54 protein-coding genes and 1 riboswitch (2 of these 55 running past the window's edge) are annotated in these 56,695 nt (G+C 72.6%); of the genes, 35 read left to right on the forward strand and 19 right to left on the reverse strand.

All coding sequences use genetic code 11. From position 1 onward, the window contains the following. Both mycP and O7613_RS28585 read right to left on the reverse strand, forming a co-directional pair. Positions 1–819 carry the 5' portion of a type VII secretion-associated serine protease mycosin gene (mycP, locus tag O7613_RS28580; protein WP_282290974.1) on the reverse strand. 408 nt of this gene lie to the left of the window's left edge, so 819 of the gene's 1,227 nt are visible here — the first part of the coding sequence; the start codon lies at positions 817–819; its stop codon lies beyond the left edge, outside the window. 58 nt (positions 820–877) lie between these two features. Continuing rightward, positions 878–1,216, reverse strand: coding sequence for a helix-turn-helix domain-containing protein (locus O7613_RS28585; RefSeq protein WP_281585243.1), 339 nt, complete (start codon positions 1,214–1,216; stop codon positions 878–880). Between the two features lie 172 nt (positions 1,217–1,388). On the opposite strand from O7613_RS28585, the gene O7613_RS28590 reads away from it, so the two are divergent. Further along, positions 1,389–2,042 (forward strand): carbonic anhydrase, encoded by a 654-nt coding sequence (locus O7613_RS28590; RefSeq protein WP_282290975.1) that lies wholly within the window; start codon positions 1,389–1,391, stop codon positions 2,040–2,042. A gap of 62 nt (positions 2,043–2,104) precedes the next feature. Here O7613_RS28590 and O7613_RS28595 read toward each other — a convergent pair whose 3' ends face one another. The 3 genes from O7613_RS28595 to O7613_RS28605 all read right to left on the reverse strand — a co-directional run bounded on the left by O7613_RS28595 (position 2,105) and on the right by O7613_RS28605 (position 5,025). Beyond that, positions 2,105–3,130 (reverse strand): hypothetical protein, encoded by a 1,026-nt coding sequence (locus tag O7613_RS28595; RefSeq protein ID WP_281585241.1) that lies wholly within the window; start codon positions 3,128–3,130, stop codon positions 2,105–2,107. A gap of 3 nt (positions 3,131–3,133) precedes the next feature. Then, positions 3,134–3,265: riboswitch (cyclic di-AMP (ydaO/yuaA leader) on the reverse strand. A gap of 154 nt (positions 3,266–3,419) precedes the next feature. Next, positions 3,420–4,718 carry a YibE/F family protein gene (locus O7613_RS28600; RefSeq protein ID WP_282290976.1) on the reverse strand — a complete coding sequence of 433 codons (1,299 nt, stop codon included), beginning with the start codon at positions 4,716–4,718 and terminating at the stop codon, positions 3,420–3,422. A 7-nt stretch (positions 4,719–4,725) separates the two neighbouring features. Beyond that, entirely contained in the window at positions 4,726–5,025 is a 300-nt protein-coding gene (locus O7613_RS28605; protein ID WP_281585239.1) for a metal-sensitive transcriptional regulator, read from the reverse strand. 79 nt (positions 5,026–5,104) lie between these two features. Between O7613_RS28605 and O7613_RS28610 the strand changes: the two genes are divergently transcribed. The 9 genes from O7613_RS28610 (at position 5,105) to O7613_RS28650 (ending at position 10,487) form a co-directional block, all read left to right on the forward strand. Beyond that, a complete protein-coding gene (locus O7613_RS28610) occupies positions 5,105–5,311 on the forward strand; it encodes a heavy-metal-associated domain-containing protein (protein WP_281585238.1) in 207 nt (68 codons plus the stop codon). A 34-nt stretch (positions 5,312–5,345) separates the two neighbouring features. Next, positions 5,346–7,598 carry a heavy metal translocating P-type ATPase gene (locus O7613_RS28615; RefSeq protein ID WP_282290977.1) on the forward strand — a complete coding sequence of 751 codons (2,253 nt, stop codon included), beginning with the start codon at positions 5,346–5,348 and terminating at the stop codon, positions 7,596–7,598. 69 nt (positions 7,599–7,667) lie between these two features. After that, a complete protein-coding gene (locus tag O7613_RS28620) occupies positions 7,668–7,841 on the forward strand; it encodes a CsbD family protein (protein ID WP_282290978.1) in 174 nt (57 codons plus the stop codon). Between the two features lie 147 nt (positions 7,842–7,988). Next, entirely contained in the window at positions 7,989–8,414 is a 426-nt protein-coding gene (locus O7613_RS28625; RefSeq protein WP_282290979.1) for a YbaB/EbfC family nucleoid-associated protein, read from the forward strand. Further along, entirely contained in the window at positions 8,414–8,737 is a 324-nt protein-coding gene (locus O7613_RS28630) for a hypothetical protein (RefSeq protein WP_282290980.1), read from the forward strand. Before O7613_RS28625 ends, O7613_RS28630 begins: the two co-directional genes overlap by 1 nt. A 2-nt stretch (positions 8,738–8,739) precedes the next feature. Continuing rightward, positions 8,740–9,234: a hypothetical protein gene (locus tag O7613_RS28635; RefSeq protein ID WP_281585233.1), complete on the forward strand. Its 495-nt coding sequence runs from the start codon at positions 8,740–8,742 to the stop codon at positions 9,232–9,234. A 7-nt stretch (positions 9,235–9,241) separates the two neighbouring features. Continuing rightward, the gene (locus O7613_RS28640; protein ID WP_282290981.1) at positions 9,242–9,751 is read left to right on the forward strand and encodes an EndoU domain-containing protein; all 510 of its coding nucleotides are present in this window, start codon (positions 9,242–9,244) and stop codon (positions 9,749–9,751) included. 26 nt (positions 9,752–9,777) lie between these two features. Beyond that, positions 9,778–10,212 carry a hypothetical protein gene (locus tag O7613_RS28645; protein WP_282290982.1) on the forward strand — a complete coding sequence of 145 codons (435 nt, stop codon included), beginning with the start codon at positions 9,778–9,780 and terminating at the stop codon, positions 10,210–10,212. A 50-nt stretch (positions 10,213–10,262) separates the two neighbouring features. Then, on the forward strand, positions 10,263–10,487 hold the full coding sequence (locus O7613_RS28650) for a hypothetical protein (RefSeq protein WP_282290983.1): 225 nt from the start codon (positions 10,263–10,265) through the stop codon (positions 10,485–10,487). Between the two features lie 159 nt (positions 10,488–10,646). Here O7613_RS28650 and O7613_RS28655 read toward each other — a convergent pair whose 3' ends face one another. The 4 genes from O7613_RS28655 to O7613_RS28670 form a co-directional block, all read right to left on the reverse strand. After that, the gene (locus O7613_RS28655; protein WP_282290984.1) at positions 10,647–11,891 is read right to left on the reverse strand and encodes a sigma-70 family RNA polymerase sigma factor; all 1,245 of its coding nucleotides are present in this window, start codon (positions 11,889–11,891) and stop codon (positions 10,647–10,649) included. Continuing rightward, positions 11,888–12,256: a YciI family protein gene (locus tag O7613_RS28660; RefSeq protein WP_281585230.1), complete on the reverse strand. Its 369-nt coding sequence runs from the start codon at positions 12,254–12,256 to the stop codon at positions 11,888–11,890. The genes O7613_RS28655 and O7613_RS28660 overlap by 4 nt, the downstream gene beginning before the upstream one ends. Before the next feature lie 107 nt (positions 12,257–12,363). Next, positions 12,364–12,588: a GntR family transcriptional regulator gene (locus O7613_RS28665; RefSeq protein ID WP_281585229.1), complete on the reverse strand. Its 225-nt coding sequence runs from the start codon at positions 12,586–12,588 to the stop codon at positions 12,364–12,366. A gap of 526 nt (positions 12,589–13,114) precedes the next feature. Continuing rightward, on the reverse strand, positions 13,115–14,365 hold the full coding sequence (locus O7613_RS28670; RefSeq protein WP_282290985.1) for a DUF2786 domain-containing protein: 1,251 nt from the start codon (positions 14,363–14,365) through the stop codon (positions 13,115–13,117). Between the two features lie 116 nt (positions 14,366–14,481). Here O7613_RS28670 and O7613_RS28675 point away from each other — a divergent pair, with 116 nt between their 5' ends. Both O7613_RS28675 and O7613_RS28680 read left to right on the forward strand, forming a co-directional pair. Next, complete coding sequence (locus O7613_RS28675) at positions 14,482–15,363, forward strand: DUF3152 domain-containing protein (RefSeq protein ID WP_282290986.1); 882 nt, start codon at positions 14,482–14,484, stop codon at positions 15,361–15,363. Positions 15,364–15,408: 45 nt separating this feature from the next. Next, a complete protein-coding gene (locus tag O7613_RS28680; protein ID WP_281590528.1) occupies positions 15,409–16,386 on the forward strand; it encodes an aldo/keto reductase in 978 nt (325 codons plus the stop codon). Between the two features lie 3 nt (positions 16,387–16,389). Here the strand turns inward: O7613_RS28680 and O7613_RS28685 are convergent, their stop codons facing one another. Both O7613_RS28685 and O7613_RS28690 read right to left on the reverse strand, forming a co-directional pair. After that, positions 16,390–16,815, reverse strand: coding sequence for an ATP-binding protein (locus O7613_RS28685; RefSeq protein WP_282290987.1), 426 nt, complete (start codon positions 16,813–16,815; stop codon positions 16,390–16,392). A gap of 78 nt (positions 16,816–16,893) precedes the next feature. Next, complete coding sequence (locus tag O7613_RS28690; protein WP_281585224.1) at positions 16,894–17,649, reverse strand: methyltransferase domain-containing protein; 756 nt, start codon at positions 17,647–17,649, stop codon at positions 16,894–16,896. A 179-nt stretch (positions 17,650–17,828) separates the two neighbouring features. Between O7613_RS28690 and O7613_RS28695 the strand changes: the two genes are divergently transcribed. The 10 genes from O7613_RS28695 to O7613_RS28740 all read left to right on the forward strand — a co-directional run bounded on the left by O7613_RS28695 (position 17,829) and on the right by O7613_RS28740 (position 29,115). Further along, a complete protein-coding gene (locus tag O7613_RS28695) occupies positions 17,829–18,047 on the forward strand; it encodes a hypothetical protein (protein ID WP_281585223.1) in 219 nt (72 codons plus the stop codon). A 373-nt stretch (positions 18,048–18,420) separates the two neighbouring features. Next, a complete protein-coding gene (kdpF, locus tag O7613_RS28700; RefSeq protein WP_018785775.1) occupies positions 18,421–18,510 on the forward strand; it encodes a K(+)-transporting ATPase subunit F in 90 nt (29 codons plus the stop codon). Further along, positions 18,510–20,165, forward strand: coding sequence for a potassium-transporting ATPase subunit KdpA (gene kdpA / locus O7613_RS28705; RefSeq protein WP_282290988.1), 1,656 nt, complete (start codon positions 18,510–18,512; stop codon positions 20,163–20,165). Before kdpF ends, kdpA begins: the two co-directional genes overlap by 1 nt. A 20-nt stretch (positions 20,166–20,185) precedes the next feature. Then, a complete protein-coding gene (kdpB, locus tag O7613_RS28710; RefSeq protein ID WP_282290989.1) occupies positions 20,186–22,363 on the forward strand; it encodes a potassium-transporting ATPase subunit KdpB in 2,178 nt (725 codons plus the stop codon). Next, entirely contained in the window at positions 22,363–23,238 is an 876-nt protein-coding gene (locus O7613_RS28715; RefSeq protein ID WP_282290990.1) for a potassium-transporting ATPase subunit C, read from the forward strand. The genes kdpB and O7613_RS28715 overlap by 1 nt, the downstream gene beginning before the upstream one ends. Positions 23,239–23,323: 85 nt before the next feature. Next, the gene (locus tag O7613_RS28720; RefSeq protein ID WP_281585219.1) at positions 23,324–25,870 is read left to right on the forward strand and encodes a DUF4118 domain-containing protein; all 2,547 of its coding nucleotides are present in this window, start codon (positions 23,324–23,326) and stop codon (positions 25,868–25,870) included. Then, on the forward strand, positions 25,867–26,547 hold the full coding sequence (locus O7613_RS28725; protein WP_281585218.1) for a response regulator: 681 nt from the start codon (positions 25,867–25,869) through the stop codon (positions 26,545–26,547). The genes O7613_RS28720 and O7613_RS28725 overlap by 4 nt, the downstream gene beginning before the upstream one ends. A 58-nt stretch (positions 26,548–26,605) precedes the next feature. Further along, positions 26,606–27,712, forward strand: a complete 1,107-nt coding sequence (locus O7613_RS28730) for a magnesium and cobalt transport protein CorA (protein WP_282290991.1) — start codon at positions 26,606–26,608, stop codon at positions 27,710–27,712. Positions 27,713–27,759: 47 nt separating this feature from the next. Further along, the gene (locus O7613_RS28735) at positions 27,760–28,710 is read left to right on the forward strand and encodes an ion transporter (protein ID WP_282290992.1); all 951 of its coding nucleotides are present in this window, start codon (positions 27,760–27,762) and stop codon (positions 28,708–28,710) included. A gap of 135 nt (positions 28,711–28,845) precedes the next feature. Beyond that, positions 28,846–29,115 carry a GlsB/YeaQ/YmgE family stress response membrane protein gene (locus tag O7613_RS28740; RefSeq protein WP_282290993.1) on the forward strand — a complete coding sequence of 90 codons (270 nt, stop codon included), beginning with the start codon at positions 28,846–28,848 and terminating at the stop codon, positions 29,113–29,115. A gap of 60 nt (positions 29,116–29,175) precedes the next feature. Here the strand turns inward: O7613_RS28740 and O7613_RS28745 are convergent, their stop codons facing one another. After that, complete coding sequence (locus tag O7613_RS28745) at positions 29,176–30,762, reverse strand: DUF4139 domain-containing protein (protein ID WP_282290994.1); 1,587 nt, start codon at positions 30,760–30,762, stop codon at positions 29,176–29,178. Between the two features lie 143 nt (positions 30,763–30,905). On the opposite strand from O7613_RS28745, the gene O7613_RS28750 reads away from it, so the two are divergent. Further along, on the forward strand, positions 30,906–32,303 hold the full coding sequence (locus tag O7613_RS28750; protein WP_282290995.1) for a glycoside hydrolase family 6 protein: 1,398 nt from the start codon (positions 30,906–30,908) through the stop codon (positions 32,301–32,303). A 76-nt stretch (positions 32,304–32,379) separates the two neighbouring features. Here O7613_RS28750 and O7613_RS28755 read toward each other — a convergent pair whose 3' ends face one another. After that, positions 32,380–33,150, reverse strand: a complete 771-nt coding sequence (locus O7613_RS28755) for a L,D-transpeptidase family protein (protein WP_282290996.1) — start codon at positions 33,148–33,150, stop codon at positions 32,380–32,382. Between the two features lie 112 nt (positions 33,151–33,262). On the opposite strand from O7613_RS28755, the gene O7613_RS28760 reads away from it, so the two are divergent. Beyond that, on the forward strand, positions 33,263–33,409 hold the full coding sequence (locus O7613_RS28760) for a hypothetical protein (protein WP_281585211.1): 147 nt from the start codon (positions 33,263–33,265) through the stop codon (positions 33,407–33,409). A 233-nt stretch (positions 33,410–33,642) separates the two neighbouring features. Further along, a complete protein-coding gene (locus tag O7613_RS28765) occupies positions 33,643–35,241 on the forward strand; it encodes an alpha/beta hydrolase-fold protein (RefSeq protein ID WP_282290997.1) in 1,599 nt (532 codons plus the stop codon). Positions 35,242–35,293: 52 nt separating this feature from the next. On the opposite strand, the gene O7613_RS28770 is transcribed toward O7613_RS28765, so the two are convergent. The 5 genes from O7613_RS28770 to O7613_RS28790 all read right to left on the reverse strand — a co-directional run bounded on the left by O7613_RS28770 (position 35,294) and on the right by O7613_RS28790 (position 42,226). Continuing rightward, positions 35,294–37,336 (reverse strand): family 43 glycosylhydrolase, encoded by a 2,043-nt coding sequence (locus tag O7613_RS28770; protein WP_282290998.1) that lies wholly within the window; start codon positions 37,334–37,336, stop codon positions 35,294–35,296. Positions 37,337–37,356: 20 nt separating this feature from the next. Then, a complete protein-coding gene (locus tag O7613_RS28775) occupies positions 37,357–38,475 on the reverse strand; it encodes a cellulose binding domain-containing protein (protein ID WP_282290999.1) in 1,119 nt (372 codons plus the stop codon). A 463-nt stretch (positions 38,476–38,938) separates the two neighbouring features. Beyond that, positions 38,939–39,721, reverse strand: a complete 783-nt coding sequence (locus O7613_RS28780; RefSeq protein ID WP_281585207.1) for a hypothetical protein — start codon at positions 39,719–39,721, stop codon at positions 38,939–38,941. Between the two features lie 34 nt (positions 39,722–39,755). After that, on the reverse strand, positions 39,756–41,060 hold the full coding sequence (locus tag O7613_RS28785; protein ID WP_282291002.1) for an HEXXH motif domain-containing protein: 1,305 nt from the start codon (positions 41,058–41,060) through the stop codon (positions 39,756–39,758). Beyond that, on the reverse strand, positions 41,057–42,226 hold the full coding sequence (locus O7613_RS28790; protein ID WP_282291004.1) for an FxsB family cyclophane-forming radical SAM/SPASM peptide maturase: 1,170 nt from the start codon (positions 42,224–42,226) through the stop codon (positions 41,057–41,059). Before O7613_RS28790 ends, O7613_RS28785 begins: the two co-directional genes overlap by 4 nt. Positions 42,227–42,467: 241 nt before the next feature. Here O7613_RS28790 and fxsA point away from each other — a divergent pair, with 241 nt between their 5' ends. The 4 genes from fxsA to O7613_RS28810 are packed head-to-tail and all read left to right on the forward strand — an operon-like array spanning position 42,468 to position 48,713. Next, entirely contained in the window at positions 42,468–42,632 is a 165-nt protein-coding gene (gene fxsA / locus O7613_RS28795; RefSeq protein ID WP_281585204.1) for an FxSxx-COOH cyclophane-containing RiPP peptide, read from the forward strand. Then, positions 42,619–46,446 (forward strand): FxSxx-COOH system tetratricopeptide repeat protein, encoded by a 3,828-nt coding sequence (gene fxsT / locus O7613_RS28800; protein ID WP_282291006.1) that lies wholly within the window; start codon positions 42,619–42,621, stop codon positions 46,444–46,446. The genes fxsA and fxsT overlap by 14 nt, the downstream gene beginning before the upstream one ends. Before the next feature lie 11 nt (positions 46,447–46,457). Continuing rightward, entirely contained in the window at positions 46,458–47,498 is a 1,041-nt protein-coding gene (locus O7613_RS28805; protein ID WP_281585202.1) for a hypothetical protein, read from the forward strand. A gap of 45 nt (positions 47,499–47,543) precedes the next feature. Next, positions 47,544–48,713, forward strand: coding sequence for a hypothetical protein (locus O7613_RS28810; protein ID WP_282291007.1), 1,170 nt, complete (start codon positions 47,544–47,546; stop codon positions 48,711–48,713). Between the two features lie 13 nt (positions 48,714–48,726). On the opposite strand, the gene O7613_RS28815 is transcribed toward O7613_RS28810, so the two are convergent. Beyond that, positions 48,727–50,847: an AAA family ATPase gene (locus tag O7613_RS28815; protein ID WP_282291008.1), complete on the reverse strand. Its 2,121-nt coding sequence runs from the start codon at positions 50,845–50,847 to the stop codon at positions 48,727–48,729. 294 nt (positions 50,848–51,141) lie between these two features. Here O7613_RS28815 and O7613_RS28820 point away from each other — a divergent pair, with 294 nt between their 5' ends. The 6 genes from O7613_RS28820 to O7613_RS28845 all read left to right on the forward strand — a co-directional run. Next, complete coding sequence (locus O7613_RS28820; protein ID WP_282291009.1) at positions 51,142–52,920, forward strand: RyR domain-containing protein; 1,779 nt, start codon at positions 51,142–51,144, stop codon at positions 52,918–52,920. Then, positions 52,917–53,432 carry a hypothetical protein gene (locus tag O7613_RS28825; RefSeq protein WP_281585198.1) on the forward strand — a complete coding sequence of 172 codons (516 nt, stop codon included), beginning with the start codon at positions 52,917–52,919 and terminating at the stop codon, positions 53,430–53,432. Before O7613_RS28820 ends, O7613_RS28825 begins: the two co-directional genes overlap by 4 nt. A gap of 67 nt (positions 53,433–53,499) precedes the next feature. After that, positions 53,500–54,057 carry a sigma-70 family RNA polymerase sigma factor gene (locus O7613_RS28830; protein WP_281585197.1) on the forward strand — a complete coding sequence of 186 codons (558 nt, stop codon included), beginning with the start codon at positions 53,500–53,502 and terminating at the stop codon, positions 54,055–54,057. Next, the gene (locus O7613_RS28835) at positions 54,054–54,857 is read left to right on the forward strand and encodes a hypothetical protein (protein ID WP_282291010.1); all 804 of its coding nucleotides are present in this window, start codon (positions 54,054–54,056) and stop codon (positions 54,855–54,857) included. The genes O7613_RS28830 and O7613_RS28835 overlap by 4 nt, the downstream gene beginning before the upstream one ends. Positions 54,858–54,894: 37 nt before the next feature. Then, a complete protein-coding gene (locus O7613_RS28840) occupies positions 54,895–55,695 on the forward strand; it encodes an ABC transporter ATP-binding protein (protein WP_281590526.1) in 801 nt (266 codons plus the stop codon). Then, positions 55,692–56,695 carry the 5' portion of a hypothetical protein gene (locus O7613_RS28845; protein WP_281585195.1) on the forward strand. Its footprint extends 334 nt past the window's final position, so the window shows 1,004 of its 1,338 coding nt (coding positions 1–1,004); it begins with the start codon at positions 55,692–55,694; its stop codon lies beyond the right edge, outside the window. Before O7613_RS28840 ends, O7613_RS28845 begins: the two co-directional genes overlap by 4 nt.

Genomic DNA, 56,695 nt, shown 5'->3' on the forward strand with positions numbered 1-56,695 from the left:
CCGGTAGCCGGAACCCTGCGGGGCGGGTCCGACGATGTTCAGGCCGGGGCCGGCGATGTCCACGTAGTCCGCGCTGACCGAGCTGCCGACGTGGCCGCCCTGCTCGTCGATCCCGGCGACGGCGATGACCCCCGGGTACGCCGCCGGGTAGGCCGGCCGGTCCTCCCGGTTCTCCTGCCGGTTGCCGGCGGAGGCGACTATCACCACGCCCTTGCGGAGGGCCCCGTCGACCGCCGACTTCAGCGCCGGCTCGTCGAGCGTGACCAGGGACAGGTTGATCACATCGGCGTCGTGGTCGACCGCCCAGCTGATCGCCCGCCCGATCTCGCCCGGCACGTCGGGGTCGAAGTTCTCCTTGTTCTCCGCCAGGACCCGAAGCGGCAGGATGCGGGCCTCCGGCGCGATGCCGGTGTACGGCGATCCGCTGCCCTCGCGACCGGCGATGATGCCGGCCACCATGGTGCCGTGGCCGACCAGGTCGCACTGGCCGCGCAGGTGGACCAACTGGTTGAAGTCCTCGCCGGGCAGCACCCGGCCGCGAAGCAACGGGTGGCTCGGCGACACGCCGGAGTCGATGACGGCGACCGTGACGCCCCGCCCCTTGCCGACCCGCCAGGCCGCCGCCGGATCGAGCCGGCTCAGCGCCCACGGCACCTCGGTGGGGGCTGGACCGCCGGTGGGCCCGCACTTCGGCGCCGCCACGGCGGGCGTGGGCACCGCGAGCGCGCCACCGAGCAGCGCCGCCACCGCGGCTCCGGAGAGGACGGACCTGGTCCGGTGCCGGGCGGGTGGGCAGCCGGGCCGCAAGCTGTCGCGCACGCGGTGAGATTACCGTCGCGGCCGGGCGTACGCGGGCACGGCATGCGCCCGGCGGGGGTCACCGCTCGGTGGTGTCCCGGGCGGGTTCGGCGGCGAAGAGGTCGAGCAGCGCACCCACCTGCTGGTCGGCCTCGGCCGGGTGCCGGAAGCGGCCGGTCGGGTTGATCGTGTATTCGTTGCGCCGGCCCACCCGGGTGCGGCGGAGGTAACCGCCGGCCTCCAGGTCGGCGACGATGGCTTGGGCCGCGCGCTCGGTGACGCCCACCTCGGCGGCCACGTCCCGCAGTCGTGCGGTGGGGTTGCGCGCGATGACCAGCAGCACGTGCCCGTGGTTGGTGAGGAAGGTCCAGTTCCGGCGGCTCCCGTCCTCGCCTGGTGTGGTCGCCATGGTGGTCATGGTATGGCTTTCCCGGCTCGGGCGCTCCGACCGCGGTGCGGGCCGGGACGGCGACGTATGAAACGCGTATCACGAAATCTTGACGTGCCTTCCGGCCGCGTGTGACGGTGGGTCGCGAGGCCGACACCGCCGGCCGGCCCGGTCGTTCCGCGCGAACACGAGGTGAGCAGCAATGAGCCTGACCACTCCTGACGAGGCGATCGCCGAACTGCGGGCCGGTAATCACCGGTTCGTCACCGGTGTGCCCCAGCACCCGAACCAGGACGCCGGGCGCCGGGCCGCGGTCGCCGACGGCCAGCACCCGTTCGCGGTGGTCGTCGGCTGCTCCGACTCCCGACTCGCCGCCGAGATCATCTTCGACCGTGGGCTCGGCGACCTCTTCGTGGTACGTACCGCCGGGCACACCGCCGGTCCCGAGGTGCTCGGCAGCGTGGAGTACGCGGTCACCGTGCTCGGCACGCCGCTCGTGGTGGTGCTCGGTCACGACTCGTGCGGCGCGGTTCAGGCGGCCCGGGAGGCGGTCCGCACCGGCGCCGCCCCGGCCGGACACCTCGGCGCGGTGGTGGACGCCGTCTCGCCCAGCCTGCTCCGGGCCGCCCGGCAGGGGGTCGAGGATCTCGACGGCATCATCGACGTCCACATCGCGCAGACCGTGGAGGCCCTGCTGGCCCGGTCGACGGTCCTCGCCGGGCGGGTGGCGGGCGGGGCGTGCGCGGTGGTCGGCATGTCCTACCGGCTCAGCGGCGGCGAGGTGCGGACGGTGGCGCAGTCACCGGCTCCGCTGCCCGCGCCGGCCGCGCCGGCGGATCCGGCACTCGCCGGCTGACCGCACCGGACAGACGGAAGGGGCCGCCCGCGGGCGGCCCCTTCGCGCGCGTGTGTGTGGCGTCAGAGCAGCGACATGTGCACGTGGTCGGTGTGGTTGGACGGCCCGCTGTAGGAACTCCAACCGGTCGCCGGGAACCAGATCTGCCGGTTCCAGATCACGTAGTAGATGCCCAGCCGGTCGGCGTTGCGGATGAGGAACGCGGCCACCTCGTTGCCGTACCTGCGGGTGTCGTTGTTGTGCCACGGCGAGAAGCCACTCTTCTGCAGCGACCAGTCGCAGGCCTTGCCCTTGGGGTGCTCCCACGGCCCGCCGGGGCGGTAACAGCCCACGAAACGGTTGAAGCCGGCCCGCTTGACCTCCTTGTAGGCGTGCAGCGTGCGCGGCGTGACGCAGCCGGAGGTGGTCGGGTCGTTCTCGCTGCACGACTCCGACTTCCACCCGCCGTCGGCGGTGCGGCCGGGGCCGACCTTGGCGACCGGCGACGTGGCCGAGACCAGACCACCGGTGAAGCCCAGCCCGCCGACGAGCTTCAGCGCCTTCTGCGCCTCGGTCCGCTCCCGGGCCATCGCGTTCGTCTGCTTCTCCTGCTCGCGCACCTCGGCGTCGATGGCCAGCTTGGCCTGGGCGGCGCGGTTCTTGGCGGCGTTGATGGCGGTGAGCCGTTGCGCGTTGAAGAGGTTGAGTTCGTCCAGAGCGTTGGCACGCCTGACGAACGAGTCGGGCGAGTCGCTCTCCAGCAGCATCGCCATCGCGCCCATCCGACCGGTCCGATAGGACTGTGCCGCGATCTGGTTGACCTGCGGGCTGAGCGCCTCCAACTCGGCCTCCGCCGCGCTCACCTCGGCGGCCAGCAGCTTCTGGCGTTTCTGCGAGGTGGTCAGCTTCGTCTTGGCCTGGAGGTACGCCCGGTTGGCGGAGTCGATCGCCTCGGTGATGAGCGGCGGGTCGTCGTCCTCCGCGTGCCCGGAGGGGCTGGGCGCGGCGGCGTGCGGGGCGGCTGTCGCCGGGGTCGGCCCGGCCAGCACGGCGCACGAGGCGAGCACGGCCACCACGGGTGTGAGCCAGCGGCGCAGGGGTGCCGTCACAGTGTTCCCTTCCGTCGGCCGCCGACCGGGTTAGCTGACGGGTTCGGGACGGAAGTGGCCCCTACCGCTCGCGCGGATTCACCCCATGTACCTGGTTCCCCGGCTCGCCCGGAGGCGATTGGGCGGCGGTACCGCAGGCACCGGTGCGTGCCTTCGGCGGTGACCGGCAGCGAGGTTACCCGACACCCCGACCGGGGATCTACGTCCGGAAGCCGACCAATCGCGAGAATTCGACATTGCCCAGCGTGACCAGCATCGCGTTTGATTCCGGCCGTCACGCTGCGGAGTGTCACCATGCGTCCTGCGTACTCCTCGGGTCGCCGGGCCAACGTTCGGCGGGCGCCCCGCCGAGCGCCTCAAGCGCCTCGTCCCGCTCCCGCGGCGACCGCGGGGCGGGCGGCGCCGGGTCGTCGTCCGGCCCGCGCCGCCCGGCGGTGGTGACGACCGCGGCGAGGGCGGTGGTCAGAGGTACGGCGGCGATCAGGCCGATGGTGGCCACCGCGCTTCGGACGATCTCCTGGGCCAGGAACTCACTGGTGAGGATCTCGCTCACCGGGCGGGAGTCGGCGACCAGCAGGAGCAGCAGCGGCAGTGAGGCGCCCGCGTAGGCCAGCACGATGGTGTTGACCGTGGACGCGATGTGCGCCCGGCCGACCCGGGTGGCCGCCCGGTAGAGCGCCCGCCGGGACAGCCCCGGGTTGGCGCGCGCCAACTCGGTGACGGTTGCCGCCTGGGTGACCGTGACGTCGTCGAGCACGCCGAGTGAGCCGATGATGATGCCGGCCAGCAGCAGCCCGTGCAGGTCGACGTCGCCCTGGAACATCGACAGCGTGGTGGCGTCCTCGCTGCCGAAGCCGGTCAGGTGGGTGGCGGCCGTGGCGAGCGTGCCGAGCGCCCCGGTGACCACCAGGCTGCCGAGCGTGCCGAGCACCGCCACCGACGTCTGCGCGCTGATCCCGTGCGTCAGGTAGAGCACCACGAACATGATCAGGGCGGCGCCGACGATCGCCACCGGCAGCGGGGACCGGCCGGCGCCGATCCCGGGCAGCACGAAGCCGAGCAGGATGGCGAAGCTCGCCACCAGGCCACCCAGCGCGGCCAGCCCGCGCCACCTGCCGAACGCCACGATCGCGGCGGCGAAGAGCGCCACCAGCCACACCAGCGGCGTGCCGCGCTGGTGCTCGGCGATGTGGTAGGTCGTCGCCGCCGGATCGGCCGGGTCGGTCAGCTCGACCAGGATCACCTCGTCACCGACCTCGACCCGGGGCGCGCCCGGCCCGGCGGGGATCGGCGTCTCGACCTCCCGGCCGGCGTCCGGACCCTGTTCCGCGGCGACGGTCACGGTGCCGCACCGCCCGGCGGTGCCCGCCGGCTCCTCCGGGGTCGGCGGGCAGGGCTCGGTCACCACCCGGGTCACCGTGCCGTGGTGACGCGGCACGTTCGCGCCGCCCGTCGGCTCCGGTCCGTGCCGGGGCCACAGCGCCAGCGCCGCGACCACGGTGAGCACGAACAGCGGCACCACGGTCGCGACGAGGATTCGGCGTACGCGCGGCGGCGCGGGGACGGTACGGCCGTGGTCGGCGCCCACGGGCCGGTCAGCCGCGCTTCATGAGACGGCCCACGGCGGCCATCATCTCGGTCGCCATCTCGTCGGCCCGGCCCTCGGCGGCGCCCTCGTGCATGCAGTGCCGGGCGTGGCCGTCGAGCAGGCCCAGGGCGACCTTGTCCAGCGCGGCCTGGACGGCCGAGATCTGGGTCAGCACGTCGATGCAGTAGCGGTCGTCCTCGACCATCTTCTCGACGCCCCGGACCTGGCCCTCGACGCGCCGGAGCCGGGCGAGGAGCTGGTCCTTGCTGGCGGTGTAGCCCCGGGTCGGGGTGGGCGGCGTGGTCATGCGCCGAGGATAGCGTACCCCTCGGGGGTATGCTAACGTTCGACTCCTACCCCTGGGGGGTATCGGATCGGAGGGCGAGATGGACACCACCTACCAGGTCAACGGCATGACCTGCGGCCACTGCGTCAACGCGGTGAGCGCCGAGCTGACCGCGCTGCCGGGCGTCACCGACGTCCAGGTGGACCTGGCCACCGGCCGGGTCACCGTCACCAGTCAGAGCCCGCTTGACGCGGACGCCGTACGCGCCGCCGTGGACGAGGCCGGCTACGACCTCGCCGGGGCGTGACGGTCCACGGACCCGCGCAACCGAGGAGGCACCGATGAACACCACGGGAAAGGCGCTGCCCACCGCGCCGAATCAGATCGAACTCGCCATCGGCGGGATGACCTGCGCGTCCTGCGCCGCCCGGATCGAGAAGAAGCTCAACCGGATGGACGGCGTCGAGGCCACGGTGAACTACGCCACCGAGAAGGCCACCGTCCGGTACGCCGACGAGGTCGCCCCGGCCGACCTGATCGCGACCGTGGAGAAGACCGGCTACACGGCCGTGGTGCCGCCGCCGCCCGCGCCGGCTCGCGAGACCGTGGCCGGTGAGCCGGCGGACGAGCTGCGCGGCCCGCGTACCCGACTGTGGGTCTCCGCCGTGCTGACCCTGCCGGTGATCGTGCTGGCCATGGTCCCGGCCTGGCAGTTCGACTACTGGCAGTGGCTCTCGCTGACGCTTGCCGCGCCGGTGGTGGTCTGGGGTGGGCTGCCGTTCCACCGGGCCGCGCTCGTCAACCTGCGGCACGGCGCAGCGACCATGGACACCCTGGTCTCGCTCGGCACGCTCGCCGCGTTCGGGTGGTCGCTCTGGGCGCTCTTCCTCGGCGACGCCGGCATGCCGGGGATGACCCACCCGTTCCGGTTCGACATCACCCGGAGCGACGGCGCCGGCAACATCTATCTGGAGGCCGCCGCCGGGGTGACCGTCTTCATCCTGGCCGGTCGATACTTCGAGGCCCGCGCCAAGCGCACCGCCGGCTCCGCCCTGCGGGCCCTGCTCCAACTGGGCGCGAAGGACGTGGCGGTACGACGCGGCGGGCAGGAGGTCCGGCTCCCGGTCGACCAGCTCGTGGTCGGCGACCGGTTCGTGGTGCGCCCCGGGGAGAAGATCGCCACCGACGGCGTGGTCGAGGAGGGCACCTCGGCGGTCGACGCCAGCATGCTCACCGGTGAGTCGGTACCGGTCGAGGTGGGCCCCGGCGACACGGTGGTCGGCGCCACGATCAACGCGGGCGGCCGGCTCGTCGTTCGGGCCACCCGGATCGGCGGGGACACCCAGCTCGCCCAGATGGCCCGGCTGGTGGAGCAGGCCCAGACCGGCAAGGCCGCGGTGCAGCGGCTCGCCGACCGGATCTCCGGCGTCTTCGTGCCGATCGTGATCGCCCTGGCCGCCGGCACGCTCGGCTGGTGGCTCGCCACCGGCGCCGGGCCGACCGCCGCGTTCACCGCCGCCGTGGCCGTCCTGATCATCGCCTGTCCGTGCGCGCTCGGCCTGGCCACCCCGACCGCGCTGCTGGTCGGCACCGGGCGCGGCGCGCAGCTCGGCGTGCTGATCAAGGGGCCGGAGGTGCTGGAGTCCACCCGGCGGGTCGACACCGTGGTGCTGGACAAGACCGGCACCGTCACCACCGGCCGGATGGCGCTGGCCGAGGTGCGGCCCGCCACCGGCGAGGACGCCGCCGAGCTGCTCCGGCTGGCCGGCGCGCTGGAGGCGGCCTCGGAGCACCCGATCGCCCGGGCGGTCGCCGAGGCGGCGGCCCAGGCCGGACCGTCGGTCGCGGTCGACTTCGCCAACGTCGAAGGGCTCGGGGTGACCGGCACCGTCGACGGGCGGAGCGTGGTGGTCGGGCGGAACCGACTGCTGCGGGAGCGCGGTCTCGACGTACCCGAGGAGGTGTCGCGGGCCGCGACCGGCGCGGAGGCCGCCGGCCGCACGGCGGTCCTGGCCGGCTGGGACGGGCGGGCCCGCGGGGTGCTCGCGGTGGCCGACGCGGTGAAACCGACCAGCCGGGCGGCGGTCGACCGGCTGCGCGGTCTGGGGCTCACCCCGGTGCTGCTCACCGGCGACAACGCCACCGTGGCCGCCACCGTGGCCGCCGAGGTGGGCATCGACGAGGTGATCGCGGAGGTGCTGCCCGCCGACAAGGTGGCGGTGGTCGAGCGGCTCCAGCGCGAGGGTCGGGTGGTGGTCATGGTCGGCGACGGGATCAACGACGCCGCCGCGCTGGCCCGGGCCGACCTCGGCCTGGCCATGGGCACCGGCACCGACGTGGCGATCGAGGCCGCCGACCTGACCCTCGTCCGGGGCGACCTGCGGGCCGCGGCGGACGCCATCCGGCTCTCCCGGCGCACGCTCGCGATCATCAAGGGCAATCTGTTCTGGGCGTTCGCCTACAACGTGGCGGCGCTGCCGCTGGCCGCCGCCGGGCTGCTCAACCCGATGCTGGCGGGTGCGGCGATGGCCTTCTCATCAGTCTTCGTGGTGGCGAACAGCCTGCGGCTGCGGCGGTTCCGCCCGATCGGGTGACGTTGGATTGGGCCGGCGGCCGTCGGGGTAATCAGTTGTCGTCACGCAACTGCTGAGTTGGAGGTTCCCATGGGTCTCGACGACAAGATCGACAACACGTCCCAGGACACCGCGGGCAAGGTCAAGGAGGGCGTCGGCCGGGTCACCGACAACGAGCGCCTCGAGGCCGAGGGCCGCAACGACCAGGCCGCCGCCAAGCTCAAGCAGGCCGGCGAGAAGATCAAGGACGCCTTCAAGAGCTGACGTACGCCTCGCACCACCACCGGGCCGGCCTTCGGGCCGGCCCGGCGTGCTGTCCAGGACCATCCACGGTCGCTCACCCGGGGCCACCCCGGCTCGCGTTCGGTGCATAAGATGCGAAGCGACCTCGATTCCGGCAGGAGCTGTGCGATGGCCCAACCCGCCGACCCGTCCGGCCTCGGCCGGGTCCTGTCCGAGACCATGGCCGCGTTGCAGCGGCACAACGCCGCCGACGACGGTGCGCCGCCCGCGCCACCGGAAGGCGTCGGTGAGGCCGCCGACGGCCTGATCCGGGTCACCGCCGGCCTGCCCGGCCGGCTCACCGCCGTGGCCCTGGATCCACGGGTCATGCGCATGCCGAGCGAAACCCTGGCCGAGGAGATCGAGGCGGCGGTCAACGCCGCGCTCACCGACCTCCAGGAACAGGCCACCGCCGCCGTCCCCGGCCAGGTTGACCTGGGCTCCCTGGGCGAGCAGCTACGCCGGATCCAGGAGGACGCCGGCCGCCAGTTCAACGCGTTCACCGACGCGCTCGTCGAGGCGCAGGACCGGCTCTCCAAGCGGGACGGTCGCTGATGCCGGTCGAGGTCGACCCCGACGCGCTCGGCGCATCCGGGCAGGCGCTGGGCGGTGCGGCGACCCGGTTCGGTCAGGCGCTCACCGCGTTCCGGGCCGAGCTGGCCGGATTCGGTCGCCCCTGGGGCTCCGACGACATCGGCTCGCTGATCGGGGCCGCGCACGACGAGGTCTCCGCGTTCGCCTTCGAATGCTTCGACACCGCGCTCGACGAGATCTCCGCAGCCGGCGTCGACCTCGGTGACATGGCCGCGCGTTACGCCGAGGTCGAAGCCAGGATCACGCAGGGCTTCGACGGTCTGCGCCGGTCACTGGGAGGCTGACGATGGGCTTGGAGCTGCCCGGCGAGCTGCGGTCGCTGCTCGGCGTCCTGGGCTACACCTGGCCGGAGGCGGACGAGGTCAAGCTCTTCGAGATGGGCAACGCCTGGATCCGGTTCTCCGGCACCCTCTCCGGCGTGGTCGCCGAGGCGAACACCGGGGCGGCGGCGGTCTGGACGCAGCACACCGGCCAGGACATCACCGCGTTCCAGACCTGGTGGAACCGGGAGGACAGCCCCGCCGACAGCCTCCGCGACGGGGTGACGGCCGCGGTGCTCACCGGCACCGGCCTGATCATCTGCGCGGCGATCGTGCTCGCCCTCAAGGTCGCCGTCATCGTGCAACTGGTCATCCTGGCCATCGAGATCGCCCAGGCCATCGCCACCGCGGCGGTCACCTTCGGTGCCTCGCTGCTGGAGATCCCGGTCTTCCAGCAGTTGACCCGCACGATCGTCGGCAACCTCGTCCAGGAAGTCCTCTGGAAACTCGTCGACGGGTGAGCTGGTGATGGCCAAGGGGTCGGGCAAGGCCAGCGGGCGGCTGATGCGGGCGGCATTGAAATACCTGAAGCGCGCCAACAAGCGCAACCGGCCCGGCCGGATGACCCCGCATTCGCGAGAGCACGTGTTCAAGGGGCACGAGCGGCCGGGCAAGACCACCGGCTCCGGCTACCACTACCGGCCGGGCGGAGAAGACTTCCCGGGGCGTCGATTGAAACCCGGTACGGTCCGCCGGGACCCGCGGACCCAGGCATATACGGCCGAGCCGGAATACTTCGATCGATCCGCCAACCCGCCTGCCGGAGCATGGAAGCCGAAGGGTGGCAATAACGGCGTAAGCTCCTTCTTTCCCGATCACTGGAGCCCGGCCGAGGTGGACGCGGCCATTAGCGGCGCCTTTCAGAACGCACGTCGCCTACCCGACGGTACGTGGCGCGGCAGCTACCGCAACGTGACGATCGAGGGCTACTACCATCCTCAAACGGGTGCGCTGAAGCACGGCTGGCCTGTGGTGTGACGACTCGGAGGTTGTCCGTGAGTGCAATGACGTTTTCCGTCGACGAGTTCAAGCTGCCGCTGTATCACGCGGACGACGCCCGCCACGAGGCGTTGGGGGTGTGGCTGACCACTGATATCTCCGTCTACTTCCGAGTATGCCTGGACGCTCTCGCCATGATCGACGACGTGTCGCACGGCAGGGAGCCCTTTGAAGAGTGGAGCAGCGACAAGTTCGACGTCCACTTCGGAGCGGACCGGGTGACACTCCAGAACCAATGGTTGGAGTTCCAGCACGGCGAGTACTCGGTGCCGGAGGTTCGCGAGGTGCTGGAACGGTATTGGCGCTTCCTGGTCAGCATGCCGGAGCGCACCGATCTCGTCCGTGAATACCACCCGGACCTGCCTCAGTGGCAGGCCGATCTGCTCCGTTGGGAAGAGACCTGGCAGATGCCGCACCCGTACCGGGGGCGGCTGTTCTGACCGGAGACATCAGCTTCTACGTCGATGAGTTCGGGCTGCCGCTGTTCGACGTGACCGATCAGCGTTACCGGGCACTCGGCGCGTGGCTGCTTACCGACGTCTCCGTCTACCGCTCCGCCTGCCTCGCCGCGCTCGCGATGATCGACGACGTGGCGCACGGTCGGCCGCTCGACGACGGGTGGGACGGCGACAAATACGAGGTCAGATTCACCGCCGACGGCCTTGAGTTCGACAACGAGTGGGTCGAGGGGGCGCGGCCGCTACTACCGGCCTGACCTGCCCCGTTGGCAGGCGGAGCTGGTGCAGTGGGAGGAGCGTTGGGGCCGGCCGCACCCGGACTGGGTCAGTTGTTCTGATCTGGCCGACACCAGAGGGCTTTCCTTTGGGTGCATCTGTTGTCGCTGGGGCGACAAGAGATGCACCCAAAGCGTGTCTCAGGGGTCGACGGCGAGGCGGGCGGCGCGTACCTCCAGGTAACGCCGCTCGGGCAGGCTGGTGGTGGCGCGGGCGGCGGCCAGGTACGCGGCCCGGGCGTCCGCCCGCTCGCCGGCGAGTTCGAGCAGGTGCGCGCGGACGGCGGCCAGCCGGTGGTGGCCGGCGGTCCGGTCGTCGGCGTCCAGCGGCGCGAGCAGGGCCAGACCGGCGCGGGGTCCGTCCACCATGGCCACCGCGACCGCCTGGTTGAGTGTGACCATCGGATTGGGTGCGAGCCGGGCCAGCACCCGGTAGAGCGCGACGATCTGCGGCCAGTCCGTCGTCGCGGCGGTGGGAGCCTCCGCGTGCACCGCGGCGATGGCCGCCTGCACCTGGTACGGACCGGGCGCGGACCAGGTCAGCGCCTCCGTCACAAGCGCGATCCCCTCCGCCACGGCGGCCCGGTCCCAGCGGGTTCGGTCCTGCTCCGCCAGGGGCACCAGCTCTCCGTCCGGGCCGGTACGCGCCGCCCGGTGCGCGTCGGTGAGCAGCATCAGAGCCAGCAGCCCGGCCACCTCGCCGTGGTCCGGCAGCGATCGGCGCAGTTCCCGGGCCAGCCGGATCGCCTCCCCGGTCAGCTCGGCCCGGTGCAGCTCGTCCCCGCTCGACGCGGTGTAACCCTCGTTGAAGATCAGATAGAGCACCCGTAGCACCGCGCCCAGCCGCTCGTCCCGGTCCGCCGCCGAGGGCAGCGTGAAGCGCGCCCCGGCCGCCTCGATCCGCTGCTTGGCCCGGCGGATCCGCTGGCTCATGGTGGCCTCCGGCACCAGGTGCGCCCGGGCGATCTCGGCGGTGCTCAACCCGCCCACCGCCCGCAGGGTGAGCGCCACCTGGGCGCCGGCCGGCAGCGCCGGATGGCAGCAGAGGAAGAGCAGCTTCAGCGTGTCGTCCCGGCTCGGCGGTTCCTCGTCGGCCGGCGGGGCGACCGTCGTGTACGCCGGCTGCCGGACGCCCACCGCGACCTCGCGTTCCCGCCGGGCGTGTTCGCTGCGCCACTCGTCGGTGAGTCGGCGGGTGGCCACGGTGACCAGCCAGGCGCGGGGATGGTCCGGCACGCCCTGCGCCGGCCACTGGGTGGCGGCGGCGAGCAGCGCCTCCTGGACGGCGTCCTCGCAGGCGTAGAACTGGCCGTGCCGGCGCACGAGCACGCCGAGGACCTGCGGTGCGAGCGTCCGCAGCAGGTCCTCGACCGCCCGGGAGGTCACATCTCCGTCCCGGCCTGCTCCATCACCGCGCGCACCTCAAGCACGCCGAAGCCGTGCCGTACGTCCGGCCAGCTCGCGGCGATCTCGGCGGCCCGCTCCGGGGTCTCGCAGTCGACCGTCAGGTAGCCGGCGAACTGCTCCTTGCTCTCCACGAACGGCCCGTCGGTGATCTCGGTGCCGCCGGCCGTGGCCCGCACCGTCCGCGTCTGCGACGGGTGGGCCAGCGCCTCCCCGCCGACCAGCTCGCCGGACTCGGTCAGCTCCTTCATGATCTCGTCGACCTCGCCGAAGATCGCGTTGCGCTCTGCCTCGGACAGCTCCTCGACGAAGCCGGGCCGGTTCCAGATCAGCAGCATGTACTTCATGGTCCACTCCTCGGGTTCGGGCCACCGTCGGTGGCGCCTCGCAGACGGGTCGGAGCCGACCGGCCCGATCCGACAGGTCGCGTTGCGGTTTCTGGAGGGGTGGGAACCTACTCGGGCTCGGCTACGAAGACGCCTTGCCCCTGCTGCCCGTAAATCAGGTTCCGGGCGTGCAGTTCCTTCACGGCGCGGTAGGCCGTAGAACGGGCGATGTTGTACAACTCGCCGATCTCGGAAACCGATGGCAGTTGTTGGCCCGGTGCATAGTCGCCAGAACGAATCTTGGCCTCGATGTCATCGGCTACGCGCCGGTAGTGCGGTGGTCGCGTCGGCATGATCGGCTCTCCTGGACTTCAGCGGCGGTCATGTTTCCAGCCCGGACCGGCTCAGGACAAGCGGGCAATCCGACAAAGTGGAGACAGTGAGAACTTGACTACAGTGAGACAGTGGATACAGTGAGACAGCGGTCGGACACTCCTGGACTTCAGCAATCCGAGGTTTCCGGTCGTTCCGCCGTGGGGGAGCACGACGCATGGACTCTGCCCCCTACGGCGGCCTACTCGTGACTGTTCGGGGAGGGCTGGTCATGCCGATCGACGAGCCGGGTGCGGCCTCGGAGGCACGGGAAGTCTTCGAAGCGCATCGCATCATCGAAGTTCACTGGGTGCCCTCTGATCGCCCATGAAGGGGCTGCCTGCAATGCAAGGATCGGCACACCTGCGCCCAACTCGATTGGGCGGTGGAGCGGTTCGCACACTACGCCTCGATCAGCCTGCAGAAGCGATGACCGACGTGTTCATCCGGCGTCGATCATGAACTAGGCGGCGACAAAACGGACAGCGTACGCCGTGAACTTCATGATCAACGGGGCGGGCGGCCGTGCACGGGGCGGGGGGCGGGGCGGTTGGCGTCTAGTGAGGCGCGGTCGGCGGCGGTGGTGCCGGAGGACCACCCCTCGCTGTCGCGCACCTGGAGCCGGTGCCGGGTGGTGCCGGGAAAGAGCTGGTCGGCGCGGCTCCGGACGGCGTCCGAACGGCTCGCGAGCACCGGCAGCAACCGCTCGTCGTCCCGCTCCTCGGTCGCGGCGACGCTTGCGGCCCGCAACCGCTCCCCGATCCGCAGCGCGAACGCATTCAGGAACGACTCGTCGTAGCCCTTGGTGCGCCGCCCGCTGCGCATGCCGCGTCCGCTCCGATCGCTGTCCGTGCCGCGTCCGCTCCGCCCGCTGCCTGCGCCGCGTCCGCTCCGCCCGCGCAGCATCGCGGCGGTGGCCTGCACCAGCAGCGACGTGTGCAGCAGGTCGACCGCAGCCAGGTCGGCCGGGAAACCGAGCACGGTGGCGAAGCCCAGGTCGTCGGACCAGACCGACTCGCACCGGTTCGCCGCCGCCACCTCCTGGATCAGCAGCGCCTTCGCCGCGGCGTACGGGGCGTCGGTGCCGAGGCGCATCCCACCCGGTTGGTCCGGCCGCTCGGCCGTGGCATCGAGCAGCGCCGCGTCGATGCTGTGCCGGGCCATCAGCTCCTGCGCCTTGGCGGTGAACGCCTCCGCCTCGGCCGGGTAGCCGCTCGACTCGGCCTTGGCCAGCAACGCGCGTACCCGATCGAGCATCCGGGAGCCGGTGGCCGGCGCGGCGGCGAACGGGACGGCGACCGCGCCCGGCGGCGGCCGGAGCAGCGCGATCGGCGGCAGCCCTTCGACCAGGACGAGCGCGTCGACCGCGTCCCGCAGCGCGGTGATCCGGTCGCCGTCGGCGCGGCGGTCCAGCCAGCCCGCGTCGGCGTCCCAGCGCGCGCCCAGCTCGGTGAGCTGCTCGTCGAACCAGGCCGGGACCGGTGCGGGTAACCCGCGTCGCTGGGCGGCCAGCGCGTCGCGCAGCAGCCGGGCGCCGCGTGGGCTGAGCCGGCGGGTGGCCAGCCGGTCCAGGTCGACCGGCTGCCAGCCGCGCGGCCAGAGCCGGCCCACGGCCCGGGACAGCCGGGTGAGCAGGGCCGCGTCCACCGCCGCGCCGTCGGCCACCACCAGGGCGTCGAGGGTACGCTCGGCGGCGCGTACGTCGGTGCCGCGCGCCGCCGCGAGGGCGTCGGCGAGCAGCGGCTCGGCTGATGACACGGGTGGCTCCCTGGATCCGACAGGCGGCCGGTCGCCCACCCCGACATCGACCGTACCCGGCCCGCCCGTTCAACCGTGCGGCCCGCTCTTCCGTACTCTCCTGCGGAGCGCGGGCGGTGCGACGGACGGAGAGCGACGTGGGCGGGCAGGACCGGGGTGTGCACCGGCGGCGACGGAGGTCGCGGGCCGGCGTCCGCGCCCTGGCCGCGGTCGTCGTCGTGACCGGCCTCACGGCCGGCGGGGGGTACGCCGTGCGGCGGCACCCGGAGCTGCTGGCCGCGGTCGGGGTGGAGCGGACCGTGCCGGCGGCGGTGCCGGACGCGCGCCCGTCTCCGGTGACCGCGCGGCCGACGAGGAGCGCCCCGCCGCCGGTCCCGGCGGCCGGAAGGGTGCCGCCGGGCATCACCTACCCGCTGCGGGGCGGCGGCGACTTCCGCACCGCCGACACGGTCGGCGCGGTGGCCGGGCGCTCCGGCGAGCTGCTGCGTTACCGGGTCGCGGTCGAGGACGGCATCCGCAACGTGGACGTCGAACGCTTCGCCCGCGAGGTCGCGGCGACGCTCGCCGACCCGCGCGGCTGGACCGGCGACGGCCGGTGGCGGCTGCAACGGGTGGGCCGGGGCGGGCCGGCGGACTTCACGGTGCTGCTGACCACCCCGGTCACCCGTGGCGATCTTTGCGGCGACCGGACCGACCGCTACACCTCCTGCCGCAACGGCGACCGCGTGGTGGTCAACGTGGCCCGCTGGGTGTACGGGGTGCCGCACGTGCCCGACCTCGGCCTCTACCGGCAGTATCTGCTCAACCATGAGGTGGGCCACCGGTTGGGCCGGGGCCACGAGCGCTGCCCCCGGGCCGGCGGCCCGGCGCCGGTGATGGTGCAGCAGACACTCGGCCTGCACGGCTGCGCGGCGAACGCGTGGCCGCTCGTGGGCGGTGAGCCGCTGGCCGGGCCGTCCGGCCAGTACGACGACCCGATCCCGGCCGGGGACCACTGACCCACCGGACTGCGCGCGCCGCCGGCCGGTGGTGAGATGGACGGCATGGATTACGTGACGTTCGGTTCCACCGGCCTGGAGGTGTCCCGGCTCTGCCTGGGTTGCATGAGCTACGGCGAGCCGGGTCGGGGCACCCACCCCTGGTCACTGCCGGAGGACGCCGCCCGACCCTTCATCCGGCAGGCGCTGGAGCTGGGGGTGAACTTCTTCGACACGGCGAACGTCTACTCCGACGGCACCAGCGAGGAGATCGTCGGCCGGGCGCTGAAGGACTTCGCCGACCGCGACGACGTGGTGATCGCGACCAAGGTGCACGGCCGGATGGGGCCGGGGCCGAACCGGGGCGGGCTGTCCCGCAAGCACATCATGAGCGAGATCGACGCGAGCCTGCGGCGGCTCGGCACCGACTACGTCGATCTCTACCAGATCCACCGCCTCGACCCGGTCACCCCGATCGAGGAGACGCTTGAGGCGCTGCACGACCTGGTCCGGGCCGGCAAGGTCCGTTACCTGGGCGCCTCGTCGATGTACGCGTGGCAGTTCGCCAAGGCGCTCTGGGCCGCCGAGCGGCACGGCTGGACCCGTTTCGTCTCCATGCAGAACCACTACAACCTGCTCTACCGCGAGGAGGAGCGGGAGATGCTGCCGCTCTGCCGCGACGAGGGGATCGCGGTGATCCCGTGGAGCCCGCTGGCCCGCGGCCTGCTGACCCGTGACCCGGGGGAGTCGACCGCGCGGGCGGAGACCGACGAGTTCGGCCGCAAGCTCTACGCGCGTACCGAGGAGCACGACCGGGCGGTGATCGAGGCGGTGGGCCGGGTGGCCGAGCAGCGTGGGGTGTCGCGCGCCCAGGTGGCGTTGGCCTGGGTGGCCCGCAACCCGGCGGTCACCGCGCCGATCGTGGGCGCGACGAAGCCGCATCACCTGACCGACGCGGTGGCCGCGCTGGAGCTGGAGCTGACCGACGCCGAGGTGGCGGAGCTGGAGGCGCCGTACGTGCCGCACCCGGTGTCCGGTTTCTGAGCCCTACCGGGAGAACGCGGCCCAGATGTGCTTGGTGCTGTCGGAGGCGTACCAGCCGACGTCGAGCGAGATCGACTGGGCCAGGAACAGCCCGCGTCCGCCCGAGTCCAGCGGGCTGATGTCGGACAGCTCCGGCACCGAGCTGACGTCGTGGTCGGCGACGTCGAGCAGGAAGCGGTCGTCGGTGGCCAGCAGCGTGACGATGGTGGGCGGCCGTCCGTGCCGGAGCGCGTTGCTGGCCAACTCGGTGGCGACGAGCAGGACCATGTGCGGCACCTCGTCCAGGTCCTCGCCCTGCACGAGCCCGTGCCGGTTCAACGCGTCGCGCAGCGAGGCCCGTACGTCGCGAAGCTCCTCGGGGGTGTCGAGCACCCACCGCTCCAGCTGGGTGGCCTGCGGCGGTGGCGGCGACGTGCGCAACTGTCCCATGATCTTCCTTTACCCTGCGTAGCCGTCCGCTAAGCCCGACCGGCCGGCCTCCACGGAGCCGGCCGGTCGGGCAGCGCATCAGCGACGCAGTAGCGCGAAAACCCCCCAACCCAGATATTCACGCTGGAAACGGACGTAACTGAGCGGATCCTCGGTCAGTTCCCGCCGAAGCTCCGGGGCCAGCTCGTCGTCCGGGTTGGCGTCCAGCCAGCGGCGCAGGTTCAGCCAGTGCGCGGCGGCGTACCGGTCCCAGCTGTCCTGATCGGCGAGGACCATCTCGACCAGGTCCCAGCCGCACTCGCCGAAGAGCCGGACCAGGCCGGGCAGGTCGTGGAAGTCGTCCCGGGAGCGGGCGTGCGAACCGGTCACGGCCTCGGCGTCCGGCGGGTCCCGCCGCCAGTACGGCTCGCCGACGAGCGCCATGCCGTCGCGCCGCAGCGCGCGGCCGAGCAACTCCAGGGTGCCGGGGACACCGTCGCCGATCCAGGTCGCGCCGACGCAGGCGGCCACGTCGACCGGCCGCTCCGGAACGTACGCGGCGGCGTCACCGTGCACGAACCGGACCCGGTCGCCGACGCCCAGTTCGGCGGCGCGGTCCCGGGCGGCGGCGGTGAACATGGTGCTGATGTCGACCCCGGTGCCGGTGATTCCGTGGTCCCGGGCCCAGGTGCAGAGCAGTTCGCCCTTGCCGCTGCACAGGTCCAGCAGTTCGGCGCCGGGCGCGAGCTTGATCGCCCGGCCCAGCGTGGCCAGCTTGACCTCGTCGAACGGGTTGAGGATGCGGAGGTCGCCCTCGCGGATGGTGAAGTTACGTGGCAGGTCCAATGTGGTCACTCCGATGGCAGAGGGTCGTGGGCAGGTCGATTCGGTTCGGCGCGGTCGGCACGGGCACCAAAACACCCTCTTCGCGGTCTCGGAGTGACGGTTGTCGGGACGCTAACCCGCGCGCCGGCGACGGTCGATGGGATTTCCAGGTCTGGGCCGGACCGGGTCACCTGCGGTACGGTCACGGGATGGTCGTCGAGGAACACTGGTGGAACGGCGTCAGCATCCCGCGCGGGCGTCGCGACGTCTACATCTGCACCGACGGGCAGCGCTGGCAGGTTCAGGCCCAGATCGGCGGCGCCGCCGGTCGGTCGAAGATCCAGCAGTGCCCGAGCCGCGGCTCAGCGAGCATCCTCGCCGGGGCCTGGCGGTCGAGCGGCACCGGCTGGCGGGAGATGCCACGCTGAAAGCGGTACGGCGGCCGGCTCCGGCCGCCGTCCACCGCACGGTCGACGAGTGACTCGGCGACCTCCCCCGGCCTCCGGTCGGAGTCCTGCGTTCCGCGCCGTCTGAACCGCACCGACGTTTCGCCCTGCCCGATTTGTGCCGCTCCGGCCGTCCGGCGTGAAAGGCGCGTCAAGAATCCGCCGTCCGGCGTGATGGTCGCGTCATGACCCCTGTCCGTCGGGCCGACCCGGCGTTGTGATTGCCCGGCGACCGAAAGACGGTCGCGCGGACAACTCGCAAGGAGTGGTCAGCCGTGTCTGACGTGCTGTTCGTGTTGCTGACGGTGGGGCTGTTCGCGGCACTCGCCCTCGTGGTGCGGGGTGTGGAGAAGCTGTGAGCGCCGTCAACGCCGTCGGCCTGGTGCTGGCGATCGGACTGGGCGTGTTCCTGGTCGCCGCCCTGCTGTTCCCGGAGCGCTTCTGATGAGCACCACCGCAGCCGGGGTGCTCTTCGTGCTGTCGCTGGTGGTGGCGCTGGTGGCCGTCCACCGGCCGTTCGGCGACCACATGTACCGGGTGGTCTCCAGCACCCGGTCCGCCCGCGTCGAGCGGGGAATCTACCGCCTGGTCGGGGTCGACCCGGCCGTCGAGCAGACCTGGGGCGTGTACGCCCGCAGCCTGCTGGCCTTCTCGGCCGTCTCGATCCTGTTCCTGTACGCGTTCCAGCGCCTGCAGGACCACCTGTGGCTCTCGCTGGGCCTCGACCCGGTGGCGTCGCACGGCGCGTGGAACACCGCGGTGTCGTTCGTGACCAACACCAACTGGCAGTGGTACTCGGGTGAGTCGACCATGGGCCACCTGGTGCAGATGGCCGGCCTGGCGGTGCAGAACTTCGTCTCCGCCGCGGTGGGCGTCGCCGTCGCGGTGGCGCTGGTGCGGGGCTTCGCCCGCAGCCGTACCGGCGAACTGGGCAACTTCTGGGTCGACCTGACCCGGATCACGCTGCGGATCCTGCTGCCGTTCGCGGTGCTCGGCGCGGTCGTGTTGATGCTCGGCGGGGTGGTGCAGAACCTCTCCGGCGGCACCGACGTGACCTTGCTGACCGGCGGCGGTCAGACGATCACCGGCGGGCCGGTGGCCAGCCAGGAGGTGATCAAGGAGCTGGGCACGAACGGCGGCGGCTTCTACAACGTCAACAGCGCCCACCCGTTCGAGAACCCCACCGCGTGGACGAACTGGCTGGAGGTCTTCCTGCTCCTGGTGATCCCGTTCAGCCTGCCCCGGGTCTTCGGCCGGATGGTCGGGCAGAACCGGCAGGGCTACGCGATCGCCGCCGTGATGGCGATCCTCGCGCTCGCGAGCATCGCCCTGACCAACGTCTTCGAGCTGACCGGTGGTGGCACGGTGCCGCAGGCGGTGGGCGCGGCGCTGGAGGGCAAGGAGGTGCGGTTCGACGTGTCGAACTCGGCCACTTTCGCGGCGGCCACCACGCTCACCTCGACCGGCGCGGTCAACTCGTTCCACGACTCGTACACCGCGCTGGGCGGGATGATGCCGATGGTCAACATGATGCTCGGCGAGGTCGCCCCCGGCGGTGTCGGGGCCGGCCTGTACGGCCTGCTGATCCTCGCGGTGATCACGGTCTTCGTCGCCGGCCTGATGGTCGGCCGCACACCGGAGTACCTGGGCAAGAAGATCGGCTCGCGCGAGATCAAGTTCGCCTCGGCGTACTTCCTGATCACCCCGGCGCTTGTGCTCGCCGGCTCGGCCGCCGCGTTCGCCACCGGCAACAACTCGACCGCGCTCAACGTCGGCCCGCATGCGATGTCGGAGGTGCTCTACGCCTTCACCTCGGCGAGCAACAACAACGGCTCGGCGTTCGCCGGCATCACCGTGAGCACACCCTGGTGGAACACCGCGCTGGGCCTCTGCATGCTGCTCGGCCGGTTCCTGCCCATCATCTTCGCGCTGGCGCTGGCCGGCTCGCTGGCCCGCCAGCAGCCCACGCCCGCGTCCGAGGGCACCCTGCCCACCCACCGGCCGCTCTTCGTCGGCATGGTCGTCGGCGTCACGGTGATCCTCGTCGCGCTCACCTTCCTGCCCGCGCTCGCGCTCGGCCCGCTGGCCGAAGGGCTGTGACCACCATGAGAGACAAGGACATGACGGCACCTCTCGACACCGCCGACGCGCCCACCCTCGGCACACCGGCCCGCCAGGGCGACCGGGTCGGCGGCGGACTGCTCGACCCGCGCCAGCTGCTCGCGTCCCTGCCGGACGCGCTGCGCAAGCTGGATCCGCGCACCCTGTGGCGCAACCCGGTGATGCTGATCGTCGAGATCGGCGCGCTGTTCACCACCGTCCTCGCCGTCGTCGACCCGTCGGTGTTCGCCTGGGCCATCACGATCTGGCTCTGGCTGACCGTGCTCTTCGCCAACCTGGCCGAGGCGGTCGCCGAGGGACGGGGCAAGGCCCAGGCCGACACGCTGCGCCGGGCCAAGCAGGACACCATCGCCACCCGGCTGCTCGGCTGGACTCCGGGCGCGGCGGCCAACGCCTACCGGGACGAGGCGGTGCCCGCACCGCAGCTCAAGCAGGGCGACATCGTCCTGGTCGAGGCCGGGCAGATCATCCCGGGCGACGGCGACGTGGTCGAGGGCATCGCCAGCGTCGACGAGTCGGCGATCACCGGCGAGTCCGCCCCGGTGATCCGGGAGTCCGGCGGCGACCGCAGCGCGGTCACCGGCGGCACCCGGGTGCTCTCCGACCGGATCGTCGTCCGGATCACGCAGAAGCCGGGGGAGAGCTTCATCGACCGGATGATCGCCCTGGTCGAGGGCGCCGACCGGCAGAAGACGCCGAACGAGATCGCGCTCAACATCCTCCTGGCCGCGCTGACGATCATCTTCCTGCTCGCGGTCGTCACGCTCCAGCCGTTGGCGATCTTCGCCAAGGGCTACCAGGCCGCGGCACCGGACACGCAGGCGATCACCGACTCCGGTGTCGCCGGCATCGTGCTGGCCTCCCTGCTGGTCTGCCTCATCCCGACCACCATCGGCGCGCTGCTGTCCGCCATCGGCATCGCCGGCATGGACCGCCTCGTCCAGCGCAACGTGCTCGCCATGAGCGGGCGGGCGGTCGAGGCGGCCGGCGACGTCAACACGCTGCTGCTGGACAAGACCGGCACGATCACCCTGGGCAACCGCCAGGCCGCCGAGTTCCTGCCGGTGGACGGCGTGGACGCGGCCACCGTCGCCGACGCGGCGCAGCTGTCCAGCCTGGCCGACGAGACGCCGGAGGGGCGTTCGGTGGTGGTGCTGGCCAAGAACGGGTTCGGGCTGCGCGAGCGCGAGCCCGGTCTCGTCCCGCACGCCACCTTCGTGCCGTTCACCGCGCAGACCCGGATGAGCGGCGTCGACCTGGCCGCCGCCGACGGCGGCGTCCGGCAGATCCGCAAGGGCGCCGCCGCGGCGGTGACGAGATGGGTACGCGAACACGGCGGCCACCCGACCGACCAGGTCGGTGCGCTCGTCGACGCGATCAGCGGCACCGGCGGCACCCCGCTCGTGGTCGCCGAGCACGTCGCCGGCGAACCGGCCCGAGTCCTCGGCGTCATCCACCTCAAGGACGTCGTCAAGGCCGGCATGCGGGAGCGCTTCGACGAGATGCGCCGGATGGGCATCCGGACCGTGATGATCACCGGGGACAACCCGCGTACCGCGAAGGCCATCGCCGACGAGGCCGGCGTGGACGACTTCCTCGCCGAGGCCACACCGGAGGACAAGCTCGCCCTGATCCGTAAGGAGCAGGAGGGCGGACGGCTGGTCGCGATGACCGGCGACGGCACCAACGACGCGCCCGCGCTGGCCCAGGCGGACGTCGGGGTGGCCATGAACACCGGCACGTCGGCCGCGAAGGAGGCCGGCAACATGGTCGACCTCGACTCCGACCCGACCAAGCTGATCGAGATCGTGGAGATCGGCAAGCAGTTGCTGATCACTCGGGGCGCGTTGACGACGTTCAGCGTCGCCAACGACATCGCGAAGTACTTCGCGATCATCCCGGCCATGTTCGCCGGGATCTACCCGTCCCTGGACCGGCTCAACGTGATGCGGTTGGCCAGCCCCGAATCGGCGATCCTGTCCGCGGTCATCTTCAACGCGATCGTCATCGTCGCGTTGATCCCGCTGGCCCTGCGGGGCGTCCGCTACCGCCCGGCGAGCGCCTCGAAGCTGCTCGGCCGCAACCTGCTGCGGTACGGGCTCGGCGGCATCGTGGTGCCGTTCGTCGGCATCAAACTCATCGACCTGCTCGTCCAGTTCATCCCGGGGATCTCGTGATGCGTCTGCCCAGTTGGCTCGCCCAACACCTCGCCGCCCTGCGCGCCCTGCTCGTCCTCACTGTGCTGCTCGGGCTCGCGTACCCGCTCGCTCTGGTCGCGGTCGGCCGGATCCCCGGCCTGGACGGCCGGGCGGACGGCTCGCTCGTCACCGTCGACGGCCGGACCGTCGGCAGCTCGCTGATCGGCCAGTCGTTCACCGACGCGGACGGTGACCCCGTTCCGCGCTACTTCCAGTCCCGGCCGTCCGCCGCCGGCTACGACCCGACCGCCACCGCTGCCAGCAACCTGGGTCCGGAGAGTGTGGTGGACACGCTCGCCGCCGACCCCGCCGGCTCCACGCCGAGCCTGCTCACCCAGGTCTGCGCGCGCAGCAAGGCGGTCGGTGAGCTGGACGGCGTGGACGGGCGGCGCCCGTACTGCACGCCGGACGGGGTCGGCGCGGTGCTGGCCGTGTTCCGCGCCGACGGCCTGACCGGCCGGATCACCCGGGTGGTCAGCGTCAACCAGGTCGCGCCGGCGACGCCGTTCGTCCCGACCTGGCAGGGCGTGCCGGTCGAGGCGGCCCGGCCCGGCCACGACTACGTGGCCGAGGGCGGGGTGGTCACCCCGGTCCGGGGGGACGCGCCGGCGGAGCCGGCCGTGCCGGCCGACGCGGTCACCGCCAGCGGCAGCGGTCTCGACCCGCACATCTCCCCGGCGTACGCGGAGATCCAGGTGGCCCGGGTCGCGCGGGAGCGTGCGGCGGACCCGGCGGCGGTCCGCCGACTGGTCCGGGAGCACACCGCCGGCCGGACGCTCGGCTTCCTGGGCGAGCCCGCCGTGAACGTGCTGGACCTCAACCTCGCGCTGGACCGGGAGTTCCCGCCGCGCTGAGGGGTGGCAGGTGTTAAAAAGGGGCCCCGCCTCTACCGAATGCGTTAAGCGGGGCCCCTTCCTTTCACTCGGGGAGGATGGGGTGGTGGGTAAGGGGGAACTGCGGATCTATCTCGGGGCGGCACCCGGGGTGGGCAAGACGTACGCCATGCTCGAAGAGGCCCAACGTCGGGCCGAGCGTGGCACCGACGTCGTGATCGGGTTCGTCGAGACGCACGGCCGCAAGCACACCGCCGCCATGATCGGCGACCTGGAGGTGGTGCCGCGCCGGCCGATGACCTACCGAGGCGTCGAGTTCACCGAGATGGACCTCGACGCGGTGCTGGCCCGCCGACCCGAGGTGGTGGTCGTCGACGAGCTGGCACACACGAACGTCCCCGGCGCCCGGCACGACAAGCGCTGGCAGGACGTCCAGGAGCTGCTGGACGCCGGGATCAGCGTGCTGTCCACGGTCAACGTGCAGCACCTGGAATCGCTCAACGACGTCGTCGCGCAGATCACCGGCACCACCCAGCGCGAGACCGTGCCGGACCAGGTGGTCCGGGCCGCCGAGCAGGTCGAGCTGGTGGACATGACGCCGGAGGCGCTACGCCGCCGGATGGCGCACGGGAACATCTACCGACCCGACAAGATCGACGCCGCGCTCGGCAACTACTTCCGGGTCGGCAACCTCACCGCGCTGCGCGAGCTGGCGTTGCTCTGGCTGGCCGGCAAGGTCGACGAGCAGCTCGACGCGTACCGGGCCCAGCACGGCATCTCCGACACCTGGGAGGCGCGGGAACGGGTGGTCGTGGCGCTCACCGGCGGCCCCGAGGGCGAGACGCTGGTCCGCCGGGCGGCCCGGATCGCCGCCCGCGGCCGGGGCGCCGACCTGCTCGCCGTGCACGTGGCCCGCAGCGACGGGCTGGCCGGCGCGGACCCGGCCCTGCTGGCCCGGCAGCGGGTGCTCGTGGAGAGCCTCGGCGGCACGTACCACCAGGTGCTGGGCACCGACGTCCCGGCCGCGCTGCTCGACTTCGCCCGCGGCGTCAACGCCACCCAGCTCGTGCTCGGCGCCAGCCGGCGCGGTCGGTTCGCCCAGGTGCTCGCCCGGGGCGTCGGGGTGACCACCACCGCGCTCTCCGGCCCGATCGACGTGCACCTGGTCACCCACCCGGAGGCGGGGCGGGGGCGCCGTGGCGGGGCGGCGCCAGCCGCGCTGTCCCGCCGCCGCCGGCTACTCGGGTACGCGCTCGCCGTGCTCGGCATGCCGCTGCTCACGCTGCTGCTGCGGACGCTGCCCGACCTCACCCTGACCAACGACATCCTGCTCTTCCTCGCCGGCGTGGTCGGGGTGGCGCTGATCGGCGGGCTGTGGCCGGCGCTCGTCGCCGCGCTCGGCGGCTCGCTGCTGCTGAACTGGTTCTTCACCCCGCCGTTCCACACGCTCACCATCGCCCAGGCGGACAACCTCCTCGCGCTTGCCGTGTTCGTCGGCGTCGCGGTCGCGGTGAGCGGGGTGGTCGACGTGGCGGCCCGGCGTACCCGGGAGGCGGCCCGGGCGTCCGCCGACGCGCAGACCCTGGCCACCGTCGCGGGAAGTGTGCTGCGCGGGGAGCGACCCCTGCCCGCGCTGCTGGACCGGCTGCGGGAGACCTTCGGGCTGCACGCGGTGAGCGTGCTGGAGCTGACCGCCGGGGCCGAGGGACGGCCGACCCGATCCGCCGACGAGGCCGCCTGGCGGGTGGTGGCGAGCGTCGGCGAGCGGCCCCCCGGCAGCCCGAGCGCGGGGGAGACCGTGGTGCCTGTCGACGAGCGGCTCAGCGTGGTGCTCGCCGGCCGGCGACTGGAGGCGGCCGACCGTCGGGTGGTGGAGGCGTTCGCCGCCCAGGCCGCCGTCGCGCTGCGCCAAGAGCGGCTGGCCGAGGAGGCGGCCACCGCCCGCCCGCTCGCTGCCGCCGACCGGATGCGGACCGCGCTGCTCGCCGCGGTCAGCCACGACCTGCGTACGCCGTTGGCCTCGGCCAAGGCCGCGGTGAGCAGCCTGCGCAGCCACGACGTGGAGTTCGACGCGGCGGACCGGGAGGAGTTGCTGGCCACCGCCGACGAGTCGCTGGACCGGCTGGGCCGGCTGGTGGCGAACCTGCTCGACATGAGCCGGTTGCAGGCCGGTGCCCTCGGCGTCGCCGCGACCGCGATCGGGCTGGAGGACGCCGTACCCCGGGCCCTGGACGAGCTGGGTGCCGCGGCGGCCGAGGTGACCACGGACATCCCGCCGGACCTGCCGGCGGCGCGGGCCGACCCCGGCCTGCTGGAGCGGGTGCTTGTCAACATCGTCGCCAACGCGCTGCGGCACAGCCCGCCCGGCCGGCCACCGACGATCATCGGCAGCGCGCACGCCGGCCGGGTGGAGCTGCGGGTGATCGACACCGGGCCAGGCATCCCGGAGGACCAGTGGGAGCACGTGTTCCTGCCGTTCCAGCGTCTCGGCGACCGGGACAACCAGACCGGGGTGGGGCTCGGGCTGGCGCTGTCGCGGGGGCTGGCCGAGGCGATGGGTGGCAGCATCACCCCGGAGACCACGCCCGGCGGTGGTCTCACCATGGTGCTGCGGCTGCCGACCGCCAACGGGTCAGGAGGGCCGCCGGCATGACCCGCATCCTGGTCGTCGACGACGAACCGCAGATCCTGCGCGCCCTGCGGATCAACCTGCGGGTCCGCGGCTACGACGTCGACGTGGCCGACAGCGGGGCCGCCGCGCTGAAGGCCGCCGCCGGGCACCCGCCGGACCTGGTGGTGCTCGACCTCGGCCTGCCCGACCTGGACGGCACCGACGTCATCCGCGGGCTGCGCGGCTGGACCACCGTGCCGATCATCGTGCTCTCCGGCCGGGCCGGCAGCGAGGACAAGGTCGCCGCGCTTGACGCGGGCGCCGACGACTACGTGACCAAGCCGTTCGGGGTGGACGAGTTGCTCGCCCGGATCCGCGCGGTGACCCGCCGGTCGGGCCCGGCCGCGCCGGACGTCCCCGCGCTGCGCGTCGGCAGCCACACCGTCGACCTGGCCGACCGGACCGTCACCCGGGACGACGGTACGGAGGTCAGGCTGACCCCGACCCAGTGGGCCGTGCTGGAGAAGCTGCTGCGCAACCCGGGCAAGCTGGTCAGCCAGCGGCAACTGCTGCACGACGTGTGGGGGCCGGGATACGACCAGGAGACCAACTACCTGCGGCAGTACCTGGCCCAGTTGCGGCGCAAGCTGGAGGACGACCCGGCCCGGCCCCGGCACCTGATCACCGAGCCGGGCATGGGCTACCGCTACCGGCCCTGACGTTTGCGCCGGCCGCCGCGGGGGACTCGGCGAGCCGGCCGAGCAGCGGGGGAGGGGCATGGCGGACAACCGGTCCTCGGAGGGGTTCGGCCGGCAGCTGGACGAGCACGCCATCGACGCCGGCGCGGCCGAGCCGGAGCGGGCGGCCGGGCTGGTCGACAGCGGCGTCTACGTCGACGGCGTGCGGCGTGCCTCGCCGGGCGGCCTCGCCGACACGTACCGCTGTCTCCAGCAGCTCGACGGCGCGATGGCCTGGATCGGCCTGCGCGGGCCGAGCCGGGCGCAGATCGTCTCGCTGGCCGCCGAGTTCCGGCTGCCCGAGCTGGCGGTCGAGGACGCGATCAACGCCCACCAGCGGCCGAAGCTGGAGCGGTACGACGACACCCTGTTCGTGGTGCTGCGCGCCGCCCGCTATCTCGACGCGCGGGAGGCGGTCGAGTTCGCCGAGCTGCACCTGTTCCTCGGACCCGGGTTCGTGATCACGGTCCGGCACGGCGGCGCACCCGACCTGGCCGCCGTGCGGCGGCGGCTGGAGGCCGACCCGGGTGTCCTCGGGCTCGGCCCCGAGGCGGTCCTGTACGCGGTGCTCGACCGGGTGGTCGACGGCTACGCGCCGGTGGTGGCCGGGCTGGAGAACGACATCGACGAGGTGGAGACCGAGGTGTTCGGCGGCGACCCGAACGCCAGCCGCCGCATTTACCAGTTGAGCCGCGAGGTGATCCAGTTCCAGCGGGCGGCGAGGCCGCTGCTGAAGGTCGTCGAGGCGCTCACCGACGGCTTCGAGCGCTACGGCACGGACGAGGAGCTGCGCCGCCGGCTGCGGGACGTGGCCGACCACCTCATCCAGGTGGTGGAGCGGGTGGACGGCTTCCGGCACCTGTTGCAGAGCATCCTCACCGTCAACGCGACCCTGGTGTCGCAGGCGCAGAACGAGGAGATGCGCAGCCTCACCGCCGCCAGTTTCGAGCAGAACGAGGAGGTCAAGCGCGTTTCCGCCTGGGCGGCGATCCTGTTCGCGCCCACCCTGATCGGCACCGTCTACGGGATGAACTTCACCCACATGCCGGAGCTGGGCTGGCGGTACGGCTACCTGTTCGCGGTCGCCCTGATGCTTGCCGTCTGCGGCGCGCTCTATCTGCTGTTCAAGCGTCGCGGCTGGCTGTGAGCGCGGTCGCCCGGTCCCGGCCCGGGGCCGCCCCATAGGGTGGCGGGATGGTTGACCGGCGAGCTGAGGTGCCGGCCCAGCGGGGGGCGCGTCGTCCGGGCGGCGCGGAGTCCGGGACGGTGGCGGCCGGGTGCGCCCGGATCGTCGCGTCCCGGCCGTTCGAGATCGCGATCGTGGTGCTGATCATGGCCAACGGCGCGGTGCTGGGCATCGAGACGTACCCGCACTCGGGGACCACCGCGGCGGCGCTGCGCTGGACCGAGCTGATGTTCCGGGTGGTCTTCGTCGTGGAGATCACCATCCGGGTGCTCGCGTACGGCCGCCGGCCGCAGGACTTCTTCCGGCACGGCTGGAACGTGTTCGACCTGCTGGTGACCGTGGCGATCTTCGTGCCGGGGCTGCACGGCGACCCGGCGGTGCTGCGGTTCGTCCGGGTGGCCCGGGTGCTGCGGCTGGTCCGCTTCTCGCCCGGCCTGCGCACCATCGTCACGGCGCTGTGGCGCAGCCTGCCCGGCGTGGCGGCGTTCCTCGCGCTCGCCGGGGTCACCCTCTACGTCTACGGGATGGTCGGCTGGCTCATCTTCGGCGACCGCTACCCGGAGCAGTACGGCGACATCGGCCGCTCGCTCGTCACGCTGTTCGTGCTGCTGTCCCTGGAGACGCTGCCCGACCTGCTGGAGCAGGGCCTGGAGGTGTCGTCGTGGACGCTGCTCTACTACGTCAGCTTCGTGATGATCGCGGTCAACCTGCTGCTGAACATCCTCATCGCCGTCATCGTCAACTCGATGGAGGAGGCGCGCCGGTTGGAGATGACCGAGGGGTTGGCGTCGGACTACGACTCCGACGGCGACGGGGTGCCGGACGAACTGGACCGGATCGCGATCAGTCAGCGCCTGGACGACCTGCGTACGGTGGTCGCCGAGTTGGAGCGGGAGCTGCGGATCGACCGGGAGGACAGCCCCGGCGGGCCCCGGCGACGGCAGCCCGCGGACCGCTGACCGGACCGATCCGGGTCGATCCGGGCCGGATCGGCCATGACAGTTGCGTGAAAGAAGCGACTCTCGCGTTTGAGCCGCACGTCGAACGGGGCACCGAACGGGACGTCAAACCCTCGGAAGAACAGGACGACTCCCGTGGAAGTTACCGGCTTCTTCATCGCGATCATCATCGGTCTCATCATCGGCGCGCTCGGTCGCCTGGTGGTGCCGGGCAAGCAGGACATCCCGATCTGGCTCACGCTTGTCATCGGTGTGGTCGCCGCGCTCCTGGGCACCCTCGTCGCCGGCCTGTTCGGCGTGGACGACACCGCCGGCATCGACTGGATCGAGCTGGCGCTACAGGTCATCTTCGCCGCGGTCGGCGTCTACATCGCCGCCGGCGCGTACGGACGTCGCCGCCACTGACGGTGCAAGGCGGGGCCCCTTCTTAACGCATTCTGCATAGGAAGGGGCCCCGCTTAACGTCTACTCCCGCCAACCGGTGAGCTCGACCCCCTTCGGCAGCTCCACCCGGAAGCCCAAGGTGATCTCGCCGCTGTCGCCCGGCGCGAGCGACAGCCGCCAGGTCAGTTCCCCCAGCTCGGTACGCTCCGCCGGCGGCGGCGCAAGCGTCGTCTCCCGCACCACCACCGCCTCGTCGCGGGACACCGGCAGCTGGTCGCGTACCTCGACCGTCGCGGCGCGGGGCGTGTGGTTGGCGACGGTGATCCGGTGCTCCACCTCCCGCCGCCGGGTCGAGGAGAGCGTGGCCTTCGTCTCGGTGCGCCGGTGCAGTTTCCGCTCCACCCGCAGCCGGTCGTCCACGCCGAGCGCCAACTCGGTCTCCTCGCCCGGCGCCCACGTCGGCAGCCGGGTGGCCGCGACGAAGTCGGCGCCGTGGAACACCGCCGCCGGGCCGGGGAGCAGCGTGTGCGCCGACGTGTTGCGTACCGTCGCCCGCAGGTGGGCCTCGGCGGCGCGGACCGGCACGGTCACGTGGTCCAGCCGGGCCGGCAGCTCCAGCACCGCGATGGTGGCCCGGTGGGCGCTGCCGTCGGCCGGCACCGCCACCGGCCGGGCCGGCCGGTAGGTGGCCGCGCTGACCCTCTGCTCCACCTCGGCGACGCTCTCCCGCACCCGGGGCCGGAGTGCCGCGGACCGGGCGAGTCCGCCGCCGACCGGCGCCGCGCCGGGCGCCGGGGGCGGCGGCATCCCGACCGGCGGGTCCGCCGCCGCGGCCCGCGGGGCCGCCGGCCGGAACCGGTCGAGATACCAGGGCGGCAATTCGGGTACGCCGGCCGTCGCCGCCGGCCGGGCGGTGGAGAGCTGGAGTTCGCACTCCGGCCAGTCCTCGCCGGTGCCCTGGCTGACGAGCGCGAACCAGGTGACGGTCATGGTGTCGTCGACGAGCCGCAGGTCGTAGGAGGGCTGCCACCGGGCGCCGTCCACCAGGTAGGTCAGTTCCAGCTCGACGTCGGCGTCGTCGTCCGCCACCGTGACGGTCACGTCGGCGGCCAGCCGGTCCGGCTCCCGCTTGCCGCGCGCCGCGTCGAGGTCGCGATCGACCGCGGCCAGTTGCTCGGCCAGCTCGGTACGCCGCCGGGCCAGCGCGCGCCGCCGGGACCGGGCGTCGCTGAGCTGCGCGGTCACCCCGTCGGTGAAGGCGGCCACGTCGGCCGGCGCGGCGTCGCCGGCGGCGAGCGCCCGGGCGTACGTGCCGCCGGCGCGCTCGGCCAACCGGGTGAGGAAAGCGCCGCGCTGCTCCTCGACCCCGTCGGCGTCCTCGACCTCGGCCAGTTCGTCGGCGAGTTCGCGCCGCCGCCGCTCGAGGTCGACCACCTGCGCGTCGGTGCTGCGGGCCTGCCGCCGGGTGGTCACGTCCACGCCGAGCACGGTGGCCGCGCCGCGTCCGCCGACCCGGATCGAGTCCCGTCGCAGGCCCGACGGGAGCGGCGCGACGCGTACCCGATGGTCGCCGGCGGGGAGCCGGAGGCTGCCGCGGCGGGTGACGCGCGCCCGGTCCGGATAGACGGTCACGCTGACGACCGGTGCGTCGATCTCGGTGGTGTCCACGGCGGCGAGGGTAGCCGACCCGTGCTCACGTCGAACGTTATCGAAGCGCTTCACATCTTGGCAGCGCTGTCCGGCTCCGCTACCGTCCATGGGAACGCTCCCATGAACTTAGATACATCGATGTGATCAGGAGGAAACACGTCGTGGCTATCCTCTCCCCGCTGCGCCGCCGCAGATCGGCGGCGCTCGGCATGGCGGCCGTCGCGGGCGCCACCGCCGCCGCCATCGGTCTCACCGTCGGCGGCGCCTCCGCCGGCACACTGTCCGGATCGCTCTACCGCGACCCGACGTCGGCGGTCGTCCGGTGGTCCGCCGCCAACTCCGGCGACTGGCGCGCCGCAGTCATCCGGGACAAGATCGCGAGCCAGCCGCAGGCCCGCTGGTTCGCCAACTTCAACCCGTCGACCATCCAGTCCGAGGTCTCCGGGTTCATCGGCGCCGCCAACGCGGCGCAGCAGATCCCGGTGCTGTCGGTCTACGAGATCACCAACCGGGACTGCGGCGGAGCGAGCGCCGGCGGGGCGCCGGACCTCAACCAGTACCAGACGTGGGTGTCCAACTTCGCCCGCGGCCTGGGCAACCAGACCGCCATCATCATCCTGGAGACCGACTCGCTCGCCCTGCTGACCTGCCTGAGCAGCGCCGAGCTGAACGCGCGCAACCAGGCGATCTCGACGGCCACCCGGACCATCAAGGCGGGCAACCCCAACGCCAAGGTGTACCTCGACGGTGGCCACTCCACGTGGAACAGCGCCAACGAGACGGCCAACCGGCTCCGGAACGCGGGCGTGCAGTACGCCGACGGCTTCTTCACCAACGTGTCGAACTTCAACCCCACCTCGAGTGAGGCGAACTTCGGCCGCGGGGTCATCTCCGCCCTCAACGGCATGGGCATCTCGGGCAAGCGTCAGGTCATCGACACCAGTCGCAACGGCGGAGCCAGCGGCGACTGGTGCGCCGACGACAACACCGACCGGCGCATCGGGCAGTACCCGACGGTGAACACCGGCGACGGCAACATCGACGCGTACCTCTGGGTGAAGCCGCCGGGCGAGGCGGACGGCTGCCGCTACACGGCCGGCTCGTTCCAGCCGGACCTGGCCTACAGCCTGGCCAACGGCGCGCCCAACCCGCCGACCACCGCGCCGCCGACCACCGCACCGCCGACCACCGCGCCGCCGACGACGGCCCCGCCGACCACCGCGCCGCCGACCACGGCTCCTCCCACCACCACGCCGCCGCCGACCGGTAACGGCTGCTCCGCCTCGTTCTCGGTCAACCAGTGGCCCGGTGGATTCACCGCGAGCGTGAACGTCACCGCCGGCTCCGCGGACATCAACGGCTGGACCGTGACCATCACGCTGCCCAGCGGCGCCGCGATCACCGGCGTCTGGAGCGCGCAGGCAAGCGGCACCACTGGGACCGTCAAGTTCACGAACGTGGGCTACAACGGACACATCGGCGCTGGCCAGTCGACCAACTTCGGCTTCCAGGGCACCGGCTCCGGCCCCGGCGGGACGGCCAGCTGCACGGCCAGCTGACCCCGCCCGACGCCCGCGGCCCGGCGTGGAGCTTCCTGCTCCGCGCCGGGCCACGGCACGTCTCAGGCCAGGCCGGTCAGTAGCGGCCGAGGCTGTCCAGCGGGCACATCACGATCCGCGGCTGGGCCGCCGGGTCCAGCCACCGGAGCACGCCGACCAGGTCGGCGTGCGACAGGCTGACGCAGCCGGCCGTGGGACCGGAGGGCGTCTTGCTGAACTCGTGCAGGAAGATCCCGCTGCCCGCGTTCGGCACCGGCTTCGACACGTTCGGCGCCATGTTGTAGGTGATCACCGCGAAGTGCGTGTAGGCCGGCTTCTCCTTCCACAGCGCCTCGCTGTAGCCGCCGGGGTCGGTGGCCGTGTGCTGGAACGTGTTGTAGGCCGACGAAGCCGGATTCTCGTTCCACCAGTCGTTGGTGACGATCCGGTGGTAGGGGTGTTTCACGCCCGGATCCGCGGCGATGCCGTACATGGTGGGGCCGAACGAGTAGACACCCGTGGGCGTGGTCGGGACGCCCTCAACGTGGTTGTCGCTGAAGAACTGGGAGCCGATCCGCGCGGACAGCGCCGCCGAGACCGGGGTCCAGCGGCCGTCGGTCCTCGCGAACGTCTCCAACGTGGCGTAGCTGGTGTTCCAACTGGCCGCGGTCACCACGACGACCTGCCGTGTGGTGGCCGGCAGGGTGGTGAGCCCGCTGGCCCTGTTGCTCGGCGTCCAGGTGCGCGGCCGTGGGCGGGGCGGGTCGGTGGTGGCGTCGGGAGCGGCGGCCGCTGCCGGCGTCGCGCCGGCGACGACGGGCGCGGCGAGGCCGGCCGCCGCGCCGACGATCAGGGATCTGCGTCGCATGCGGCCGATCCTCCCACCCGGTGCCCCGTTCCGGTGTCCCGCGCGGGTTTCCCGGCCGGGCTCGCGGGGGTAGAGGGCACACCGCCCGTCCGTCGATCCCGAGGAGACAACCATGTCGGTGCAAGCGTTTCTCTATCTTGTCGCGGTCATCCTGCTCGCGCTCGCCGCGTTGCCCGTGCGTACCCGCGGCGTGTCGCTCGCCCTGCTCGGGGCGGCGTGCGCCCTGCTGGCCTATGCCTGGCCGGTGATCACCGGTTAGGCGCGGGCGCCGGGGTTCCCGGCCCTCTCGCCTGCCTCTCGCCCGCACGGACCCTTGACACCGGGTGGCGTACCCGGTGAGACTGCCCCTGCTAAAGCGATTTAGCCAGGCATTTCAAGGGTCCGGAAGGGGGCCCTGTCGCACTCTCCGGGTCAGCCACCGCCCGGCCGTCGGTGTCCGAACACGACCCGCCGGGGTCCTGAGCGGACCAGAAATGACAGGAGCACACTCAGATGAGAATGGCGATCGGAGGACGCCGGCTCAGCCGCGCGGTCTCGATGCTCGCGCTCATGGCACTCGGTGCCGGGGCCGGCGTCACCGTCTCCGCGCCGGCTGCCGTCGCCGGCAAGCACCGGCCGGCGGTCGCGCCGGGCGCGACCGTCAAGCCGGACCACAAGTCACCGACCGGTTACACCGTCACGTTCGTCTACCGCAACCCCGACGCCACCCAGGTACGCCTGGCCGGCGACCTGACGCTGCTCGACCTGAACACCGGCACCACGCGGTACCAGCCGGAGGAGTGGCAGCCGGGGCGCTACCACGCCGGGGGCACCGAGTTCCTCCGGGACATGACCCGGGACGCCAAGGGAAACTGGTCGGTCTCGCTCCCGCTGCACGCCGGCGGGATCAGCTACTGGTACCGGGTGTGGGACCCGACCCGGGGCTGGGATAACAAGCGGATCTGGGACCCGGCCTCCACCAAGCCCCGCCCGCCGGGCGACGCCTCGTTCCGGGTCCGCAACAACGACGTCCTCGACGCCGTGTACGTGCCCTACGCCAAAAAGCAGAACGACCCGGTGCTGAAGCAGCGGGCAGAGTATGAGCTGCCGATCGCGGACCGCGCGAAGCGGGGCACCGTCCGGTACATCCCCTACACCACCATCCTCGGCGACAGCGGTCACTACCTCGGCGTCTACCTGCCCGCCGGCTACGACGCCAAGCGCAGGCAACCGTACAAGGTCGCCTACCTCGCCCACGGCATCTTCGGCGACGAGACCGACTTCATGGTGCCGGCGAACGTCCCGAACATCCTGGACAACATGACGGCCAAGGGCGAGATCGAGCCCACGGTGGTGGTCACCATGGGCAACCACTTCACCGGCACCAGCCTCGGCTTCGCCTCCTACAACCAGACCAACGCCGCCAACAACCTGGTGCAGACGATCCTTCCGCTGATCGAGAAGAAGTACAACGTCTCGACCGAGCGCGAGGGACGCGCCTACGCCGGTTTCTCCTACGGCGGCATGACCGGCGCCCACGTCATCCGGGGCTACCCGACCACGTTCGCGTTCTACGGCCACTTCTCCGGCAACCCGGCCCTGAGCGCGCAGGACTACGACAACGTCGCGGCGGCGGTCGGTGACGACGACCTGTTCGTGTTCCTCGGCAACGGCGTCTTCGAGGGCAACCTCAACGCGCAGAACGCCGTCGCCGACAACTTCCGGGCCCGCGGCTACTCCGCCGCGACGACCCAGGTGCCCGGCGCGCACGACGGGATGACCGCGAGCCAGCTCTTCACCATCTTCGCCCGGGACCACCTGTGGTCGGGCGTCGACTCGGTGTCGGTGACGCCCGCGACCACCCACCTGAAGAAGGGCGGCAACCGGAAGTTCGCCGCCAGGGTGACCACCAACCCCGGAGTGAGTCCGGCGGTGACCTGGTCGGTCCGGGGAGCGACCTCGGCCCGGACGACGGTCTCCGCGGACGGCCGGCTCTCGGTGGCCGCTGTGGAGAGGGCGCGGTCGCTCACCGTCGTGGCGACGTCGGTGGTCGACCCGACCAAGACCGCCTCGGCCCGGGTGATCCTGACGCGACCGGGTCGGGGGCACTGACCGGTGGGCGCGGTGGGCCGGTGACCGAGGGTCGCCGGCCCACCGCGTCGGATCACGGAGTGGTGAGGTCGAAACGGTTGACGGTGACCGAACCGCCGAGCGACGAGGTGGCGTAGTTGAAGATGCCGTACCGGTAGCCCATGAAGAACGGCCAGTCGTTGTTCAGCGTGTACGCCGGCCCGAGCGAGGTGAAGTTGACTCCGTCGGTGCTGTAGGAGAACCTCGCCTGCCGGCCGGAGCCGGGTCTGACGTCCGCGTTGACACGTAGCCAGATCCGGCCGCCGGACACCGCCGCGCTCGCCCGTTCGGTGCCGGTGCTCGTGGTGTTCCAGTTGCTGTCCATGGAGAGCCCGTCGACCATCGACACCCGGGTCTGTCCGTTGTCGCGACGGACGCCGACCCAGGCCGACAGATGTCTCAGCATCGCCAGTCCGGACCGGTCACCGTCCCGCATGGTCGAGTAGTCCAGTTGGATCGTGGCGGTAGACGTCGGTCCCTGGATCCGGTGGGTCAACGTGTTGCGGGCGGCGTACAGGTCGTTGGTGACCGTGGCGGTCTGCAACCGCAGCCCGTTGTTGAGCGAGAACTTCGTGGTGTCCGGGTTGTGGTTCCACTCCCAGCGCGGGTCGAGCGTCGGGCCGGCGAAGGTGTCCGGACCGATCATCGACTTGACCTGGCGTGGTGGCCGCGGCACGTTCGGGAACGGGTAGCTGGCGCCCCAACCGCCGTTCACCGTCTGGACGCTGGGCCAGCCGTCCGAGCTCCAGTTGATCGGCGCCATCACCGGGATTCGGCCACCGGGGTACGCGTCGACGAACGCCATGTAGTACCAGGCGCCGTTCTGGGTCTGCACCAGACCGCCCTGGTGCGGGATGCCGGCGCCGGAGACCGGGGTCGGCATGTTGAGCAGCACCTGCCGCATCTCGTACGGCCCCCACGGGCTGGTCGAGCGCAGCACGTACTGGCCGTTGGCGGGCCGGGTCACCCAGATGTAGTAGTAGTTGCCCCGCTTGTAGAACCGGGAGCCCTCAAGCGTCCCGACGTTCGACGGCGTGCTGAACACCTGCTGGGCGCGGACCTGGCTGGTGCCGTCCGCCGACAACTGGGCCACGCTGAGGGTGGTGTTGCCGTACGCCACGTACATCGTGTCGTTGTCGTCGATGAGCAGCCCGGCGTCGTAGTAGCAGTTGTTGATCCGGGCCTTCTTCTGCCAGGTGCCGTCCACGGCCGAGGCGGTGTAGACGTACGTCCGGTTGAACTCGACGCATCCGAGCCAGTAGTAGGTGCTGTTGCTCTTGCGGTAGTTGAACGCGGAGGCCCAGATTCCCTTGATGTAGGCCCGGCCCCCGGTCAGGTTGTAGTTGTTCGAGTCGAAGTCCAGATTCGGCACCGCGTGCCCGGCGTACTCCCAGTGCACCAGGTCATAGGAGCGCAGGATCGGCGCTCCGGGCGAGTAGTGCATGGTGGAGGCCGTGTAGTAGTAGACGTCGCCGACCCGGATGATGTCGCCGTCGGCGAAGTCCTGCCACACGATCGGGTTGGTGTAGGTCGACGACGGCGGCCACGGCCCGTCGGTGGGCGGGGGCGTGGTCGTCGGCGGGGGAGTCGGTGAGGCCGTCGGCGACGTCGTCGGCGACGGCGAGGTGGTCGGCGAGGTGGTCGGCGACGGCGAGGTCGTCGGCGGGGTGTCACCGCAGGCGACGCCGTTGAGGGCGAAGTCTGTCGGAACCGGGTTGCTGCCGGTCCAGCCGCCGTTGAAGCCGAACGACACGCTGGCGTTGGTGCCGATCGCGCCGTTGTAGGGGGCGTTGGTGACGGTGACGTTGGCCCCGGACTGGGTGTGGTTGCCGTTCCACAGTTGCTGGATGGTCTGTCCGGCGCCGAAGGCCCAGGTCAGCCGCCAGCCGTTGACCGGATCACCAAGGTTGGTGATGTCCACGTTGGCGCCGAAGCCGCCCGACCAGGAGCTGGTGATCGTGTAGGTCACCCGGCAGCCGCTTGCGGCCTGGGCGGACGAGGCGACGAACGCGGCTCCGGTCGTCGTCAGGAGAGCGGCCAGCAGGCTGGCCAGCCAGAGTCGTCTGATGCGGTGCACAGTTCTCCTCCGATGCGTGGTCAGGCTGCGGCGCAGCTCAGCGTGGGGTTGTTGTTGGCGCCGCTGACGGAGCCGAGGAAGCCGAACTGGGTGCTGGCGCCGGCTCCCAACGCGCCGTTGTAGCTGACGTTGCGTGCGGTGACGGCGGCGCCGCTGCCGCTGATCGTGGCGCTCCACGACTGGCTGATGGTCTGACCGTTGGCCCAGGTCCAGGTGACGGTCCAGCCGGAGATGGCCGCGCCGCCGGCGGTGACGGTCACGGTGGCCTGGAACCCGCCCGGCCACTGCCCGGCCAGGGCGTAGGTGGCGGTGCAGGCCCCGCCACCCGGCGGTGGCGTGGTCGGCGGCGGAGTCGTCGGGGGCGGGGTCGTCGGCGGCGGGGTAGTCGGGGGCGCCGTCGTCGGCGGGGGCGTGGTCGACCCGCCCACGTTGCCGATGCTGCCGGGCACCGCGCGCAACGCGTTGTACCAGACGGCGGCCATCTTGTCGTAGCCGTTGGCGGTCGGGTGGATGCCGTCGATCAGGTCGCTCGTGTTGAGCGCGGAGTGCATGTCGACCAGGTGGACGCGCTTGCCGGCGTTCACCTTGCTCTGCACGATGCCGGGAATCGCGGCGTTGAAGGTGCGGACCGCCGACTCCTGGCCCGAATTGGACAGCGGGATGAGTTGCGCGACGAAGACCTCGGCATCCGGCGCGGTCGCGGTGATCTTGTCGATCAGGCTGGACAGCCGGTTCGGCGCACCCGACACGTTGTAGTTCTGCAGGATGTCGTTGGTGCCGATGTGCAACAGCACCGTCCGCGGAGTGGTGTTGCGCAGCCAGCCGACGATGTTGGCGTCGATCTGGTCGATTCGCCAGCCGGGGTGCCCCTCGTGGTCGTGGTCGCCCAGGTTCCCCGGCCCGTTGTACTGCGAGCCGACGAGGTCGACCCGGTATCCGGCGCTGTTCAGCCGCTGCCACAGGCCGATCCGGTAACCCCCCGGCACCTGGGTGCCCTCGGTGATCGAGTCGCCGAGCGGCATGACCCGTACTCCGCCGTTGGACTCGGCGCCCGCCGGCCCGGTGACGGTCGCCGCGCCGATCGCGGCCGTCGCGACCGCGAGGGCCGCCGCGACGAATAATCTCCTCCGTGTACGCATGGTCAGCCCTCCTGCCGGTGTCCGGCGGCGACGGTGTCGGCCCGAACGGCGTTCTCGGTGGCGTCCGCCGGGAGGCCGGCGGCGGTGCTCCCCGCGCAACGGGGAAGTAGCGGTCTGATTTCTGACAAGGGACGCTCCCTCTGGGACGGAACGGCCGGCGGTGCCGTGCGCGACCGCGGGCCGGGCGGGTGGAGGCGGGAGTTGTGGCCGGGCGCGGGAACGTGCGGGTGGGGTGCGCAGCGGCTCGACGCCCGGCGTCCGCTGCGGCGCGCGGCGCCGGCGGTTCGCCCGGACGGTCACCGGCGGACGGCACGGGAACACGGTGGTCCCGGTTGCCTTCGCGGCTCGGCGATCCGATGGGGAGCGTGCCCTTCGCTCCGTCGCCGGGAAGATTACATGTTATCGTTAACATCTTCAATGGGTGAGCGTCGATGCGTCACCCGGGCCCGCGCCCGCGCCGTGCTCAGCCGGCGTGGTGGTTTCGTCCGGCCCGCTGGATCAGGGCCTCGACCCACCGCTCGAACTTGCTGCTGCCCCCACCCAACAGCCCGGACAGCTCGTCCTCCGTCACCCCGCCGCGCGCCGCCAACGACTCCAACAGGCTCCGCAGCCGCCTGTGGTCCTCGTCGTCCGACCCGCCGCCGGTCGCGCCACCCATGCCCAGGTGGCGGTGCAGGTCCTGGAGGATGTCCATCATCTGCGGCAGCGTCTCGATGATCTGGGACAGCCCGGCCTCCCGGGGGCTGGACGAACCGCGCAGATCCTGCAGGGTGAGCGCGACGGACATCGGGGTGACGATGTCGGTCTCGCTGCTCATCGCGTCGATCGCCCGGCCCAGCTGCTGCTTGGCGGACTCCACGCTGTCGAGGTCGGTGTGGTCGACCAGGATGGTCCGCATGCCCTGCACGTCGAAGGGCAACTGCTGGTCCTTCGCCATCAACTGCACGAACGGCCGGCGTAACGCGTGCCGCACCGCCAACTCGTAGAAGACGTTGGCGTTCTGGTCGGTGAGGTCGGCGACGACCAGCTCGTTCTGAATGATCCGATCCAGCACCTGCGAGGTGATCAGCCCGGCCCGCTCGATCTCGTCGCCGCGCACGGCGACGAAGCCCCGTGCCTCAACCACCGGTCGGATCAGGTAGTTGAGGATCTGGTCGCTGCGTCGGCGGATCTCCGAGCCGTCGGGACCGATCGGCGCGATGACGAAACACTCACGGCGCGTGGCGTTGCCGTTACCCTCCCCCATGGAGTCAGCGTAGTGGAGGTCGGGAAGGCGGATGTCAGCCGGTCGGCGCGTGCTGGTGGTCCCAGCGGGCGCGGTGCGCCGCCAGCAGGCGCCCGGCCTCGGCCGCCGCGTCGGGGGCGACCGGCTCACCGGCCCATCCGTCGAGCACCCGGGCCATCCCGTCGACGAGCCGCCGGCCGACCGGGGTGAGCCGGCGTCGCGCGCACAGGACCGGCAGGACGTCGGCCACCGCCCGGCTCCACCTGATCCCCTCGACCCGGGCGTGGTGCCGCTGCGCCCGGGTGCGGGCGGTGTCCGCCTGCCGACGCCAGAACCGGGCCACCCCGAGGTGGGCGTACGCGCCGTGCAGCAGGCCCTCCAGTGGCCGGGGGTCGGTGCGCCACGGCGCGTAGAACAGCTCGGTCGGCCCGGGTTCGAGCAGGGCGAACATGTCGGCGAGCGCGGCCAGCTTCAGGTGCTGGATCTCGTGGGCCAGGGTGACCGCCGCGGTCCGGGCGTCGAGCGGATGCGACATCGCCACCGACCCGAACGCGTGGTGGAAGGTGCCGCTGCGGGTGCCGGCCCGGGGCGCGCGGACGGGTATCAGCACCCGCATGGCGGCGGACACCTCCTCGGCGACCGGCCGGTGGTCGTCGACCAGGAGCCGCCACGCCCCGTCGAGGCGGTGCCGCCACCTGTGGTCGGTCCGGGGTCCGTCGAGGCGTACCCCGGGGACGTGCTGCCAACCGGGGGTGTCCACCACCAGCGACAGCGGTAGGCCCTGGCGGCGGAACCCCATCCGGGGCAGCGGGGTCCAGCCCGGCCCGGCCGCCCGCACGTCGTCGACCTCGACCCGCTCGCCCGCGCAACGCACCCGCAGCCGCCCGTCGACGCACCGCACCGACGCGCGGGTCGCACCGGCCGGAACGGCGAGGGTGCCGAGCCCGGGCAGGTCGAGCCGGCCCGGCCCGCCGGGCGGCAACGGCACGTCGAGGTCGGCGTCCGCGCCGGCGCGGACGGCCGCGACCACGGCCACGGCCGCCAGCAACCCGGGGTACGGGGCGCTCCGCCCGCTCCGCAGCAGCGAGGCGGTGCCGAACGCCCAGGCGGCGACCGGCGGATGGCCCAGCGCCGCCGCCCGGGCCCGCGGATCCGACCCGGCCAGCACCCGGTAGGCCGCCTCGACCGCGGGCAGGTCCGGGTGGGCCGCCTCACCCAGCAGCAGCGTCAGCGCCCGGACCAGCAGCAGGGTCTTGCTGTGCTGCGCGGAGCGCAACCGCGCGACGGCGTCGGCCCCGCCCCGGCCGGCGGCGAGTTCGTCGAGGACGCCTCCGGGCAGGAGGTGGTGGGGGAGGGTCACGACGCCGCCCGGACCGCGGTCACGTCCCGGGCCACCGTCCGGTGGATGTGTCCGATGAGGGCGTACAGGTCGGGGCAGTAGACCGACGGGTTGTCGAAGCCGGTGCCGGCCCGGTACCGGTGGGTGCGCAGCCCGCCGCCGCACACCCGGTGCAGGTCGCAGGCCCGGCAGGTCGCACACAGCCCGGCGGCGCCCGCCTGCTGGGCCCGGACAACCGGCAGCCGCAGCGCGGTGTCGAAGGAGTGCCGGGTCACGTGCAACCCGGTGCCGGCCGCGCCGGGGTACGCGGCGGCGAGCGTGTCGTCCAACTCGATCGCGCCGTCGCTCTGCACCACCGCCACGGCGAGCGGGCCGGTGCCGACCCCGGTGAGCCGGGACGTCCCGCCGAGCAGCAGTTGGATGATCTCGTCGAAGAGGCGGACGCCGGTGCGCTGCCCGGGCGTGTGGTACCACTCGTCGAAGACGGCGGCCAGCCAGCGCGCGTACGGGGTGCGGCGGGGGTCGGGGGCGCGACCGGGCGGGGGCGCGGCCCAGGTGCCGTGCGGCAGCAGGAAGTCGACCGCCGGGGGCCGGTGCGCCAGCAGCGCGCGGTAGGTGGTGACCGGGTCGTTGCGCAGCTCGACGGTGCAGAGCAGACCGTTGAACAGGTGCGGGAAGTCGGTGGTCAGCCGACGCAGGGCCGCCTCGACCCGGGTGTGGCTGCCCCGGCCGTCCGGGCCGCGCCGGTGCCGGTCGTGCCCGGCCCGGTCGCCGTCGAGGCTGACGCTGACCCGGACGTCGAGCCGGTCGAACAGGCGCAGGAACGTCTCGTCCAGTCGTACCGCGTTTGTCTGCACCGTCACGCGGACCGGGACGGGCGTGGCGGCCTGCCGGAGGGTCGTCACGGCCGCGCGCATCCGCGCGGGCCCGGCCAGCAGCGGTTCCCCGCCGTGCAGGACGACGTCGACCCGACGGAGCCGGTGGGCGCGGGCGTGCTCGCCGATGCGCTGGGCGGTCCGGTGCAGCACCTCCGGCGGCATGGTTCGGGGCTGGGATCGCCAGCCCTGGTCGGCCTTGGTGTAGACGTAGCAGTGGTCGCAGGCGAGGTCACAGCGACTGTGCAGCTTGAGCACGAACTGCCGGAACGGGACGGCCGACACCCGTGGGCCGTGATCGGGTCCGGGCATCAGCCACTCCGCCGTGAGGTGAGGGGCCGTCCGGCCGCTACGGGGAACATCCAGCATACATCGACGGATGCCGTTCAATCGGCGCGCGGCGAGGAATGCAGGCCACCATGGATGCAGCGCACCGTTATCATGAACCTACGCAGCGGATCTGGCCACCGGTCGATATCCGAATCCGTGGTGACACCACCCGGAGCCACATGCGAAGACAGGCGGTGATCGGGGGATGGACGCGGAGGGGGACATGTTGCGTTCCGATCTCATCGATCTCACTGAGGTGGATCTGACCGCGCTCGACGCGGTGCCCAGCGCGGTGCTCGTGGCCGCGCTGCATCGCCTGGAACGCCGCAGCGCGGACCCGGGCGACCAGTACGCGGGCTTCGAGAGCGCACTCGATGGCCGCGACTGACGACACCCCCGGCGTCGCCGGGACCATCGTGTCCTTCGTCTCGCCCGCCAGCGGCACCGGGCGCAGCAGCGCGGTGGCCAACATCGCCTGGATCCTCGCCGGTAACGGAAAGCGTGTCCTGGCGGTGGACTGGTGCGCCCGGACCCCGCGGGTCTACGACTACCTGCGCTCGTTCCAGGTGGACGCCGCGTCGGCCGCCACCGCCCTCGGCCCCGAGCTGGCGACGCTGATCAGCCCGCACCCGGACGGGCCGTCGCACCGTGCCCTCGCGTTGAACGCCCCCGCCGCGCCGCACCAGGGCACGCTCTACCACTATGCGATGCCCGGATCGAGTTTCGGTTTCGCGATGGTCGGCGTCGGCGCGGACGCGGTGACCCGTCCCGACGGCGACCCGGTGCGGCTCCGGCAACTGCTGCGACAGACCGACTACGACTACGTCCTCATCGACACCCCGGTGGACCTCACCCTGCCCGGCATCACCCACGCCGCGGCGCTCAGCGACATCGCGGTGGTCAGCATGCCGCCCCGGCGGCCCGCCATGCACCAGGCCGCCGAGCTCGCCGTGGAGTTGCGCCGGCAGGCCGCCGGCGGCATCCGGATCCTCGCCGCGCCGACCCTGCGCGACGTCAACCACCCGTCGTACGGCGAGGCACGCGACACCGCCCGCCGCGCCTTCGCCGGCCTGCTCGACGAGTCCGACGCGCAGTCGCCCGGCGGGTCGGTGGAGATCGTCGAGGTGCCGGAGCAGACCTACGACACCTACGACGACGTGCTGGCCGTGCTTGCCGATCCGCCCGACGCCGACGGCAGCCTGCTGTCGGCGTACGAACGGATGACGGCGTGGATCAGCGAGGGCACGGTGACGCGGGCGGCGGCCGTGCCGGAGCGGATCCGGCGCCGCTACCGCCGGGGTGTCCTGCTGGAACGGGCGGAGAGCGCCGACGACATCGTCGTGCTCTACGACCCGGCCGACCGGCCCTGGGTGGACTGGATCTGCGGGCATCTGCGCCGGGCCAGCGTCACCGTCCATCCCCGCGCCCTGCGGTCCGGCACCCCGCCCGCCTACCCGGGCGACGCCACCGTGCTTGCCGTCGTCTCCCCGAACGTCCTGCGGGCGGTCGGCACCGCCCTGTCCACCCTGCCCGCGCAGGCCGACGACGCCGAGATGCTCGCCGTTCTGGTCACCGGCCGCGAGACCGACCAGAAGATCGACCCACTGCGGGTCGTCGACCTGCGCGACGTGGACCAGGACCGGGCGCAGTCGCTGCTGCTGAGCCGACTCGGCCTGATCGCCCCCGCCGCCTCCGCCGCCGACCTGCGCACCGCGCCACGCTACCCGGCCGAGCCGGACCGCCGGCCGCGGCACAACCTGCCGCCCCGCAACCGGTCCTTCGTCGGCCGGGAGGAATACCTGGAACGGCTGCGTGACCGCTTGGGCGTCGACGGCAGCCCGGTGACGCTCACCGGCGGCGCCGGCGTCGGCAAGAGCGAGTTGGCCCGCGAGTTCGCCCACCGGTTCGCCTACGACTACGACGTGGTCTGGTGGATCCCGGCGCAGGACCGGGACACGGTCCAGACCAGCCTCGCTGAGCTGGCCGACGAGATCAACGCCGTGGACGGCACCGGGGCGGCGGAGGCGGCGCTCACCGCGCTCTCCACCCGCGGCGGCATCGCCCGATGGTTGTTGATCTATGACAACGCCGACAACGCCGAGGTGGTGCAGCGGCTGCGCCCCCGCGACGGCACCGGCCACGTGCTCATCACCTCCCGGGACGACGGCTCCCCGGACCTGCCCTCACCGCTTGAGGTCGCCGCCTTCAGCGGCGACGAGAGCATCGCGATGCTGCGCCGGGTGCTCGGCGTCAGCACCGACGACGCGCGGACCATCGCCGCCGCGCTGGAACACCTGCCGCTGGCCCTGCGACTGGCCACCGCCTGGATCCGGGAACGCACCCGCGCCTTCGAGGACGAGGGTCTGCCCAACCTGGAAGCGGTGGGCCGCAGCGTCACCGAACTGCTCGACGAGCTGCGCCGACACAGCGCCCAGGAGGACGACGAACGCATCCCTGGTTCGCACACCTCCACCGTGGCCCGGGTCCTGGACATCACGCTGCGCACCCTCGACGACATCGAGTTCGGGCCACTGGCGGTGCGCCTGGCCGAACTCGCCGCGTTCCTCTCCCCCGAGGGCATCGGGCTGCCGCTGCTGCGCTCCACGTCGATGCTGACCCAGCTCGCCGCCGCCGCGGACGTCGACGCCGAGGAGTTGCTGCTCACCGCCGGCGAGATCGACCTGGTACTGACCGTCGGCGCGCGCTTCGGCCTCTACGACGTCGACTGGGGACGCGGCGCCGCGCTGCGCATGCACCGCGCCATCCAGGTGCTGCTCCGCGAGGCCATCCCCGACCCGCTCCGGCAGGAACGCCACGACCAGGTGCTGCACGGCCTCGCCGGGTACGCGCCGACCGACCCGGAGGCCGACGACCGCCGCTACCTCGACGTCTTCGAGGAGCTGCAACGACACCTCGTCCCGGCCGGCGCGCTGGAGTCCGATCACCGGCTGGTCCGCCACTGGGTCGTCAAGCAGGTCCGTTACCTCTACCTGACGAGCGACAGCGACATCTGGCAGTCGGCGCTGCATCTGGTCCGGCCGTTGTGCGAACGGTGGACCGCCGACGGTCAGCTCGACCAACTGACCATGCGCCTGCTCGTGCAGACCGCCAACCTGCACCGCGCCCTCGGCCAGTACGCCGACGCCCTGCGCCTCGACGAGCAGGTGCTCAGCGAGCAGCGCCGCCGCTACGGGCTTCGGCACTACCGCACGCTTGTCGCCGGTCGCGGCCGAGGTGGGGACCTGCGCGGTCTTGGCCGTTTCGAGGACGCCCTCGTCGAGGACCAGGCCACCTTCGCCGGGTTCCGCAAGGTCGTCGGCGACGACCATCCGAACACCCGGATGGCGGTCAACAACCTCGCCCTGTCCTTCCTGCTCACCGGCGACGCCCGGGAGGCGCTGCGGTTGGCCCGGATGGAACGCGACCGCCGGATGGCCCTGTTGGGGCCGGAGGACTCCCGGGCCTGGCGGGCGGCCTGCGTGGTGGGCACGCTGGAGCGCGAGGTCGGCGCCTACGACCTGTCGCTGGCGACCCTGCGCGAGGCGCTGGAGCGGATCCACCAGTTGCCGGCCGCCAGCCCGCTCGAGGAGCTGCGGGTCAACCGCACCCTCGCCGTCACCGAACGACGCCTGGGCTCCACCGTCGCCGCCAAGAACCGCAGCTCGGAGACCTACCTCGGCTACCGTAGCCACCTCGGCGAGGACCATCCGCTGACCCGCGCGAGCCTGCTCAGCATGGCCGTGGACTACTACCGGGCCGGTGACCTCGGCGTCGCCGTCGAGAACGGCATCCGCTGCCTGCGCGGCTACGAGCGGCAACTGGAGACCGGGCACCCCTTCATCGCCGCCTGCTCGGTCGACGTCGGGCTGTTCCTGCGCGGCGCCGGCGAGCACGACCAGGCCGTCCGGGACGGGGAGCGTGGCCTGCGCACCCTGCGGGCGCGACTCGGTGACGTACACCCGTGGACCCTGACGGCGATCAACGCCCAGGCCGGCCACCTGGCGGCGCGGGGCGACCTGGACGAGGCCCTGCGCATCCAGGACGAGGCACATCTGAACAGCGTGCACTATCTCGGGCGCAGCCACCCGTGCAGCCTGGACGCCGCCGCCAACGCCGCCACCATCCGCGGCCTACGCGACGGCGACGGCGACGTCACTCCGTCCGCCCTGACCGACACCGACATCGACGTGCCGGAGAGCTGAGGAGTGACCAGGTGAGCGTTCCGGAGCCACGCGCCGCCCTGCACGAGGAGTCCGCCGAGCAGGACGTCCCCGGGTTCCGCAAGAAGCGGGACCTGTGCCGGGAGGTGCTGCTCGCCGACTCCGGCATCTACCACGTGGCGCACTACACCTCCGGCGTCCTCGACTTCGCCCTGGACCTGCTGGCGCACGGGCCGGCACCGGGGCGGGACGGCGACGAGTTGGCCGAGCACCGCGACAACCACCGTCGGGTCGGCGCGCAACTGGTCTACCGGGCGACCGAGCTCAACCGGCGGCTGTGGGAGTTGCAGACCGGCGCGCTGATCCGGCTGGTCGCGCAGACCGCCACCGGCCTCGTCTTCTGCAACTCGGTGGTCGGCAGCGAGCACGTGGTCGGCTTCGGCGCCGCGCCTGCCGTGACCGGCGCCGCGCCGCCCGCCCCGGCCGGCGTCGGCGCCATGCCGGCCGACCCGACGCAGTTCGAGACGATCGACCGCGCCGCGTCCGGGCTCGCCACCGACCTGCGCCGGCTGATGCGGCAACGCTCCCAGAATCCCGGCGGCTGGCTGACCGACACGACACGCCCGGGTCAGCAGGCCATCGACGGCACTGTCCATCCCCGCGTGACCGGGTCCGCGGACCCCGACGGCGTGCTCGCCGCGGCCCTGCGGCCGGAAGGGCTGCACTACCTCAGCCACCACCGGGCGGGAGAACAGGTGGCCAGCGCCGACATCCTGGCGCACCCCGAACTGGCGCCGTTCTTCAACCGGGGCGTCACCGTCGCCGACCGGCGCAGCCGCTACCAGCGGCTCGCAGCCGACCTGTCCCTCCTGGTGCTGCAGATCAGCCGGGATCTGCGCCGGGCCGTCGACGGTGACGTCGCGCGCCTGGTGCTCGACGTGGAGATGGGCGCCGTCTACTACAGCCGCCTCACCACGGGCGACTACCTGTTCGGCGTCACCCTCGACCAGGACAGGGTCAGCCAGGCCGATCACGCGTTGTGGACGGCGGCGCGCCGGCTCGTCGAACCCGCCGCCGGACCGTCCGGCCGATAAGCTCCCGATGGACCACTCGGCGTCGTACCCGCCCGGAGGACGGTTGTGAAACCTCTGGCGCGATCGGCGGCCGTGGTGGCCGCCGGATTGTCCGGCCTGCTGCTGGCCTGGGCCGGGCACGTCCGCGGGCTGGAAGAGTCGCCGACCTACCTGCTGCTCGCGGCGGTCCTGCTGGGTGTCGGGCTGATCGGCAGCACCCGCGACCTCAGCCTCGCCGACGTACGCGCGCACCTGTCCACCGTGCTGCTCGCCGTCACCGTCGGGGTGGTCCTCAAGGCGGCCCTCATCGCCGCCGTGATGTACCTCGCCTTCCGCGATCCGACGGTGCTGGTGCTGGGCGTGGCCGTCGCGCAGATCGACCCGCTCGCCGTGGCCGCCATGAGCCGCCCGGACCGGACGTCCCCCCGCGCCCGCGCCATCCTGTCCGTCTGGGCGTCCTTCGACGATCCGGTGACGGTGCTGCTCACGATCTATTTCTCCGCGGTCGCGCTGGAGTTGCGCGGCGACGTGGCCACCACCGCACCGGGCATGCTCGGCAACGATCCGCTCGACCTCGTTCTCGGCTTCGCCCTCAACCTGGCGTTCGCCGCCGTCGCCTGGCTGCTGTGGCGTCTCCTGCTGGCCGCCGGCCTCCGCCCGGGCGCGCCGGTGAGCGCACGCCGCCTTGCCGTGCTGCGGTGGACCGCGGTCGGCGTGCTGATCGTGCTCGTGCTCGTCGCCGCCGGGCAGTTCCTCATGCTCGGCCTTGCGCTGGCCGGGCTCTTCTTCCGGCCGCGCCTGGGCCCCGTGGTCGGCCGGTCCACCGAGGCCGCCTACCTCGTCGCCACGTTCCTGCTCGGCATGCTGCTCGTGCGGGGAGTCCACCTGGTCGAAGGGGTGGTGCTCGGCCTCGCCGCGGTGGCCGCGCACATGCTCGTGTCGCTGCCGCTGTCCCGCAACCTGCCGAGCGCCGACCGGCGGTATCTGGCCTGGGGGCAGCAGAACGGGCTGACCGCGGTGATCCTCGCCCTCGTGCTGGAGCGCAACTTCCCGGGCACGGTGGGCGTCGTCGCCACCGCCATCGTCGTGATCAACGTGGTGCACGCCCTCGCCACCGCGGTGCTCGACCGCGCCCGACCCGCCGGTGACACCGAGGAGCCGGCACCCACCGACCCGGTCGCGCTGCCCCGGATGCGGGCGGACCCGGCCGCCGGCTCGCTCGAACCGGAACGGTGACGGAAGCGGGCCGTCAGCGCGCCACCATCAGCTGCCGGACCCGCCCGCTCAGCCCGTCGAACAGCGACCGCGCCTCCGACCATCTGCGTGACCGGTCCGGCGGCTCCACCGCGCCGTCGGACTCGCCCAGGTCGCCCAGCACGTCCAACTGGAACAACGGCAGGAACTCGGCGAGCCCGTCGTAGGTCTCGCAGAGCCGGTCCAACCGCTCCGGATCCGTCGCCTGCGGATCCCGTCGGTGGCTGTCGTACCATTGCGCGACCCCGTCGCGGAACGCCTCGACCAGCCGACGCAGCATCATCGACGTGCCCAACGCCCGTTGCACGTCCCGGGACCGCAGCCGGGCCCGAAGCGACGCCCCGCCCTCATCCGCGGTCGCGCCGCGCCGCGGCGCGAAGGCGTCGTTGAGCTGCCGGTCGACGCCGGTGAGCTGATCCAGCGCCCCCACCGCCTCCACGAACACCTGGGCCACCCGGCCGGGCAGCTCCGGCCCGCCCACGGCCACCGGACCCGGGGCGACCCCGCCCACGACCACCCGTGGCCCGCCCAGCTCGCCCCGCAGCTCGTCCAGCTGGTACGACAGCCGCTCGATGGAGCGCTGGGTGTTGCTCTGCTGCCGGTGGATGCGCTCGACCCGCTGCCGCACCGACGTCAGCGCGTCCGCACCGACCACCTGTTCCAGCCGGCGCATCGACGCCTTGACGCTGCCCGAGAGGTCCTCGGCGAACGTCTGCGGGTCGTAGACGATCGGCTCCACGCTGAACGTCGCGGCGAGTTCCGCCGCCAACTCGGCGGGCAGGTGCCCGACCACGACCAGGATCGCCTCGCTGTCGGGCACCCGGGCGCGGATGGCCACCACCCGCCGGTGCAGCTCGTCGACCTCCTCGGCCTTGAGGATCGACTCGGACAGCAGCACCCCGCACCCGGCGTCCTGCTCGTCCAGCGGGATCCAGAAGTCGACAGGCAGGTCCCGCACCGATCCGAGCAGATGGTCCCGCTGGTACGACCAGCCGTCCTGGGTCAGCACCCGTCGCACGGTGGCGGCCACGTCCTGCCGGCTGGCCAGGTCGAACTGGACCCGTACCGCCTCCCGGACCATGACATGGGTGACCGGCGTGCCCGCCTGCGTCGCCCGCTGGTGGAGGTCGTAGCAGAGCCGGATCACCCGGCGCGGCACCCCGTCGGCCAGGTTCGTCAGGTAGTCCACCGTCTCGGGGGTGAACGGCGCGAGGCGGGCCTGCCCGAACGTGCGTGCCTGGCTCCGCCGGATGAACTCCTCGACATCGGTGACGCTGAGCGCCGACATCCGCACGATCGGCCCGATCCGCTGCCGCACCTCGGGGGTGAGCAGGTGCAGCAGGTCGGGCAGCCCGGAGAGCACGAGCAGCGCCCCGGACGACGCGAAGGCGCTGATCAGCGCCGCCATCCGGGCCGTCGCCTCGTCGTCGGGCCGACCCGCCAGGAGGTTGTGCAACTCGTCGAGGACGAGGACGAACCGTCTTCGCCGCCGCGCGTGCAGCACCGCGAGCACCGCCATCGTCTCGACCGCCGCGGCCTCCACGTCGGTGCGCGTGGTAACCCCGGCGGCCACCAGGGCCGGCCCCGGCGGGTAGCCGGTCAACCAGTCCCACGCCGCCGCTTCGGTGGCTGGCTCCAGCAGCATCGCCAGCACGATGCCGAACGACGGGTCCGCGGTGACGTCGGCCAACTCCTCGCGTAGCCGCTCGGCGAGCGCACCGGCCGCCGGCCCACCCTCGTCGGTGGCCTGCCGCTGCGCGACGAGGTCGCGGACGGCCGCCCGGGACAGCCGGCCCAGGAACTGCCGGCTCACCGCCCGGAACGTGTCGGCCGGGGCGTCGAGATAGATCGCCCCGCTGACGGGCTCGCCGGCGGCCCGGGTACGGGCCAGCAGCTCGACCGCCAGATGCGTCTTGCCGGTGCCGTAGTCACCGAGCACGGCGACGGTCGCGCTCGCACCCGTCCGGAGGTAGTTTTCCAGGTGCCCGACCGCGTCCCGGATGGCCGCCGTGACCACCGTGGGGCCCGCCACGCCGTCCTCGCTGACCCGGGCGACGGCCGTCGGGGAGAACGGATTGACCGCACCAGCCGCAGGTGGACTTGCGTTCGCGTCCATCTTCCTGATCCTCCGGTAGCTCCGGTCTGGGCGCCAGACATTCCCGTACCGGAGGCCGGCTCCGCGCGTGTGCCACCTCCGGCCCGTCTTCGAATGGTAGCCGTCCGTAGCCACCGCAGCGGACCCTCGCCGCCCGCCGGTTCGGGTTCACCTGCGAAAAGAGCCGTTCGGGCAGGTGCGGTGAACACCGGCCCGATCGACTTTGTCCAATACGATAAGGCCCATGGTGGCAACCGGGTGGCCGCGACGCCGATTCGTGATCCGCCGCCGCCCGCCCGACCCGAGAGCCGTGCGATGACCGAGCCCGGTGCGGGCTCGTCCCGCCCCACCGGCTGGTGGCTGCGCGCGGTGTTCGCGGTGGTCGGCGTCGTCGCCTTCGTCCTCGGCTATCTCGGCTTCGAACGGCTGCTGCTGGACCGGCCGGAAACCGCACATGACCTGACCGACGTGATCTATTACGACCTGCAACTGTTCGTTCTCGGCGCGGAGCCCTTCCAGGAGGCCGGTCCCTACCCGTGGCAGCTCCAGGTCGCCCGCTTCGTCGCCCCGCTGTTCACGCTGCTCGCGGTCGCCGAGGCCGGTCGCCTGCTCCTGGCCGCCGAGATCCGTCGCATCCGCGCCCGGCGGGCGCGCGAGCACGTCCTCGTCTGCGGCGACTCCCAGTTCGCCCGGATGCTCGCCGACCGGCTCTTCGCCGACGGCGAACGGGTGGTCGTGGTGCGCTCCGTCCCCTTCGGGCCGCTGGAATACCGGCAGCGTCGATATCTCGGGGTGGTGGGCGACCCCACCAGCCCCGAAGTGCTCCGCGGCGCCGGCCTGCCCCGCGCGAACACCATCTACGCCTGCACCGACGACGACGACCGCAACCACGCCGTCGCGAACACGGCCAGCCGGCTGATCCAGGACCGCCGCCAGCCGCCCCGGGTCTACGTCCAGGTCCGCGATCCGGAGATGTGCCTGTCCCTCCAGGCCCGACGCCTCGGCGCCGCCGGGTCCAGCCGGCTGCGGCTCGACTACTTCCACGTCGACGACGTCGCCGCCCGCGCCCTGCACCGACACCACCCCCTGCCCGCCGCGCCGGCCCGGCCGACCCGCGTCCTCATCGCCGGCGGCGGCGCCTTCCGCCGGGCCCTGCTTGTGGAGACCGCCCGACACTGGCGTACCCGCGGTGCCGCCACCGCGCCGCTGCGGGTCGACCTCGTCGCCTCCGACGCCGGCACCGAACTCGCCCTCGCCGCCTCCCGGTACCCGTTCCTGAGCACCGCCTGCGACGTCGTCGCGCACGACCTGGACCTGGACGGCCTCGCCGGGTCGGGTCACCTGGACGACGGCTACGACCGCATCTACATCTGCACGCCGGACGAGCGGGTCGGGCTGCAGTTCGTCCTGGACACCCCCGCCCTCTGGCAGGCGGCGCGCGGCGAGGTGTTCGTGCCCGTCTACCGCCAGGCGGCGCTCGCCGCCGCGTTCCACGGCGACTCGCGGCACGACCTGCTCGACGAGGTGCACGGCAAACTCCGCCTCTATCCGGTGCTGACCCGGGCCTGCGACGCCCGGCTGATCGCCGAGGACCTCACCGAACGGCTGGCCCGGCAGATCCACGACCGCTACCTGTGGGCCCACCGCGGCCCCGGGGCCCGGCCCGGTCCGGCCGCCGCCATGGTGGACTGGGCCCGCCTGCCCGAGTCCCTGCGGCGGGCCAACCGCGCCCACGTCCAGGACATCGCCGCCAAGCTGCTGAACCTCGGCTGCGTCGTGGCGCCCCGGCGCGGCGGCGCCGGTGACGCGTCCGCCGAGCAGGCCATCGAGGACCGGATCGACGTCCTGGCCAGGCTGGAGCACGAACGCTGGTGCCGGGAACGCGCGGGCGAGGGCTGGGCGTACGGTGAGCCCCGTGACGACACCCGACGGCGGCACCCCGCGCTGCGGCCCTGGGACGAGTTGACCCCCGACGTGCAGGAGAAGAACCGCCAGGAGATCCGCGCCCTGCCCGACGTGCTCTCCGACAGCGGGTTCGAGCTGATCCGGCTGAGCGCCACCGTGCCCACCCAGTCCCGGGGCCCCGGCCGGTGACCTCCGGCCGCCCACCGGTGCGGGTCGGCGTCACCGGGCACATCCACCTGACCGCCGCCACCGAGCGGCTCGTCGCCGACGCGCTCCGGGTCGAGCTGCGCCGGATCAGCGCCCGGCCGGTGCACGGCGTCACCTGCCTGGCGCCCGGCGCCGACCAACTCTTCACCCGGGCCGTGCTCGCCGGCGGCGGCACCTATGACGTGGTCCTGCCGGCCCTCGACTACCGGGACGCGACGATCCCGCCGGAGAAGCGCGCGGACTTCGACGACCTGCTCGGACGCGCGGCGCACGTGTTCCACACCGGCCACGCCCACTCGGGCACCCCGGCGTACGCCGCCGCAAACCGGGACCTGCTGCGCCGGGTGCAGCGGTTGGTGGCGGTCTGGGACGGCGAGGCCGGCTGCCACGGGGCGTCCACCGACCGGACCGTCGGCTGGGCCCGGCAACTGGGCATCCCGGTCACTGTGGTCTGGCCGCCCGGCGCTCGCCGCCGGGCGAGCCCGCCGAAGTGATGGCCGTCACATTCGAGCGGGACCTTTGGGCAACGGTCCCGTCGTCTGACCTGGTGTGAGAACCGGCATGGACGCGGCCGACGAGGGCGAACTCGTACGACGCGTGGCCCGTGGAGATCGGCGGGCCTTCGACGAGCTCTACCGGCGTACCGCGCCCTGGCTGGAGGTGCGGCTGCGGCGCCGGTGCACGGACCCCGACGTGGTCGCCGAGGTGCTCCAGGACACCTACCTCGCGGTCTGGCGGGCGGCGGGCAGCTTCGCCGGGGCACAGGCCAGGGGCAGCGGCGGGGCGCAGGGCAGCGCGGTGGGCTGGCTGTGGACCATCGCCGCCCACCGCCTGGTCGACGCGTTCCGCCGGCGGGCGCGCCGGGCGCAGGTGCCACCGGTGCCGCTGATGCCGAGCACGTCACCGGCGGCCGAGGACGAGGTGATGGCGGCCCGGATCGGCCAGGAGTTGGAGCAGGCGCTGCTCGTGCTGCCGCCCGAGGTCCGGGCCGCCCTGCGGGCCACGGTCCTCGACGGTCTCTCGCCGCGCGAGGCGTCGGTGCTGCTGGGCGTGCCGGAGAACACCGTCAAGTCCCGCGTACGCCGAGCCCGGATCGCCCTACGGGAGGCGCTGTCATGACCACCCATCCCAGCCTCACCCAGATCGACCGCTACGCCGCCGGCGATCCCGGCCTCGACGAGCCGAGCGTCTGGGCGATCGAGGTGCACCTGGAGGACTGCGCCGACTGCCGGGCCCGGCTCGCCGGCAGCACCACCGCGGACAGCCGGGCCGTGATCGAGCGGGTGGCGACGATCCTGGACCGGGAGATCGCGACACCGCCGGCCCCCGCCGCGCGCGGCTGGTCCTGGCCGGTGCTGCGGCACCGCTGGTTCGTCGGCACGCTCCTGCCGTGGCTGGCCGTGACCGCAGTGGCGCTGGCCTGCGCCGCGCTGCTCGGCGTGTTGTGGACCGGGCTGCCCGCGCTGGTGCTGCTGATCGCGCCGCTGGCTCCACTGCCGGGCGTGGCGGTCGCCTGGAACCGTCGGGCCGACCCGGCCTGGGAGCTGATCGCCGCCACGCCCGCCGCCGGCCTGACGATGCTGCTGCGGCGTACGGCTGCCGTGTTGGCCTTCGTCGTGCCCGCGCTCGCCCTGGTCGGCGCCGGCGCCGGGGTGTCGTTGGCCCTGATGCTGCTGCCCGGCCTGGCGTTCGCCGCTGCCGCGTTGCTGCTGGGCACGCTCGTCGGGGTACGCCGGGCCGCGATCGGCCTGATGGCGGCCTGGACGGTCGTGGTGATCGCGCCCAGCCTGGCCGCCGCCCGGATGCCCGTGGTGCTGGCGGCGGGGAGCGTGCGCGCCTGGGCACTGGCCACGGCACTGCTGACCGTACTGGCGCTGCTTCGGGTCAACGGATTCCGGCGACTCGCCCACCACGACTGACCACCCGAGATCGCGATCCCTGAAGGAGATCATGACGATGCGCGCCGTGAGCGCGGTCGAGACGACCGCCACCACCCATCCCTGGGCGATCCACGCGGAAGGGCTACGGGTCCGGGCCGGACGGCACCTGGCCGTCAACGGCCTCGATCTGGCCCTGCCCACCGGCGTGCACGGCCTCCTCGGCCCGAACGGCGCCGGAAAGACCACGCTGATGCGCGCCCTGGCGACCGTCCTTGCCCCGGCCGGTGGCCGGCTGACGCTGCTCGGGCACCCGGTCGACGGCCGCTCCGACCTGCGCCAGGTCCGCCGCACCCTGGGCTACCTGCCGCAGCACTTCGGCTACTACCCGCGGTTCACCGTGCGCGAGTTCGTCGGCTACCTGGCCTGGCTCAAGGAGATGCCGAAGGCCGGTGTCCCGGCGGCGGTGCAGCGGGCCATCGACCGGGTCGGGCTGACCGCCAAGGCCGACGCCCGGCTGAAGACGCTCTCCGGTGGCATGCTGCGCCGGGCCGGCATCGCCCAGGCCATCGTCAACGACCCCCGGCTCCTGCTGCTCGACGAGCCGACCGTCGGCCTCGACCCGGAACAGCGCCTCGACTTCCGCGAGCTGCTGCGTGACCTCGGCACCGACAGCTGCGTACTGGTCTCCACCCACCTGGTCGAGGATGTGGTGGCGGCGTGCGCCGACGTCGTCCTGGTCCACGAGGGCCGGCTGGTGTGGCAGGGCACGCCCGAGGCGTTGAGCGCGCAGGGCGACCAGGGCCACGCCGGCGACAGCCCGGCCGAGCGGGGCTACTCCGCGCTCCTGCGCCGGCACCGCGCGGAGGCGGGACGATGAACATTCTCAGCCTGGAACTGCGCCGGTCCGCCGCGCTCGGCGCCGCGCTGATCACGATGGTGGTCGGGATCGGCGCGCTCTACACGACACCCGGCAGGTGGTCTTCCGGCTGGATGGCACTGGCCATGACCACCAGGGAATACCTGCTCCTGATGTGGCCGCTGGCCCTCGCCGCCGGCGCGTGGCAGGGCCGCCGGGAGCACCGGGCGAAGGTCGGCGAGCTGTTCGCCACCACCGCCCGACCACGCGCCGCGCGGATGCTGCCGGTGCTCGGCGCGACGGCCCTCACCCTCGCGCTCGCCTACCTGCTGGTGACCGCCGCGGGCCTCGCCGGGATCGTCACCACCGCCCCGTACCGGCCGCTGCTGACCTTCACCGTGGTCACCGGGGTGGGCGCGCTGTCCCTGATCGCGGCGGGGTGGCTCGGGCTGGGGATCGGGCGGATGCTGCCCGCCCTGGTGACCGCCCCGGCACTGGGGGTGGCCGGGGTGCTCGTCGTCTTCTTCACCGCCATCGGGCCGCCCGACCGGCTGGCCGCGGTGATCTCCCCGGTCCACGGCTCGAGCCAGTTCAACGACTACCAGACGATCGACAACCGGGTCAGCGGCGCGCTCGCGATCTGGCTGACCGGGCTCGCCGGCGCCGGCCTGCTGCTGTTCCTCGCCGGCGGCTGGCGTACCCGGACCGCGGCGGTGGTGCCGCTGGCACTCGGGCTGGTGACGGCGACCGCGGTCGTCCCCCGTGACCCGGACGTGCTCAACTGGTCGGTCGACCCGGTCGCGCGGGAACTGGTCTGCACCGACGACACCCCGACGGTCTGCGTCAGCCGGGTCCACGCCCAGGTGCTCGACACGCTTGCCCCGCTGGCCCGGGAGGGCCTGACGACGTTGGCGAAACTGCCGGACGCCCCGACCGCCGTGCACGAGGACACCCGGGTGATCTCCCACGACGGGGACTGGCCCGCCCCCCGGAACGGCGTCGTCACGATCGAGGTCCGGAT

Source organism: Micromonospora sp. WMMD975 (assembly GCF_029581215.1).
GTDB lineage: Bacteria > Actinomycetota > Actinomycetes > Mycobacteriales > Micromonosporaceae > Micromonospora.

What these genes read in the sequence shown, in the direction of transcription:
- O7613_RS28735 (WP_282290992.1), top strand. Translation starts at nt 27,760, where the DNA reads ATGGTTGACCGGCGAGCTGAGGTGCCGGCCCAGCGGGGGGCGCGTCGT.
- O7613_RS28765 (WP_282290997.1), top strand. Translation starts at nt 33,643, where the DNA reads ATGAGAATGGCGATCGGAGGACGCCGGCTCAGCCGCGCGGTCTCGATG.
- O7613_RS28775 (WP_282290999.1), bottom strand. Translation starts at nt 38,475, where the DNA reads ATGCGTACACGGAGGAGATTATTCGTCGCGGCGGCCCTCGCGGTCGCG.
- O7613_RS28780 (WP_281585207.1), bottom strand. Translation starts at nt 39,721, where the DNA reads ATGGGGGAGGGTAACGGCAACGCCACGCGCCGTGAGTGTTTCGTCATC.
- O7613_RS28615 (WP_282290977.1), top strand. Translation starts at nt 5,346, where the DNA reads ATGAACACCACGGGAAAGGCGCTGCCCACCGCGCCGAATCAGATCGAA.
- O7613_RS28680 (WP_281590528.1), top strand. Translation starts at nt 15,409, where the DNA reads ATGGATTACGTGACGTTCGGTTCCACCGGCCTGGAGGTGTCCCGGCTC.
- O7613_RS28725 (WP_281585218.1), top strand. Translation starts at nt 25,867, where the DNA reads ATGACCCGCATCCTGGTCGTCGACGACGAACCGCAGATCCTGCGCGCC.
- O7613_RS28590 (WP_282290975.1), top strand. Translation starts at nt 1,389, where the DNA reads ATGAGCCTGACCACTCCTGACGAGGCGATCGCCGAACTGCGGGCCGGT.
- O7613_RS28715 (WP_282290990.1), top strand. Translation starts at nt 22,363, where the DNA reads ATGCGTCTGCCCAGTTGGCTCGCCCAACACCTCGCCGCCCTGCGCGCC.
- O7613_RS28760 (WP_281585211.1), top strand. Translation starts at nt 33,263, where the DNA reads ATGTCGGTGCAAGCGTTTCTCTATCTTGTCGCGGTCATCCTGCTCGCG.
- O7613_RS28585 (WP_281585243.1), bottom strand. Translation starts at nt 1,216, where the DNA reads ATGACCACCATGGCGACCACACCAGGCGAGGACGGGAGCCGCCGGAAC.
- O7613_RS28755 (WP_282290996.1), bottom strand. Translation starts at nt 33,150, where the DNA reads ATGCGACGCAGATCCCTGATCGTCGGCGCGGCGGCCGGCCTCGCCGCG.
- kdpB (WP_282290989.1), top strand. Translation starts at nt 20,186, where the DNA reads ATGACGGCACCTCTCGACACCGCCGACGCGCCCACCCTCGGCACACCG.
- O7613_RS28665 (WP_281585229.1), bottom strand. Translation starts at nt 12,588, where the DNA reads ATGCCGACGCGACCACCGCACTACCGGCGCGTAGCCGATGACATCGAG.
- O7613_RS28635 (WP_281585233.1), top strand. Translation starts at nt 8,740, where the DNA reads ATGGGCTTGGAGCTGCCCGGCGAGCTGCGGTCGCTGCTCGGCGTCCTG.
- O7613_RS28605 (WP_281585239.1), bottom strand. Translation starts at nt 5,025, where the DNA reads ATGACCACGCCGCCCACCCCGACCCGGGGCTACACCGCCAGCAAGGAC.
- O7613_RS28695 (WP_281585223.1), top strand. Translation starts at nt 17,829, where the DNA reads ATGGTCGTCGAGGAACACTGGTGGAACGGCGTCAGCATCCCGCGCGGG.
- O7613_RS28630 (WP_282290980.1), top strand. Translation starts at nt 8,414, where the DNA reads ATGCCGGTCGAGGTCGACCCCGACGCGCTCGGCGCATCCGGGCAGGCG.
- O7613_RS28820 (WP_282291009.1), top strand. Translation starts at nt 51,142, where the DNA reads ATGACCGAGCCCGGTGCGGGCTCGTCCCGCCCCACCGGCTGGTGGCTG.
- O7613_RS28730 (WP_282290991.1), top strand. Translation starts at nt 26,606, where the DNA reads ATGGCGGACAACCGGTCCTCGGAGGGGTTCGGCCGGCAGCTGGACGAG.
- O7613_RS28830 (WP_281585197.1), top strand. Translation starts at nt 53,500, where the DNA reads ATGGACGCGGCCGACGAGGGCGAACTCGTACGACGCGTGGCCCGTGGA.
- O7613_RS28840 (WP_281590526.1), top strand. Translation starts at nt 54,895, where the DNA reads ATGCGCGCCGTGAGCGCGGTCGAGACGACCGCCACCACCCATCCCTGG.
- O7613_RS28645 (WP_282290982.1), top strand. Translation starts at nt 9,778, where the DNA reads ATGACGTTTTCCGTCGACGAGTTCAAGCTGCCGCTGTATCACGCGGAC.
- fxsA (WP_281585204.1), top strand. Translation starts at nt 42,468, where the DNA reads ATGTTGCGTTCCGATCTCATCGATCTCACTGAGGTGGATCTGACCGCG.
- O7613_RS28790 (WP_282291004.1), bottom strand. Translation starts at nt 42,226, where the DNA reads ATGCCCGGACCCGATCACGGCCCACGGGTGTCGGCCGTCCCGTTCCGG.
- O7613_RS28685 (WP_282290987.1), bottom strand. Translation starts at nt 16,815, where the DNA reads ATGGGACAGTTGCGCACGTCGCCGCCACCGCCGCAGGCCACCCAGCTG.
- O7613_RS28640 (WP_282290981.1), top strand. Translation starts at nt 9,242, where the DNA reads ATGGCCAAGGGGTCGGGCAAGGCCAGCGGGCGGCTGATGCGGGCGGCA.
- fxsT (WP_282291006.1), top strand. Translation starts at nt 42,619, where the DNA reads ATGGCCGCGACTGACGACACCCCCGGCGTCGCCGGGACCATCGTGTCC.
- O7613_RS28835 (WP_282291010.1), top strand. Translation starts at nt 54,054, where the DNA reads ATGACCACCCATCCCAGCCTCACCCAGATCGACCGCTACGCCGCCGGC.
- kdpA (WP_282290988.1), top strand. Translation starts at nt 18,510, where the DNA reads ATGAGCACCACCGCAGCCGGGGTGCTCTTCGTGCTGTCGCTGGTGGTG.
- O7613_RS28620 (WP_282290978.1), top strand. Translation starts at nt 7,668, where the DNA reads ATGGGTCTCGACGACAAGATCGACAACACGTCCCAGGACACCGCGGGC.
- O7613_RS28815 (WP_282291008.1), bottom strand. Translation starts at nt 50,847, where the DNA reads ATGGACGCGAACGCAAGTCCACCTGCGGCTGGTGCGGTCAATCCGTTC.
- O7613_RS28625 (WP_282290979.1), top strand. Translation starts at nt 7,989, where the DNA reads ATGGCCCAACCCGCCGACCCGTCCGGCCTCGGCCGGGTCCTGTCCGAG.
- O7613_RS28660 (WP_281585230.1), bottom strand. Translation starts at nt 12,256, where the DNA reads ATGAAGTACATGCTGCTGATCTGGAACCGGCCCGGCTTCGTCGAGGAG.
- O7613_RS28610 (WP_281585238.1), top strand. Translation starts at nt 5,105, where the DNA reads ATGGACACCACCTACCAGGTCAACGGCATGACCTGCGGCCACTGCGTC.